Origin of the sequence: Saccharopolyspora kobensis, from assembly GCF_900108315.1 — a bacterium.
Lineage (GTDB): Bacteria > Actinomycetota > Actinomycetes > Mycobacteriales > Pseudonocardiaceae > Saccharopolyspora > Saccharopolyspora kobensis.
This window is the reverse complement of sequence record NZ_FNVB01000008.1, coordinates 237,547-295,217: the sequence shown is the minus strand read 5'-3', so window position 1 is coordinate 295,217 and position 57,671 is coordinate 237,547. Positions and strand designations below refer to the sequence as shown.

General features: G+C 68.6%; 55 protein-coding genes (1 of these 55 running past the window's edge). 44 read left to right on the top strand and 11 right to left on the bottom strand.

Annotation, left to right across the window (positions count from 1 at the left end):
• From C4T78_RS26540 to C4T78_RS26470, 15 genes are all read left to right on the top strand, one after another.
• Window positions 1-15,214, top strand: the 3' portion of a protein-coding gene (locus C4T78_RS26540) for a scabin-related ADP-ribosyltransferase (RefSeq protein WP_143185913.1). 2,258 nt of this gene lie to the left of the window's left edge; 15,214 of the gene's 17,472 nt are visible here — the last part of the coding sequence; its start codon lies beyond the left edge, outside the window; its stop codon occupies window positions 15,212-15,214.
• A gap of 77 nt (window positions 15,215-15,291) precedes the next feature.
• Complete coding sequence (locus C4T78_RS26535; RefSeq protein WP_235863628.1) at window positions 15,292-15,795, top strand: type VII secretion system-associated protein; 504 nt, start codon at window positions 15,292-15,294, stop codon at window positions 15,793-15,795.
• 39 nt (window positions 15,796-15,834) lie between these two features.
• Window positions 15,835-16,776, top strand: coding sequence for a hypothetical protein (locus C4T78_RS26530; RefSeq protein WP_093354452.1), 942 nt, complete (start codon window positions 15,835-15,837; stop codon window positions 16,774-16,776).
• Between the two features lie 387 nt (window positions 16,777-17,163).
• Complete coding sequence (locus C4T78_RS26525) at window positions 17,164-18,306, top strand: tyrosine-type recombinase/integrase (protein ID WP_181138262.1); 1,143 nt, start codon at window positions 17,164-17,166, stop codon at window positions 18,304-18,306.
• 390 nt (window positions 18,307-18,696) lie between these two features.
• The gene (locus tag C4T78_RS26520) at window positions 18,697-19,014 is read left to right on the top strand and encodes a hypothetical protein (RefSeq protein WP_093354447.1); all 318 of its coding nucleotides are present in this window, start codon (window positions 18,697-18,699) and stop codon (window positions 19,012-19,014) included.
• 127 nt (window positions 19,015-19,141) lie between these two features.
• Window positions 19,142-19,633 carry a hypothetical protein gene (locus tag C4T78_RS26515; RefSeq protein WP_093354445.1) on the top strand — a complete coding sequence of 164 codons (492 nt, stop codon included), beginning with the start codon at window positions 19,142-19,144 and terminating at the stop codon, window positions 19,631-19,633.
• Entirely contained in the window at window positions 19,630-19,941 is a 312-nt protein-coding gene (locus C4T78_RS26510) for a hypothetical protein (RefSeq protein WP_093354442.1), read from the top strand. The genes C4T78_RS26515 and C4T78_RS26510 overlap by 4 nt, the downstream gene beginning before the upstream one ends.
• Complete coding sequence (locus C4T78_RS26505) at window positions 19,938-20,705, top strand: PD-(D/E)XK nuclease family protein (protein WP_218161625.1); 768 nt, start codon at window positions 19,938-19,940, stop codon at window positions 20,703-20,705. The genes C4T78_RS26510 and C4T78_RS26505 overlap by 4 nt, the downstream gene beginning before the upstream one ends.
• A 59-nt stretch (window positions 20,706-20,764) precedes the next feature.
• Complete coding sequence (locus C4T78_RS26500; RefSeq protein WP_093354438.1) at window positions 20,765-21,385, top strand: hypothetical protein; 621 nt, start codon at window positions 20,765-20,767, stop codon at window positions 21,383-21,385.
• A 79-nt stretch (window positions 21,386-21,464) separates the two neighbouring features.
• Entirely contained in the window at window positions 21,465-22,364 is a 900-nt protein-coding gene (locus C4T78_RS26495; RefSeq protein ID WP_093354435.1) for an adenine nucleotide alpha hydrolase family protein, read from the top strand.
• A gap of 56 nt (window positions 22,365-22,420) precedes the next feature.
• Window positions 22,421-24,658 (top strand): DNA primase family protein, encoded by a 2,238-nt coding sequence (locus C4T78_RS26490; protein WP_177247649.1) that lies wholly within the window; start codon window positions 22,421-22,423, stop codon window positions 24,656-24,658.
• A gap of 139 nt (window positions 24,659-24,797) precedes the next feature.
• Window positions 24,798-25,271: a hypothetical protein gene (locus C4T78_RS26485; RefSeq protein ID WP_093354431.1), complete on the top strand. Its 474-nt coding sequence runs from the start codon at window positions 24,798-24,800 to the stop codon at window positions 25,269-25,271.
• Between the two features lie 30 nt (window positions 25,272-25,301).
• On the top strand, window positions 25,302-25,643 hold the full coding sequence (locus tag C4T78_RS26480; RefSeq protein WP_093354428.1) for a hypothetical protein: 342 nt from the start codon (window positions 25,302-25,304) through the stop codon (window positions 25,641-25,643).
• A gap of 62 nt (window positions 25,644-25,705) precedes the next feature.
• Window positions 25,706-26,212 carry a hypothetical protein gene (locus tag C4T78_RS26475; RefSeq protein ID WP_143185911.1) on the top strand — a complete coding sequence of 169 codons (507 nt, stop codon included), beginning with the start codon at window positions 25,706-25,708 and terminating at the stop codon, window positions 26,210-26,212.
• On the top strand, window positions 26,209-26,883 hold the full coding sequence (locus tag C4T78_RS26470) for a DUF7340 domain-containing protein (RefSeq protein ID WP_093354423.1): 675 nt from the start codon (window positions 26,209-26,211) through the stop codon (window positions 26,881-26,883). Before C4T78_RS26475 ends, C4T78_RS26470 begins: the two co-directional genes overlap by 4 nt.
• A gap of 168 nt (window positions 26,884-27,051) precedes the next feature.
• Here C4T78_RS26470 and C4T78_RS26465 read toward each other — a convergent pair whose 3' ends face one another.
• Window positions 27,052-27,699: a hypothetical protein gene (locus tag C4T78_RS26465; RefSeq protein ID WP_143185909.1), complete on the bottom strand. Its 648-nt coding sequence runs from the start codon at window positions 27,697-27,699 to the stop codon at window positions 27,052-27,054.
• A gap of 276 nt (window positions 27,700-27,975) precedes the next feature.
• Here C4T78_RS26465 and C4T78_RS26460 point away from each other — a divergent pair, with 276 nt between their 5' ends.
• From C4T78_RS26460 to C4T78_RS26380, 17 genes are all read left to right on the top strand, one after another.
• On the top strand, window positions 27,976-28,509 hold the full coding sequence (locus C4T78_RS26460) for a hypothetical protein (RefSeq protein ID WP_143185907.1): 534 nt from the start codon (window positions 27,976-27,978) through the stop codon (window positions 28,507-28,509).
• A gap of 150 nt (window positions 28,510-28,659) precedes the next feature.
• On the top strand, window positions 28,660-29,115 hold the full coding sequence (locus C4T78_RS26455) for a phage terminase small subunit P27 family (protein ID WP_093354417.1): 456 nt from the start codon (window positions 28,660-28,662) through the stop codon (window positions 29,113-29,115).
• Window positions 29,090-30,832, top strand: coding sequence for a terminase large subunit (locus C4T78_RS26450; protein ID WP_093354414.1), 1,743 nt, complete (start codon window positions 29,090-29,092; stop codon window positions 30,830-30,832). The genes C4T78_RS26455 and C4T78_RS26450 overlap by 26 nt, the downstream gene beginning before the upstream one ends.
• Window positions 30,833-30,837: 5 nt before the next feature.
• The gene (locus C4T78_RS26445) at window positions 30,838-31,119 is read left to right on the top strand and encodes a hypothetical protein (protein WP_143185905.1); all 282 of its coding nucleotides are present in this window, start codon (window positions 30,838-30,840) and stop codon (window positions 31,117-31,119) included.
• 7 nt (window positions 31,120-31,126) lie between these two features.
• Complete coding sequence (locus C4T78_RS26440; RefSeq protein WP_093354409.1) at window positions 31,127-33,061, top strand: phage portal protein; 1,935 nt, start codon at window positions 31,127-31,129, stop codon at window positions 33,059-33,061.
• A complete protein-coding gene (locus C4T78_RS26435) occupies window positions 33,058-33,243 on the top strand; it encodes a hypothetical protein (RefSeq protein ID WP_093354407.1) in 186 nt (61 codons plus the stop codon). The genes C4T78_RS26440 and C4T78_RS26435 overlap by 4 nt, the downstream gene beginning before the upstream one ends.
• Window positions 33,240-33,845, top strand: a complete 606-nt coding sequence (locus tag C4T78_RS26430) for an HK97 family phage prohead protease (RefSeq protein ID WP_093354405.1) — start codon at window positions 33,240-33,242, stop codon at window positions 33,843-33,845. The genes C4T78_RS26435 and C4T78_RS26430 overlap by 4 nt, the downstream gene beginning before the upstream one ends.
• A 71-nt stretch (window positions 33,846-33,916) precedes the next feature.
• Window positions 33,917-34,951 (top strand): endonuclease domain-containing protein, encoded by a 1,035-nt coding sequence (locus C4T78_RS26425; protein ID WP_093354402.1) that lies wholly within the window; start codon window positions 33,917-33,919, stop codon window positions 34,949-34,951.
• A gap of 930 nt (window positions 34,952-35,881) precedes the next feature.
• Window positions 35,882-37,120: a phage major capsid protein gene (locus C4T78_RS26420; protein WP_093354400.1), complete on the top strand. Its 1,239-nt coding sequence runs from the start codon at window positions 35,882-35,884 to the stop codon at window positions 37,118-37,120.
• Between the two features lie 5 nt (window positions 37,121-37,125).
• A complete protein-coding gene (locus tag C4T78_RS26415; protein ID WP_143185903.1) occupies window positions 37,126-37,362 on the top strand; it encodes a hypothetical protein in 237 nt (78 codons plus the stop codon).
• 5 nt (window positions 37,363-37,367) lie between these two features.
• Window positions 37,368-37,928, top strand: a complete 561-nt coding sequence (locus C4T78_RS26410; RefSeq protein ID WP_143185901.1) for a hypothetical protein — start codon at window positions 37,368-37,370, stop codon at window positions 37,926-37,928.
• A complete protein-coding gene (locus C4T78_RS26405) occupies window positions 37,925-38,266 on the top strand; it encodes a phage head completion protein (protein WP_218161624.1) in 342 nt (113 codons plus the stop codon). Before C4T78_RS26410 ends, C4T78_RS26405 begins: the two co-directional genes overlap by 4 nt.
• A gap of 951 nt (window positions 38,267-39,217) precedes the next feature.
• Entirely contained in the window at window positions 39,218-39,580 is a 363-nt protein-coding gene (locus C4T78_RS36545; RefSeq protein ID WP_177247648.1) for an HK97-gp10 family putative phage morphogenesis protein, read from the top strand.
• Window positions 39,577-40,002, top strand: a complete 426-nt coding sequence (locus C4T78_RS26395; RefSeq protein ID WP_093354390.1) for a DUF3168 domain-containing protein — start codon at window positions 39,577-39,579, stop codon at window positions 40,000-40,002. Before C4T78_RS36545 ends, C4T78_RS26395 begins: the two co-directional genes overlap by 4 nt.
• Entirely contained in the window at window positions 40,003-40,437 is a 435-nt protein-coding gene (locus C4T78_RS26390; protein WP_093354387.1) for a phage tail tube protein, read from the top strand. It begins immediately after the preceding gene.
• The gene (locus C4T78_RS26385) at window positions 40,437-40,802 is read left to right on the top strand and encodes a phage tail assembly chaperone (protein ID WP_093354384.1); all 366 of its coding nucleotides are present in this window, start codon (window positions 40,437-40,439) and stop codon (window positions 40,800-40,802) included. Before C4T78_RS26390 ends, C4T78_RS26385 begins: the two co-directional genes overlap by 1 nt.
• The gene (locus tag C4T78_RS26380; protein WP_093354382.1) at window positions 40,799-41,152 is read left to right on the top strand and encodes a phage tail assembly protein T; all 354 of its coding nucleotides are present in this window, start codon (window positions 40,799-40,801) and stop codon (window positions 41,150-41,152) included. The genes C4T78_RS26385 and C4T78_RS26380 overlap by 4 nt, the downstream gene beginning before the upstream one ends.
• A 3-nt stretch (window positions 41,153-41,155) precedes the next feature.
• Here C4T78_RS26380 and C4T78_RS26375 read toward each other — a convergent pair whose 3' ends face one another.
• A complete protein-coding gene (locus tag C4T78_RS26375) occupies window positions 41,156-41,368 on the bottom strand; it encodes a hypothetical protein (protein ID WP_093354379.1) in 213 nt (70 codons plus the stop codon).
• Window positions 41,369-41,481: 113 nt separating this feature from the next.
• Between C4T78_RS26375 and C4T78_RS26370 the strand changes: the two genes are divergently transcribed.
• Together C4T78_RS26370 and C4T78_RS26365 are read left to right on the top strand one after the other, a co-directional pair.
• Window positions 41,482-43,752 carry a phage tail protein gene (locus C4T78_RS26370; protein WP_143185899.1) on the top strand — a complete coding sequence of 757 codons (2,271 nt, stop codon included), beginning with the start codon at window positions 41,482-41,484 and terminating at the stop codon, window positions 43,750-43,752.
• A gap of 4 nt (window positions 43,753-43,756) precedes the next feature.
• Entirely contained in the window at window positions 43,757-44,599 is an 843-nt protein-coding gene (locus C4T78_RS26365) for a hypothetical protein (RefSeq protein WP_093354374.1), read from the top strand.
• Here the strand turns inward: C4T78_RS26365 and C4T78_RS36165 are convergent.
• The gene (locus tag C4T78_RS36165) at window positions 44,586-44,963 is read right to left on the bottom strand and encodes a hypothetical protein (protein ID WP_146075836.1); all 378 of its coding nucleotides are present in this window, start codon (window positions 44,961-44,963) and stop codon (window positions 44,586-44,588) included. The genes C4T78_RS26365 and C4T78_RS36165 overlap by 14 nt on opposite strands.
• Before the next feature lie 33 nt (window positions 44,964-44,996).
• Here C4T78_RS36165 and C4T78_RS36540 point away from each other — a divergent pair, with 33 nt between their 5' ends.
• The 7 genes from C4T78_RS36540 to C4T78_RS26335 all read left to right on the top strand — a co-directional run bounded on the left by C4T78_RS36540 (window position 44,997) and on the right by C4T78_RS26335 (window position 50,485).
• Window positions 44,997-46,991: a hypothetical protein gene (locus C4T78_RS36540; RefSeq protein WP_177247647.1), complete on the top strand. Its 1,995-nt coding sequence runs from the start codon at window positions 44,997-44,999 to the stop codon at window positions 46,989-46,991.
• A 4-nt stretch (window positions 46,992-46,995) separates the two neighbouring features.
• Entirely contained in the window at window positions 46,996-47,958 is a 963-nt protein-coding gene (locus tag C4T78_RS26360; RefSeq protein WP_177247646.1) for a phage tail fiber repeat family protein, read from the top strand.
• A gap of 90 nt (window positions 47,959-48,048) precedes the next feature.
• Window positions 48,049-48,381 (top strand): hypothetical protein, encoded by a 333-nt coding sequence (locus C4T78_RS26355; protein WP_093354369.1) that lies wholly within the window; start codon window positions 48,049-48,051, stop codon window positions 48,379-48,381.
• A 4-nt stretch (window positions 48,382-48,385) separates the two neighbouring features.
• Window positions 48,386-48,775 carry a hypothetical protein gene (locus tag C4T78_RS26350; RefSeq protein WP_093354367.1) on the top strand — a complete coding sequence of 130 codons (390 nt, stop codon included), beginning with the start codon at window positions 48,386-48,388 and terminating at the stop codon, window positions 48,773-48,775.
• Window positions 48,760-49,032: a hypothetical protein gene (locus tag C4T78_RS26345; protein WP_093354366.1), complete on the top strand. Its 273-nt coding sequence runs from the start codon at window positions 48,760-48,762 to the stop codon at window positions 49,030-49,032. Before C4T78_RS26350 ends, C4T78_RS26345 begins: the two co-directional genes overlap by 16 nt.
• Before the next feature lie 8 nt (window positions 49,033-49,040).
• Window positions 49,041-50,204 carry a glycoside hydrolase family 25 protein gene (locus tag C4T78_RS26340; RefSeq protein WP_177247645.1) on the top strand — a complete coding sequence of 388 codons (1,164 nt, stop codon included), beginning with the start codon at window positions 49,041-49,043 and terminating at the stop codon, window positions 50,202-50,204.
• Window positions 50,201-50,485, top strand: coding sequence for a hypothetical protein (locus C4T78_RS26335; protein WP_093354361.1), 285 nt, complete (start codon window positions 50,201-50,203; stop codon window positions 50,483-50,485). The genes C4T78_RS26340 and C4T78_RS26335 overlap by 4 nt, the downstream gene beginning before the upstream one ends.
• Window positions 50,486-50,670: 185 nt before the next feature.
• Here C4T78_RS26335 and C4T78_RS26330 read toward each other — a convergent pair whose 3' ends face one another.
• The 8 genes from C4T78_RS26330 to C4T78_RS26300 form a co-directional block, all read right to left on the bottom strand.
• The gene (locus C4T78_RS26330; RefSeq protein WP_093354357.1) at window positions 50,671-51,096 is read right to left on the bottom strand and encodes an Imm1 family immunity protein; all 426 of its coding nucleotides are present in this window, start codon (window positions 51,094-51,096) and stop codon (window positions 50,671-50,673) included.
• On the bottom strand, window positions 51,093-51,860 hold the full coding sequence (locus tag C4T78_RS26325) for a DddA-like double-stranded DNA deaminase toxin (protein ID WP_093354354.1): 768 nt from the start codon (window positions 51,858-51,860) through the stop codon (window positions 51,093-51,095). Before C4T78_RS26325 ends, C4T78_RS26330 begins: the two co-directional genes overlap by 4 nt.
• Window positions 51,861-51,946: 86 nt before the next feature.
• The gene (locus tag C4T78_RS26320) at window positions 51,947-52,777 is read right to left on the bottom strand and encodes a protein kinase family protein (protein ID WP_235863627.1); all 831 of its coding nucleotides are present in this window, start codon (window positions 52,775-52,777) and stop codon (window positions 51,947-51,949) included.
• Between the two features lie 114 nt (window positions 52,778-52,891).
• Window positions 52,892-53,023 carry a hypothetical protein gene (locus tag C4T78_RS37140; protein WP_258958360.1) on the bottom strand — a complete coding sequence of 44 codons (132 nt, stop codon included), beginning with the start codon at window positions 53,021-53,023 and terminating at the stop codon, window positions 52,892-52,894.
• 5 nt (window positions 53,024-53,028) lie between these two features.
• On the bottom strand, window positions 53,029-54,135 hold the full coding sequence (locus C4T78_RS26315; RefSeq protein WP_093354352.1) for a radical SAM protein: 1,107 nt from the start codon (window positions 54,133-54,135) through the stop codon (window positions 53,029-53,031).
• 436 nt (window positions 54,136-54,571) lie between these two features.
• Window positions 54,572-54,757, bottom strand: coding sequence for a helix-turn-helix domain-containing protein (locus tag C4T78_RS37445; RefSeq protein WP_093354349.1), 186 nt, complete (start codon window positions 54,755-54,757; stop codon window positions 54,572-54,574).
• Window positions 54,757-55,323, bottom strand: coding sequence for a hypothetical protein (locus C4T78_RS26305; RefSeq protein ID WP_093354347.1), 567 nt, complete (start codon window positions 55,321-55,323; stop codon window positions 54,757-54,759). The genes C4T78_RS37445 and C4T78_RS26305 overlap by 1 nt, the downstream gene beginning before the upstream one ends.
• Before the next feature lie 321 nt (window positions 55,324-55,644).
• Window positions 55,645-55,857, bottom strand: a complete 213-nt coding sequence (locus tag C4T78_RS26300) for a hypothetical protein (RefSeq protein WP_093354345.1) — start codon at window positions 55,855-55,857, stop codon at window positions 55,645-55,647.
• Window positions 55,858-56,058: 201 nt separating this feature from the next.
• Between C4T78_RS26300 and C4T78_RS26295 the strand changes: the two genes are divergently transcribed.
• From C4T78_RS26295 to C4T78_RS26285, 3 genes are read left to right on the top strand one after another with little or no spacing between them, the layout of a single operon-like run.
• Window positions 56,059-56,478 carry a helix-turn-helix domain-containing protein gene (locus C4T78_RS26295; RefSeq protein ID WP_093354342.1) on the top strand — a complete coding sequence of 140 codons (420 nt, stop codon included), beginning with the start codon at window positions 56,059-56,061 and terminating at the stop codon, window positions 56,476-56,478.
• Window positions 56,441-56,899 (top strand): DUF5753 domain-containing protein, encoded by a 459-nt coding sequence (locus C4T78_RS26290; RefSeq protein ID WP_143185897.1) that lies wholly within the window; start codon window positions 56,441-56,443, stop codon window positions 56,897-56,899. Before C4T78_RS26295 ends, C4T78_RS26290 begins: the two co-directional genes overlap by 38 nt.
• Before the next feature lies 1 nt (window position 56,900).
• On the top strand, window positions 56,901-57,095 hold the full coding sequence (locus C4T78_RS26285) for a DUF397 domain-containing protein (protein ID WP_093354337.1): 195 nt from the start codon (window positions 56,901-56,903) through the stop codon (window positions 57,093-57,095).
• Window positions 57,096-57,671 lie beyond the last annotated feature (576 nt).

The window sequence follows — 57,671 nt, the reverse complement described above, 5'->3', positions numbered from 1 at the left end:
CGCGCAGATCCACTCGACGGAACTTCCCGACGCGAACAACCCGAATCCGGTCGAACCCACTCCCGAGCAGCAGAACGTCGATGAGTGGCAGGAGGATCCCGGGAAACCGCGCTTCGTCCCCCCGGAAGAGCACGAGCAGTTCCAGCGGAACACGCTCAACATCGACCTGCTGGGTACGACGCCGGACGAGCGCGCCGCGCTCAACGACGAGCTGGGCGCTGCCGACGACGTGCCGGCGACGACGTCGTTGCTGGACAACGGGATGTTCATCGCCGAGCAGGACTCGAACCCGGACACCGTCCTGGAGCAGGACCTGTTCGGACTGCTCGACCCGGCACCGTCGTTCGTGCCCACCGGTGATTACGGGCCCGGCTTCGAGAACCTGACCGCGCAGCAGGGCGTCCACCTGCTGGAGAAGCTCGACCTCGCGCACGCGGCGCCCCGCGATCCCGATCGGCTGGACTTCGCGCCGCAGATCCCGCCGGGGCTCGCCGCTGAGGAGCTGGTCGGCAGCCCGGTCCCGGTGTCGGTCTACCGCCCCGACGCCCAGCAGCAGTGGGCACCGGCCAACGTCACGCCGCTGCCGAAGCAGCTGGAGATGCCGCACCTGCGGCACTCGATCTGGCTCGGCGGCCCGATCACCGATCGATCGTCGGCCGCCACCGGCAAGGCGACGATGATGGCGAACCTGGAGCGCTCGGCCAAGGCCCTCGGCGCTCACGGCAAGGTCGTGCTCTGGACCGACGTGCCGCGGGACCAGTTCGCCAAGCCGCCGACGCACGCCGTGCGCGAGATGAAGACGTGGGCGCAGGAGAACGGCGTGATCCTGGCGAACGTCGACGAGGTGTTCAACGCCGCGGCGCCGATGAAACTGCAGCAACCGTTCCAGTCCGAGATGGTGAAGCAGACCAAGGCCGGTTACGCCGCGGCCAGCGACATCCTGCGGATGGAACTGCTCAAGCGCTTCGGCGGCGTGTACAGCGACGGCGAGTACCGCACCGGCAAGGACTACTTCGCCGAAGCCGCTCAGGTGGCCACCAGCGGTCCGGGGTACGGCGTGCACGTCCTCGACAACGGCAACGCGGGCAACGACCTCTTCGTGATGGGCAAGGGGCACCCGTTCGCGGACTTCTACCTGGACCACCTCGGCGCCAACTACCTCAAGACGCAGTCCGAGCTGATCCCCCAGTTCCAGCAGAACCACGACGCGGAGGCCGGTCCGGGCCCCTACCACGACTACGCCCTCAACATCTTCCCCGCGCGCCGCCACATCGTGATGTTCCAGACCGGCCCGAACGCCATGGAGGCGATGGCCGCGGAACTCGGTCTCGGCGGGGTGAAGGGATTCCCGCAGTCGCCGAGCGATGCGATGCGCAGCGGCAGCTCTTGGACCAAACCGGAGTCGGCGGGCCCGGCCATCGGTGCCGACGACCTGCCCGCGTCCATCGCGCTGACCAAGAACGTGGTCCAGACGCTGGTGAAGGAGCTGCACAGCCGCGACGGGGACCTGCACCTGACGCTGGTGAACGAGCTGGTGTCCAAGCACGAGCGGCCGGACATCATCTGGACCGCGGCGCTCGGCTACCTCGCCTCCCATCCGGAGCTGGCGAACCTGGTCACCAGCGTCACCGACGTCACGACGGTGTCCGACAAGGACGGCGGTTTCCACGAGGAGCAGGTCGAGCTGCCCCCGCAGGCGTTGAAGCTCCTGCGGTTCGGCCCCGGCGACCGGACGCACTCGCTCGCGGAGTTCTCCCGGCCCGCGACGATGGTCCAGCCCGACGCGGCCAGCACCCAGCAGGCCGAAACCTCCCCGCTGACCTTCTTCGACGGCGAGGACACCGCGACGCCGAACCAGTCCGCCGATGCGCCCGGCAGCTCGCACCAGAGCTCGGTGGAGAAGTCCGCCGGCGAGCAGCTGGCGGACTTCGACGACGTCCAGCCGGTCGAGGAGTTCCTCAAGGACTTCGGCAAGTTCTCGGACGCCCCGAAGCTGGAGGTGCCCGAGCACGGTGCCGGTGACCTGCGGAAGAACTTCCAGCAGGCGTTGGACCTCTTGCAGCGGCTGCCGCCGGAAGTTCCCACCAGCCTGGTCCGGGACGGGTTCATCGCGGCGCGCAACACGCGGCTGCTGCGGATGTTCGACGTCGTGCCGGGGCCCGGTGGCGGGCTGAACCGGGAGGAGGCGGCAGAGCAGCTCGCCGGGAAGGTGGTGCAGAAGCTGCCGTTCACCAACTCGGTGGCGGTGAACTCCCTGCGCGACCAGTTCGCCCACCTCATCAACAACCGGGGCGAGATGGGGTTCTTGCAGGACCTCTCCCAGGGCAAGCTGTTCATGGTCGACACGCAGGAGCTGACCGCCGACGGCGTCGAGACGGTCCAGAAGGACATCGTCCTGACGCTGGACTTCACCGGCCTGCACCAGGCCGAAGCGGACACGAACGTCCAGCAGAAGAGCGTCACCGAATCCAGCACCAAGTTCGAGCAGAGCGTCGAGAACGCCCGGAAGACGGCGTTCAACGGCGTGATCGGCGCGGCGCTGGGCGCGGCTCAGGCCGTCATCGGCGTGACTCCCACCCTCACCACCGGTGGGGAACGCGGGAACAAGTACGGCTCCCGCTACTCCGACGACGTGTCGGGCACGATGAAGATCAGCTCGGCGAAGAAGACCTTCGACGTCGACGCGGTGCTGCACTGGGAAGAGCTGACCAAGTCCGGCGACACCGGCTCCACCGGGCAGGTGCCGTTCGGTTCCTCGCTGGTGGCCTACCCGAAGGAGAACGTCGGCCCGGCGGTCGACGCGGTGCGCAACAGCACCCCCAGCCGCGCCGACGCGGTGGACCTGCCGACGAAGCTGACCGAACTGGTCGCCGCGATCGACATGGTGAAGCTCGGTGACCTGCACAAGCACGTGCTCAGCAACGTGCCGGACAGCGTCCGGCAGGACAAGGTTCTGTGGCACAACCTCAGCGACAGCATCAACGCGGGCAAGTTCGAGGAGGCCTCGGCGCATTCGCTGCCGCACGGGTTCTCCATCACGCACAAGTCCGAGCACGGCCGGCTGCTGCCCAAGTTCCGGTTCTGGCAGAGCACCAAGCCCGCCGAGGTAACCGCGCACTTCAAGCCGAAGTTCCGCGGCTACGAGGACCTGGGGCCGTTCACCGGAAGCATCGGGACCGACTCCCGCAGCACCTTGGAGGACCTGCAGGAGAGCAGCACCACGATGGGTGCCGAGCCCGGCATCCGGGTCGGCGGTGCGGGCGAGATCCTGCCGAACGTGCAGATCGCACCGACCGCCCACATCGGTGCCGGGGCGACCAGCAAGCACACCGACACCAACAAGGTGGCCTGGTCGGACAAGCAGAAGTTGCTGGAGGCCGGGCCCCCGATGCGGCTCGTCCGACTGGACGCGAGTTTCCAGGTGGATCTGGAGACGCGGGAGTTCGGCGCCACGAAGACCGTCGCGAAGGACCTGGGCGAGAGCCGCGACGGGGCCTACTACGTGACCGTCGAGGAGTCGAAGTACCAGGCGCTGGTCGACGAGCTCGATGCCGCGCTGGCGAACCAGAAGCCCCGGCCGGCGGAACCGACGCCGAAGCCCGAGCCGGACCCGCAGCGGAAGAAGGCGCTGAGCGACGCGGTGTCCAACGGCGGCCTGGTCAGCGGTCTGAAGTACATCGACCAGGCCGACCAGGTCTTCGACAAGACCCTCGACCTGATCACCGGTCACCTGCGGAAGCAGGGCGTCGAGCTGACCGCGGCCGACCTGCGCGACCTCAAGCGCCAGCTCTCCGCGCTCAACGCCCGCGACCTGGCCGCCGGGTTCAACCGGTTCACCCACCCCGACGGCGAGCTCCCCGACCAGCCCCTGAAGCTGACGGTCGACCACGGGAAGCGGCACTACCAGATCACCGTCGACGGCGTGCTGGGCGACGTGCTCGCCGAGCACAAGAAGGACAACCTCGTCTCCACCGGAACCAGCTCCTACAGCACCGGCTGGCGGGAGCGGGACAAGAACACCATCGGCATCCGCGGCACGCTGTCCGCGCTCGTGCGCGCCCGGCTGTCCTCGGAGGGCTACGGGCGCCCGAACTACGTCGGCGCCGGGGTCACCGCCCAGGTCAAGGGCGAGGTCCACAAGCTCGGCGGCCACCTGTCCGCGTTCGGGCACGAGGACAAGGTCAAGTACACCGGGCCGGGCAGCATCGTTGAGCGCGGCGTCAGGTTCGAGGTCCAGGTCGAGGAGACCCTGGACGTCAGCCTCGGCGACCGGCTGAAGAAGGCGGTGACCAAGCCGGGCGACCTGGTGGCGGTCGCGCAGTCGCAGATCAAGACCGACCTGGGGAAGGTGCAGGTCGACGCGGTCACCGGTCACCAGGTGCCGGACTTCCTGATCGACGCGCAGTCCGAGCTCACCGGCGGCGACCCGCTGCACGGCGGCGCCCTCCAGGAGCACCTGCAGCAGAACCCGAAGGAGCTGCACGGCGGCGTGCTGGTCTGGTCGCCGGACCACTACCAGCAGCTCAACGGCGAGTTCAAGGACCTGCAGACCAAGCTCGGCAACGACTCGAAGCTGTGGCTCACCAAGGAGTACGCGAACGCGGTCGACCTGACCCGCCAGTGGTTCGACGTCGCCCAGCAGTCCGCTGGGCAGGGCCCGCAGACGCGCAACCTCGGCTCGGAGCGCGGCTACCTGTTCGACCGGCGCGGCGCGGGCAGCATCGAGTTCAAGTACTTCAACCCCACCCCGCTGCCCGTCGTCGAGGGCATGACGTGGCAGCACGTCAACACCAGCGAGAAGTCGGTGCACGAGGGCGAGGGCGCGGGCATCGCGGGCGACGCGGGAATCTCGGTCCTCTTCGGCGCGGGTGAGTTCGGGATGAGCGCCGGCTACCAGGCCGACAGGGGCGACCGCGACACGCACTCCGGCGCGGGGAAGGTGACCAGCGCGCCCACCCCCTCGCCGGTCCTGCTGTACAAGGCGGACCAGCTGGCCACGATGAGCTGGGCCACCTGGCAGGAGCTCTGGGGCCAGAGCGGCAACCACGGCGCGGACGTCGCGCCCAAGCTGGTCAAGGCCACCCAAGACCACGTCGAAGTCCTGTTCCCGAACAGCTCGGTGGTCGCGGTGACCGCGGAACAGGCGGTGGCGCAGGGACTTCCGCTTCCCGAGGACTGGCAGCCACCGACCGTCGAGCCCGTCGCGAGGCCCGGCGGAGTGCCGGTGCTCAACGGGCTCGGGCACGGCCTGGACAAGGACGTCAAGGTCCTCGACTTCTCCTTGCAGGACGAGAAGAACCTGGCCGACCGGGTGACGGAGAAGATCGAGAAGCACTTCTCGAAGCTCGCGCCGCCCACGGCCGTCAACGCCCAGACATCGACGGAGCCCGCGGTCGGCAGCACCAAGCCGTCGGCGTTCGGCGCGATCCTCCGGGCGAACGGGCTGAACGGGCTGAACAGCACCGGTGTGGTCCAGCAGATCCTCAAGGGCGGCTGGGAGCACAGCTTCACCCGGGGCAACTTCTTCTCCGGCAGCACCCGCTACACGGTGAAGGTCACCTTCGAACCGGACGGCAACCCGGTGCAGCTGGTCCACCACCCGGTCGCCGACCCGGGCGACAACCCGGTTCCGCCGGTCGAGAAGCCCACCGGCGGTTCGGCGGAGACCTCCGGCAGCAGCGCGGTGGAGCACCAGGGTGCCCGGTCGGTCAAGTTCACCGTCGGCGGCATCGCGCGCCCGATGATCCCGAGCGGCAGCGGCAGCACCGGGCCCGCCGTGGTGGCGGGTGGGCACCTCTCCGACGGCGTCGAGGTCAGCAACACGGTCACGGACAACTACCAGCACCGCAGCCGCACCGGTGACGCGGCGCAGTTCGAGCAGCCGGGCAAGTTCAAGATCGAGTTGATCAAGGTGTCCAAGCCCGCACTGCTGGTGAGCGAGCTGACCAACGGCCACGCCGGCGGCGAGCGCTTCCGGAACCCGGACTCGCGGACCGTGCACACCGACGCCTTCGCCGGCAAGGTCCGCCTGGAGGTGCCGGAAGGACTGCTGAACACCGGCACCGCGGCCCAGACGCAAGGCGTTGCGACGCAGGTGGACCCGGAGACCGGCAAGGTGCCCGGGGAGATCACCGACGAGGTGCGCGGATCCTCGTCGTTCAACCTGGCCAAGGTGGTGCCCGGCGACCTCGCGGCGAAGGTCGGTGCCCTGATCGGGAAGTCCGGGCACCGCGAGCACAGCGCGTTCTCGCCCGGCACGGAGCACCGGGCGAAGCTGGACGCCCTGCTGTCCCAGGACATGCTGCTGGGCAATCCGCACAAGTTCGCCGGTCCGGACGGGCACTCCGTGAAGTTCGAGCTGCCCGAGGGAACCCGCAACGAGCAGGTCAAGCTCAAGGTGAAGATGCGGTTCGCGAATCCGGTGCACGACGCGACCTGGGACCTGCCCGCCAAGCAGCAGAAGCACGACCAGAAGCGCGCCACGGACTACGCCGAGACCGAAGAGCAGGCCGCTTACGCCGGGCTCGGGTACGCGGCGTTGCAGCCGCCCGCCAACAACAACGCCGCGATCCAGCTCAACTACAAGGGCGCGGGGCGGGGCGGCGACCAGAGCACCTTCAAGCTGGAGGGCAACGAGAAGGCGTCCAAGGCGACGCTGGAGCGCTTCCACTCCGACGTGGTCTACGAGATCGAGGTGCACAAGCAGCTGCGCGGCGGGGGGTGGACGAAGGTCGGCGGCGAGACGCTGCTGTACGAGAAGAGCGCGGCGTTCGACGTCGACTCCGCGGACGCGGTGAAATTCCGCCCGCAGCAGCCGAACGGCACCGGCGGCCCGGCCAACGGCGTGACGTTCTGGGACGGCGCCGGTGACAGCCCGACGAGCACCGACATTCCGCCCAACGCCGACGAGCTGACCGGCGGTGACCCGGAGTACGCCGCCTACGTCGCGAACCTGCTGGAACTGGCGGACGCCGAAACTCCCGAAGCGTTCGACGCGCTCGTGCAGTCCCTGCGGAACAGCCTGCCGCAGCCCGATGCGCTGTCCGGGTCCGACGAGAGCCTGAACCTCTCGGAGCTGGAGTTCGGCACGCCGATCCAGGCGCATGCGCAGTCGTTGCGCGGCAGTTCGGACGAGCAGCTCGACGAGTCCGGTTCACAGGTCGAATCCGTCTCGTCGAGCCAGCTCGCGGCGATGGATCACGACATCAGGGAACGGCTGGCGCGGCTGCACCGGTCGGTGAACTTCGACGCGCGCACTCCGGTTCCGCTGGCCCGGGACAACGCGGTCACCACCGACGCCGGGCTGGTCGCAGTCGGCGAGCAGTCGGTCGGCGATCTGACCGCGGCCGGGGAGAAGCTCGTCGGCATGATCGTGGGCGCGGTCGATGGCAGCCTGGTGAGACCGCTCACCCAGGCCGAGCAGGCCGCACTGGACGCGCTGCCCGCGCACCTGACGAAGCTCGCGGCGGGCGACGGGCTCAACGGGTTGCTGAGCAAGAAGATCTGGCTTCCGCTGGGCGGCGGCCGGAACCTGTCGCTGGACCTGATCCCCAACTCGGCCACCCACCTGGCGAATCTCGATCCGGGCAGCCCGGTGCAGAAGACCGTGCTGGAGACGACGCCCTCGGCCGGCGCCTCCGCCAGCCACGCGCACAAGACCGGGGTGAACCTGACCGGCGGGGTCATCGCCGATGTCGCCGCCGGCGGCCTGCTGTACGTGCTGCCGCTGGTCAACGTGTCCGGGGAGACAACCAACAAGGTCGGCACCACCCAGACCGAGAGCAATCTGCACGTGCGCAAGACCCGGTTCACCGATGTCTTCGAGGTCGGCTTCGAGGTGCGCACCACGCTGCACCAGGCCGGTGCCGACCCGGTCGCGGTGACCGGAAAGCTGCCGGAGAAGCTCCAGCTCGCCTACCCGGCCGAGGCGGTCGGCCCGGAGAGCACCGACGCACCGCACCTGCTGCCGCCCGGTGGGCAGGCCAAGCCGCTGCCCGCCGAGGCGCTGACCCTCATCGCCAACGTGGAGAGCTACACCAATCTCCGCGACTTCCAGGACACCGTCCTCACCGGGATCGCCAATGCCGTCCCGCACGCCGGGGGGCTGATCAAGAAGCACGCCGACCGGCTCTCCGACGCCGGCCTGATGGACAACTACCTGCGCGGAGTGGCCGCGAAGCTGTCCGTCCAGGTTTCCGGTGTCGTGCCGAAGGACCCGAACCGCCCAGCGGTCGAGCAGCTGGGCCCGAAAGCCGACGCGGTCGCCCGGTACGTGCGGAACAAGGTCGCCAACAACGACCACCGGATCGACCTGAAAACGACCGGCGAACTGCACCTGACGGCGTTCCAGAAGGTGAGCACCGCCGAGATCGACGCTGGCAACACGCACCGGAACAGCTTCGGCACCAGCTCCAGCGTCACGAGCACCGGCAGCTTCCTGGTCGGTGTCACCGTCCGGGGGCTCCAAGCGATCGAGAGCCTCATGGACAAGGTGCACGGGCGGAAGGGGCAGGTCGGCGCCAACTTCGACCTGCGGATGAGCTCGAGCCAGAGCAAGGGCGTCACCGCGGGCACCAAGGCGTTCTTCAAGGAGAAGAGCTTCCACACCTCGGAGGCCACCCGGTACCGGCTGGACCTGCGGCTGGACCACACCACCTCGATCGAGGTCGGCGGCAAGGCGCGCCCGGACAAGCCCGAGGGCAGCCACGTGATCAGCGCCTACGTCTGGGTGCGCAACACCGACGCCACGAAGTTCGAGAACCTGCTCGACGCCGCGATGGCAGACGCGCCGCACCGTCCTCCGCTGCCCGCACCGTCCCCCCTCACCCCGGAGCGCAAGCGGGACCTCCGGACGCTAGTCGGCAACGGCAGGTTGACCGATCTGCGGCACCTGCACGGTTCCGGGCAGGTGCTGGGCAACGCGCTCAGCGCGGTGCGCGATCTGCTGCTCCGGGACACCTCGCTGACCGCCGAGCAGCGGTTGAAGCTCTACGACGAAGCCCGCGAGAAGCTCGCCGACCTGGACCCGGTGAAGCTGGTGCGTGCGGCCCACAAGATCGGCACCACCTCGATCAGCACCGAGGTGGAACTCAACGGCCACACCTACGTGGTGCACAGCGACCGGCCGCCGGGCGAGGCGGTCGCGGAGTTCGCGGAGCAGCTGGCGAAGCAGGACATCCCGCTGGGCGACCAGGAGTGGCTGGAGGTCCTCGACCAGCTCGAGGCGAACCAGCAGCAGCGTGCCCGCGCCCGGGACGAGCACGCCCACACCGTCGAGTTCGACCTCGGCGGCAAGAAGGTGGAGGTGTCGGTCACCGGCAGGCCCAAGGACATCCGGTCGGCCGAGCACATCGAGCACGCCTCGCTGTCCAGCACGCGTGGCACCGAGGTGTCGGCGAGCAACAGCACCAGCAACACCTTCTCGCTGAGCGGTGTGCTCAACGCCCGGTTCCGGATCCAGCACGCCACGGAGGGCGTGGCCAGCCGCCTGCACTTCAACCTCAACGGCGGTGGTCGGCTCACGGGTTCCGCGAACACCGGGTCGACCGCGGGGTCGGCCGCCGCCCACGAGGTCAAGGCCGCCTACCGCGGCCCGGCGGTGCTGCTGCAGCAGGACCTCGACCTGGACGTCAAGCTCGCGGTGACCGGCAAGAACGGCGTCGAGCGGACCTACAACAGCACGGTCGGGACCGTGGCCGAGTACCTGGTCCCGGAGTTCAAGGCGGCCCACGCCGACGAACTGCACGCCGGGACCACCGAGATCCTCCCGGCCGGTGCCGACCTCTCCGAGCTGGGGCCGCAGCTCGGAGCGGGCAAGGCGGTGATCCTCTCCTCGCCGGTGGTGAAGATCAAGCAGCTGCTCCAGACCTACTCGAAGGACCTCCAGCTGGCCGGTGCCGCCGGGCAGAAGACGTCCTGGGGCAACTGGATCGACCAGCACAAGCAGCTGCCCGTCGTGCGCGCGGCCACCGCGATCGCCTCGAAGCTGCCTTTCGGCGGGGGCCCGAAGTTCCACGTCCCGACCGATCCCGACGCCTTCGCGACCGCGCTGGCCGCGGCGGAGCACGGTCCGCAGCTGCTGGCCAAGGGAATCAAACCGGGGACCTGGGGGCACTACGACCTGGTCGTCTCCGAGAGCGCGAACGTCAAGCTGTACGGCTCCAAGGTGATCGGCGAGATCCCGCCGGACCTGCTGAAGATCAGCAGCGCGAACAAGCTGAGCAGCAACGCGGCTTTCAGCCACGGGGACTCGATCGGCGGGGGCGGCGACCTGCACCTCGGCGCGGGCGGCCTCGACGGCATCGCCTCCTACAGCAAGAGCGCGGGCACCGGGGAGACGTCGTCGCGCAGCGGGTGGTGGAAGACGACCCAGCAGGTGGCTCCGGGGGAGAAGCTGGTCATGGTGCTGGCCCACGCCGTGGTGGACCAGCAGGTCACCGCGGGCCAGCACGCGCTGCACAGCGATGCGCTCAACCCGTACCCGGCGCACGGCAGCACCCTGACCAAGAGCTACCTGCTGCGCGATTCCCACGTGCTGGTGATGACCGAGCGGGACGCCAACGCCTGGCTGGAGAACTCGTTCGCCCCGCCGACGCCCGGGACGCTGCGCCCGGCGCCGGGCCTGGCCGACCTCGGCAAGTCGGTCAGCGCCGACGTCACCGTCCAGGACCTGGTCGCCGGGCAGCCGCTGGGCCAGCCGTTCGTGGACGCGCTCGCCGAACACGCGCCCGCCCTGGTGCGCGACGGGAACCAGGTCGCGGTGGAACTGCTCAAACATCTCGACCACCCCGCGGTGCAGCAGAAACTGCTCAACGGGGGCGAGACGCTCTACCTCCGCGCGGCCAAGAAGTGGGGCGGCCGGTTCTTCGGCCTGCACGTCTGGGCCGAACCGGCGCCCGGCTGGAAGGAGCACCAGCACTCGATGGTCCGGCCGCTGCCCGGCAGCAAGGCCGTCACCGAGAACCAGCACTCCGAGGGCGAGCAGCACATGCTCTCGTCGTCCACGAGCAAGGCCGGGACCCTGGCGTTCAACGTCCTGCCCGGCACCGACGACCCGCTGGTGTTCCCCGGTCCGTCGGCGCAGTGGGGCAAGAGCAGCTCCAAGTCCACCGAGCTGTCGACCGGGTTCGCCCAGCAGCACGGTTCGCGCAGCGAGCGCAGCGACACCGACGTCGAGGTGGACGTGCCGGTCACGCTGCACTACGAGATCAAGCAGTACAGCGTCGGCTCCTACCTGTACGAGACGATCGCGCCCAGCTTCTTCCGGAAGATGCAGGCCACGCCGGTGCCGATGCCCGAGGGGACCGGCACGGCACCGGCCGTGGCGAAGCTGCGGATGCCGGAGTACCTGCTGGATCTGCCCAGCACCGGCAGCGCGCTGCGGCCGGGCGGGTTCCCCGAGGAGAAGCAGGGCGAGGACCTCACCGCGAAGGTGCGCAACGCGAAATCGCTGCAGGTGGTCAAGCAGAACCTCGACGGGGTCGTGGACCTGGCCGCCGAGGTCATCGGCAAGGCGGCCAAGTCGGGCGGGAAGGTGCTCCCGGCCGCGCAGCGGTTCGCCGGTCCGGCCAGCCCGCACCGGATGCAGCTGGAGGAGCTGTTCTCCGGCACGGCGATGGTCAGCAAGCCCCAGGACTTCATGAAGGGCGAGGTCATCACCTCCCTGCAGCTGGCCGAGAAGTTCCTCGCCAGCGACTACGTGGTCGGCTTGAAGTACAAGCTGGACAAGCCCGTCCTCGTGGAGCAGGTGGGCACCAGCGGCGGCGAATCGTTGCAGGGCGGGGTGTTCTCCTCGACGGAGACGACGTCCAAGAGCACCGGCCTCGTGCACGGGGCGGGCGAAGTGACGATGCGCGACATCGGCTACATCTCCCCGGACGTCGTCAGCGGTCACAAGCACACCACGACAGCGGAGAGCAACGACGGGATCGACCTGCAGGGCCGGACCAGGAGCGGCGGCGAAACCCGTTACGTGTACGCCTTCGACGTCCAGTACACCGCGACGGCCTGGGTCGTCTCGGCCTTCGGCGAGACCAACCATCACCAGGACGCGGTGCGCGAGGGTGGTCTCCTGCTGTCCTTCACGAAGGAGGAAGCGGAGGCCATGGGCCTGCCGCTCCCGCCGGAGCCCGGCCAGGGCCCGGCGCCGATCGCGGGCCCCAGCAGGCAGCCGGTGCCGGTGGCCGGTCCGAGCCGAAGCCCGGAGCCGGTGCCGCAGAACTGGGACGCGTCGCAGATCAGCGACGGTGAACCGGTTCCGGACATCCAGCAGCTCTTCGTCGACGAGCTGAACACCAAGCCGGTGGACGACGAGCTGGTCCAGGGCTTCATCGACGGCGAGGCCGTACACGTCAAGGCGAGCGAGATCACGGCGCGCGAAGTGCGCGACAACAACGACGAGCTGTTCGGCGTCTCCTTCGCCAAGGACCGGGATTTCCAGGACTTCCAGAAGTGGGCGGCCCACGCCGACTCCGCGCCCACGACGAACTACTCCGTCCCGCACGCGGACCTGGACAAGGTCGCCAAGGAGGTGCAGAACCCGGCCTCCGCCGCCGGGTACCTGCAGACCGTGCCCTGGGAATCCGGCCGGAGCCCGTTCGTCATCAACGCCCACGCGACCGACAAGCTCTTCACCGTCACGCACCGGGACGGCCGCACGGTGAAGCTGCCCGGAGCGTCCTTCGCCAAGGTGGTGAAGCACTACGGGTACTTCGCCGCCAACCGCGACTACCTGCTGCTGGCCTGCTCGTCCGGCAAGCTCACCGAGCCCGGCGGATCGGCCTACGACTTCCAGCAGGCGCTCGCCCAGTTCGACAGCGGCGCCGTGCACGCGCCGAGCGGCAAGGTGGGCACCAAGCTGCACGGCTCGACCCCCAGCACCGTGCTGGCCGACAGCGGCACCTGGAACACCTTCGGCAACGCGCGACCGGCCCCGACCCCGCAGCAGATCGCCCCTCCCGCGCCGGAAACCGCGCCGCAGCAGGAGTCCGAGCAGCCGATCCGCTGGCACAGCGACAGCGGCCAGAGCATGGAGAACGCGGTCTTCACCGCCTTGACCCCCCAGGCCGCCAGCACGAACTCCGCCGAGCCGATGGACCTCGACCCGGGCGCTCTGCAGACGCCGCCGTTCGACGGGAAGCTGAACGAATTCCTGCACGAGAAGGACATCACCGGTGGTTTCGTGCAGACCGAGCCGGGGATCACCGCGTTCCGGTGGCTGGACGAGCACCCGGCCCTGGTGCTCAAGTACGGGCTCCAGCCCAAGGACGCGAGCTTGCGCAAGTACGAGGGCGGCTTGTCCCCGGCTTCGATCGAAACCCACGTGACCGGGCTTGGCGAGACCCAGTTCGTCTCGACTACGACGGACAAGAACTACCGGCACAACAAGCGGCGCTACCGCTACGAGATCCGCGCACCGCGCCCCGGGATCGACATCCGGGAGACCTTCAAGAAGCGCAACATCAGCTGGTCGGCCGCATCGTGGGAGCAGGAGGCGGCCTTCCTCGGCACGATCGCGCCGGAGAACATCGTCGAGGTCACCGAGGTCGACGGGACCGGTGCGCCGAAGACCGTCGTCTGGTCGGCGAGCAACGGGCCGCTGGCGTTCAATCCGCTGCCCTTGATCCGGGACGTCAGGCCGGAGGGCCCATCGGACGAGACGCCGAAGAACACCAGGAAGAACACCGCGGAGAACCTCGCCGAGGATCTGGTCGAGGCGGAGATCCGCGCGTACAAGGCCGAACACCGGCAGGCTCCGGTTCTGGACGCGCAGAAGGTGGCGGAGTTCCGCACCCGCTACGCGGATGCCCTCCGCAACGGCCGCGGCGCGGAGATCGACCTGATTCAGCAGGAATTGCACCAGGAGATCAACGGCGGGCCGACCGAGCAGCTGAACTTCTGGTCCGCCGACGACGATCCCGCACCGATCGAGGGCTGGGGTGCGCCGACGAAGATCAAGCACGACGGCGTGGAGATCGGATACTTCGTGCAGGACCGCGGCCGAGTGCTGCTCGTGGACCGGCTCGGCGCGGCGCACCTCGGTACCCGGCAGGACTTGGGCGAGGAGGTGCTGCTGACCTTCGGCGCCCCGCCGCGTTCCGAGCAGCTGTTCTACCGGCCGGCCACCGGCGAGATCAGCTCGACCGGTCAGTCGCGGATCACGCTGGGCGAGCGGAAGAAGGTCACCGGAGCCAACAAGCACCTCGAACACGAGATCCGCGAACGCTGGACGACACCGAAGCCGATGGGTGACGAGGTCATCCAGCTCAGCTCGGACGAGCGCTGGTTCCGCACCGCCCGTGACGACGGCTCGGTGGAGATCAGCGCCTTCGGTGTCTGGGACACCTCCACCTTCAAAGCGACGGTCGACGGGTCCACGTACAACTGGTGGTCCGGGAACGAGATCGTGGCGTTCACCAGGATGGGCGAATTCCACCCGGTCGAACCTGGCATCAAAACCCTGACGTCGTTCGCGTGGTCGAGCAACCAGCCGCCCGCGGCGGTCACCGAAGTCGCCGTCGACCAGATCGTTCCGCGCCCGGTGGTGCTGGCCGAGCCGAAGTTCACCTTCCGAGTCGACCGGCGGTCGCCGGACCAGATCCTCAGCAGCGCCGGCGACCCCGAGTCACCCGGATTCCACCCTCTCAACCCGGCGAACACGACGTCGAGCGGGCAGAACATCTCGCTGGTCGAATTCGTCGCCACCAACAAGAGTTCCATGTTCGTGAGCACCTCGCTCGCCTCGTACTTCAAGCTAGGTGCGGGCAAGTGGCGCTACTGGATCTTCGCGCCGGGCGGCATCGCGGTGAACCAGACGTTGTCCTTCGGGGCGAAGATGCCGCACGAGCGGGAAATCGCCTTCGCGGGCGGTGTCGACGAGAAGTTCGTCGTCGGCTACGAGTTCTTCGGCAACGAGCCGGTCGTGGTCGGCAACGTGACCTACCAGCCGAACGAGTTCGTGCTCAACGCCAACGTCTTCGCCGGGATGCCCCCGGAGTACGCGGCCAAGGCGGCCTCGGAGCTGATCGCCGTGGAGGTCTTGGCCTACATCCAGAAGAACTCCAAGAGGAACGCCGTCGCGGTCGTCGACCAGCGGACGCTGGCGAGGTTCAACACGCCGCTGCAGGAAGCTCTGGCCAATCAGGACGGGACGCGGTTCAACCAGGTGCTCGCGGAGCTGCGGGAGGAGATCGCCCGCTTCGGAACGCCGGCCTAGCCCAGTTCCGGGACTCGCGGTCCGCTGCTGCGGCGACCATCCTCGGAGGCGTTGATCGCAGGTGGGAGGCCGTTGCGTTGGATGCCGAAGAGCCCCGGTGGGTTTTCCTGATCGACCCGGCCTGGAGCGGCGACCCGCGGCAGCCGCCGCGCGAGGCGGTGGTGGGCGGCTGGCACGTCGACGCCGACGGCACGACCGGCCGCTTCCACGCGAACCCTGACTACGTGCCGTCCAGCCCGGACTCGCCGACCGACCCGGTCGACGCCGCGCTGCATCTGGCGGCCAGGGGCGAACTGGCGGCCGAGCAGCTGCTGTCGGTGCTGCGCGATGCGGTGTTCGGGATCGCCATCGACGACGCGGGCGACCCGGTCGTCGCGCCCGCCCCCGACGGAGTGGCCTCGATGCTGGCCACGACGGCTCCTGCGCACCGCGAACGGGTGCAGGTCGCGGGCTGGCGGGATGCGACCACGGCCGAGCTGGCCCGCGCGCTGCCGGACGAAGGCGTCGACGTGCTGATCAACCCCGGTTCGGCGGCGTCGATGCGCGTCCTCGCCGGTGCGGTGCGCAAGGCCGCGGCGTAGTCCCCGGTTTCGGTTACTCGGCTTGATGAGAGGTGCGGGATGGGTGAACAGGACCAGGCACGGCACGAGCTGCTGCTCCGGCTCGCGCCGCTGCTGCCCGACGACGCGGTCTGGCAGGCACGGCGCTGGCTGGCCGCCGGGCAGTGGGCGCACGCGGCGCGGCTGATCGCCCACACCTTCTACAACGGCTACGAACCGATGCCGCCGGAGGCCCGCGAGGTCCTGCTCGACTGCGCCGACCCGGCGCTGACCGAACTGATCTCCCAGATCCCCGACGACGCTCGCGGCGCGGTGGTGGCGTGGGAGTTCGGCCCCGCGACGGGCGACCTCGCGGTGATCTGCGCGGACGTCGTCGCGAGCTACCTGGCGTCACAGCCGGGCAAGCACACCGCGTGGCAGGCGAGACGGCACCCGGAGGGTGACACCGCGCGCAACGGCCACCTGGTGCACCTGGTGGAGACTCAGGCGGGCGCCGAACCGCACGTGCTGGCCGCCGAACTCGCCGACCTGCTGTGGAACGCGGGCGCGCCCAGCCCCCAGGTGGAGGTGTTCCACCCGGAGAGCGAGCTGGAATTCCACTACCACGCGGCGGCGCTGGTGGAGGGCCGCGAGATCTACGCGGTCGGCGCACGACCCGCCATCGAGCTGGCCCGCTTCGACGAGACGAACCCGAACCGCGAGCCCGAAGGCCCGGACCGCGAAGCCCAGATCGCCTACCTCGACTCCGGCGAACCCCTGACCGACGAGGACGAACTCCTCCCGGACCTCTTCGCCGACGACGAGGAACCGGTGGTCCCGGTGAACCTCCGCACTGACGGAACCTGGATCTGGTCCGACCTCACCACGTACTACCTGGCCCACCACGGCATAGCGCTACCCCCGGAACTCCGCGCCCACATCGCCGAATCAGGCCCGAAGGCCCGAACCCCCACCCGAAGGGAGTGGGTGGCGATGGTGGCCCTGGAGAACCAGCCCACCTGACCCCTCCCCGCAACGGGTGCTGGCGGATTCTGCACGGGGAGGGTGGCCGGTCGGCGCGTCGGGGAGGGGCGCTGTACCGACCGGTCGGCAGCGCCCTGGTCGCGTGGTCGGGAGCATGCTGCGGCGGGGCTCCGGCTCGTGGGCGATTTCGCGCGTAACTGTAGGCGGTGGCGGCGGTGGGGTCGGGTAGACCTGTTTCGGCAGGTCACGGGCAGTGTGGGCACCGTCCACTCTGGCCATACGGTGTGGGTGTGGGTGCGAGAAATACCCACAAGATCAACACCGGTGCTCGACAGCCCGCCGCCGTCCGTCTACGGTCGCCGTTAGTGCCCACGTGTGCGCGTCTGAGTCGAGAGGGACCGGACGAGCATGGGCACGTGCTATCTGATGAAGGGCCGCGAGAACGCGGCCAAGCCTTACCGCGCTGAGTGGTACGACTTCTTCAGCAAGCCCGGCAAGCGCAAGATCGGCGGCACGAAGACGTTCGCCACCCTGCGCGAGGGCAACCGCTGGTGGCAGGACATGGAGCGCGAGAACGCCGCGTACTTCCGCGGCGAGACTCGGGTGCGGTCCTGCAAGTTCGGCGCGTTCGCGACAGCGTGGGCCGATGATCTCGCCTACTCGGAGAACACGAACAAGTCGTACCGCAGCAACGTCCGAGCCCTGATCAAGCACTTCGGAGAAGAGACCCCGGTCGCCGCGATCACTGCGGCGGACGTGCGGGCGATGAAAGCCGACCTCAAGCGGCGGGGCCGGTCCGACGGCACGATCCGGGTCCGGCTGGTGGTGCTGAACAAGCTCATGCAGGCCGCGATCGTCGAGGGGCTGCGCAGCGACGACCCGACTCAGGGTGTGGAGCGCCCCGCCGAGGTACGGCACCGGGCCCGGATCGTCACGCTCGACGAGATCCTGCAGGTCGTCGAGAAGCTCGACGAGCGGCTGCGGGCGCCGGTGCTGCTGGCCTGGTACACCGGTCTGCGGATCGGTGAAGTCTGCGGGCTGCACATCGAGAATCTGAATCTCGACCGCGCCCGGCTGCAAATTGTGCAAATCATGTTCCAAGACGGAACCGAGCGGGTCGGCGCGAAGAATGGGCGCGATGACCAATGGGTCGGGCTCGCGGCGCAAATTGTCGAGGTGCTGCGCGAGCATCTGCGTAAATTCCCGCCGCTTCCGAGTGGGCACATTTTCAGCTATGTCGGTCGTGACGGCTCGCTCAAACCGTTGGGGCAAGCCTATTTGCGGCGGCATTTCCGCAAAGCCTGCGAGGCTGCCGGACTGTCCGGGCGAATGCCGAAGTTCCACGAATTGCGGCATTCCTGCGCGACGTACCTCGCGGAAAACGAGGCGTCCGCGTACGCAATCAAGGCGCTGTTGCGGCACAGCCGATTGGACACGTCGCAGCGGTATATCGATGAGCTTGAGGTCGATCAGCTGCTCGAAACTCTCGACCGGGTGCACGGCGCCCAGTCGGGCGAACCGGCTGAGCCGGCCGAGTTGGCCGAATCGGCCGAGCTGGTTGCCGCTTAGGTGACCCTGATCAGGCACAAGGGCCGCGAATGGTACTCCCGTGCAGGACTGGTTGCACTAGTCCGTACGGGGGTACTCGCGTTGTGGCCGGTGAGATCATGAACCACAAGATCCATCACCCGATTAGCGCAATTTTGCGTGTAGCCCTGCCGTAGCCCTCACGCTGCCTTGTCGCTGCCCGGCCAACATTCGCGGATGTCCTTGAACTCGGACCGATCAGCAGTAAGGCTGTAGCTACGAACCGAACACACTAGCGAAAGCGAGCGGCGCGCAGGCGCAACAATGTGGGGAGTCTGTAGCCGCGCACACGTAGGGCATACGTTCCGCTTTCGCAGCCCCAACGCATTCCGGTGGCGGTAATGCATGTCTTGATCAAGGGGGAAAGGCACGATGGTGGCGAGCGAGAAGGAGATCGCCGACATTCTGTCGGAGCGGGTCACCTACGAGCAGGCTGCGGAGATCATGTGCATTAGTTTGCGTGAACTCCGGCGCGAGATTAGCGCGGGCCGACTGGTTGTGATCCAGCCGCCACGAGGATGGACAAAGGGGCGAATCGAGATCGGCGCGATTCGCGCTTGGTTGGAAGATCGAAACCGCGAAGCGACGTTGCTCGCCTCGCGCAGGCGTCGGCAGGCCGCGCAGAAGCAAGGGTGCAAGCCGGGCGGCCGAACCGCTGAACGTTCCGCCGAATGCATCGGCCAGCGCTGATCAATTCGGCCTATTCGGACAAAGCTGAACGGCGCTCATAACATCGTTTCGTCTCGGGTCCGAGACACGTGCGTGTGCTTCCCCCTCACGCCCTGCGAGAAATCCATTCCCAGGAAGCGAGCACAGCATGAACACTGAGAATTCTTCGCGTTCTGAGACCACGCCCCACACCAGTGATCGCGCCGCCGCGAGTACCGCCCTGTTCCTGCGGGCGACCGAGGCCATCGAACGCCGCGAGCGCCTGCTCGCCGCCGTGCTGATCACCACCTACAGCATCGAGACCGGCGACCATGAGCGCGCTCTGCTCGACCTCGCCGCCGCCGGGGCGACCAGCATCGCCGCCGTCATCACCGAGCACACCGACCGGACCTGTGTGTGCGGTCGCCCGGACTGCGAGGGGCTGTGGGTGCTGGACTCGCTGCACGGCGACGTCGACCAGGCCCCGCCCGTGTTCGTCATCGCGATGCGCGCCGTCGTGGCCGCCCTGAACAACGAGCCCGACCGGCTCGGCGATCTGCTCGTCGCGTACGCCCACGAGCACGGCCTCGGCGGACTCTCGCAGCTCGTGCCGGTCCTCGTGCGGATGCACTGCGACGTGCGCGCCGAGGTTCGCTCATGACCGGCCACGCTGCCGAGGCGAGCACCGCCGTCGACGAGCTCGCCGAGTGGGTCAAGGTGTACCGCTACGCCAAGGACAACGCCGCGAAGTGGACCGAGACCGCCGAGGCCGTGCGCGAGAAACTCGTCGAGCACCTCAGCGGCGCCGGGGCGCAGGTCGGCACGATCGGCGGCGAACCCGCGATCAAGTACACGCCGGTGGTCTCCCGCAGGCTCAACACCAAGGCGTTCCGCCACGATCACCCCGAGATCGCCGAGCGGTACACCAGCGAGCACACGAGCTACCGGTTCACGCTGGTCGGTGAGTGACGATGCAGCTCGCCACCTTCAGCACCGCCACGGCCCGCGGCGAGCACCCGGCCGCCGACACCCTGCGGCAGGTGATCCGCGGTCACGACCAGCTCGCGCCGCGCAGCCTGCAGTCGTCGCTCGGCCCGTCCGAGATCGGTGAGCCGTGCCCGCGGCGCCTGGCGTACCGGCTCATGGGCGAGCAGCGGGTGAACACCGGCTCGGACCCGTGGCCAGCCATCGTCGGAACCGCGGTGCACGCCTGGCTCGCCGAGGCGTTCCTCGCCGCCAACACCTGGCTAGGCCGAATCCGCTACCTCGTCGAAACGCGGGTCACGATCCGCGAGGGCCTGTCGGGCTCGTGCGACCTCTACGACGTCGACACCGCCCGAGTCATCGATCACAAGGTCGTCGGCGAGACCGCGATGCGCGAGTACAAGCGCAACGGGCCCCCGCAGCAGTACCGGGCGCAGGCACACCTCTACGGCGTCGGCCTTGCCCGGCTCGGCCTGCCGGTGAGCGAGGTCTGCCTCGCGTTCTACCCGCGCGGCGGCATGTTGGCCGGGCTGCACGTGTGGGCCGAGCCGTTCGACCCAGCGATCGCCGCCGAGGCCCTCGCTCGGCACGACCGGGTGCTCGAAGCGGCGTGCGCCCTCGACGTCGACCGCCACCCCGACCACTACGGCCACATTCCGGCCGCGACCGGGCACCGGTGCACCTGGTGCCCGTGGTTCGCCCCCGGCACGCCGGTCGGCGCGACCTGCCCCGGACACATGGCCCGCTAGACCCCTCGCCCCCGACCGGGGCGGGCTCAGGGATCACCAACCAGGAGAACAGGAACATCATGGAACTGACCGGATTCGCCCCGCGCGAGAACTCCACCGGCGACCGTCTGCCCGCTAAGGAAGCCGTCGACAAGCCGCTGATCGTCCAGGTGCGCGAGCACCGCACCGGCGTGAAGACGAAGTTCAACAGCAACCCGAATGAGAAGGGCTACAAGCCCGACGGCGGCGAGGCGGTCGTGCTCGACGTCGCCGACCTCACGACGAACTCGGTTTTCGTCGACGTGCTGTGGATGAATGGCGCCGTCGTCGACAACCTCAAGGCGTACGTCGGGCAGGCCATCCCGATCAAGTTGGTGTGGACAGGCTCGGCCTCGGGCGGGAACTCCTACATCACGGTTGAAGCCCTGGGCGGCGCCGAGCTGGACAAGGCCGCCGCGTGGGCGCAGGCCAACCCGGACCGGTTCGACACCGAGCGGGCGCAGCGCGCCGCCGCGGGGGCCGACCAGCCGCAGCCCGCAGTACCGGCGACACCGCCCGCCACCGTGGCGCAGCAGCAGCCGCAGGCCGCGCCGGTTCCACCGCAGCCGGCCATGCCGCAGCAGGCGATCAACCCGAACGACCCGGCGGTGCAGGCGTTGCTGCAGCAGATCAGCGGAGGACAGACCCCGCCCGCGGCGTGAGCCGAGGTGACCGGGCACGCCTCGACGAGGGGACGGGGCGTGCCCGGCAGCAACGGCTCAACCACAAGGGACGGTGACCATGAGTCTCTCGGTGATCTCCTACGGCGGCGGGGTGCAGTCCACAGCCATGCTCGTGCTCGCCGCCACCGGACGCCTGCGCATCGACGCGGCGCTGTTCGCCAACACCGGCGACGACAGCGAGCACCCCGGCACGCTGGCCTACGTCCGCGAGATCGCGGTGCCGTGGGCCGCCGAGCGCGGTGTTCCCGTGTACCGGCTCGACCGGGTCAAGCGCAACGGCGCCCCCGAGACGTTGTGGCAGCGCCTCATGCGCCCCGGATCGCGCAGCTTGCCGATTCCGGTCCGCATGTCCAACGGGGCACCCGGCACCCGTTCCTGCACCGCGGATTTCAAGATCAAGGTCGTCGGCCGGTGGCTACGGGAACACGGCGCCACCCCCGAGAACCCCGCGACGGTGAACATCGGCATTTCCGTCGACGAGATCGAGCGCGCCAACAAGCGCCACGCCGAGGCGCACGAGCGGATCGAGTATCCGCTGCTCGACCTCGGGATGCACCGCACCGACTGCGCCCGCCTGATCACCACACAACCGCTCCCGCCGGTGCTAGCCCGGCGGCTGCGGCAGACCGTCGACCAACAGCACCCCTCGGTCGCCGCGCAACTGCGCCGCTCGAACTTCACCTGCCTCCCGGTGCCGATCAAATCGGCGTGCTTCTTCTGCCCGCTGCACCGGGTGAACACGTGGGAGCTGCAGCGCGCCGACGAGCCCGAGCTGTTCGACCGCGCGACCCACCTTGAGGACACGCTGAACCGGCGCCGGGCAGCCCTCGGCAAAGACCCGGTGTACCTGACGCGCTACGGCAAACCGCTCCGGCACGTCGTCGACGAGGGCGTGCAACTGCTGCCCCTGGTCGATGACGGCGCGGGCGGCTGCGACTCGGGATGGTGCGGCACCTGACCGCACCCCTCGACACCGCCGCCCCGTTCACGCCGTTCGCGAAAGGCCCGCTTGCGATGCCGTTGCCCACCACCTACGCCGCCGCCGTGCTCGGTGACCGCCCCGGATACCTGGCCTTGGCGTTCGGCTACCGCGGCTACGTCAACGAACGCGGCACCTACACCCACGAGGAATGGGCCGAGACCCGGTTCGCCTGGCCCGCCGAGGCCGACCAGCTGCACGCCGAGCTCACCCACCTCGACGCCAGCGGCGAACGGGTCGACATCTACGTGTGCCCCGCGGTGCGGTACACCGACCGGCGCCGCCGCGGTGACGCGCTACCCCCGGCGGTGTGCTGGGCCGACCTCGACGGCGACCCCGCCGACCCCGAGCTGCTCGCCGCCCTGCAGCCCTACACCGTCCACAGCGGCCAACCCGGACACCAGCACATCTACGTGCCCCTGTCCGAACCCGTCGACCTCGGGCTGCACACCCGGCTGAACAAGACCCTCGCCGACCGGCTCGGCGGCGACGCGAAGTGGTCCGACGAGTCCCTGCTGCGGATGCCCGGAACCCGCAACCACAAGACCACTCCGCCGAGCCTGGTCACCGACGCCGGCCACTGGTCCGGGCGGGTGTGGGAACCCGCCGAGCTCGCCGAGCTGCTCGGCATTCCCCTCGACGCCCCCGCCGCCGGGGCCGGGGCACCGGTGCGGCCGGTGCTGCTGGAAGCCGCGCCCGACCCGCTACCGCGGCGTGTGCAGGCTGCCCTCGACCACCCCGACACGCTCGACCGGTCCAAGGCGCACGCCCGCCTCGTCGCCGCCTGCTACGACTCCGGGCTCAGCCACGGGCAAACCCTCTCGATCGCCGCGAACTACCCGCCCAGCCGCGAGAAGTACGGCGACCGGCTCGCCGACGAGGTCGCTCGCTGGTGGTCCAAGGTCGACGCCGACCGAGGCCAGCAACCCGCCCCGATCACCCCGCTCGCCGTCGACGGCTCGGCCGCGCTCGCCCCGGCCCCCGTGGTCTCGCCCGAGACGTTTTTCGACCGGCACACCGGTGTGCGGATCGTGGCGCTCGCCGAAGCCGTCGAGACCTACGGGCCGGTCGCCACCGACGAGGCGGGCAAGCTCTACCGCTACACCGGCGGCGCGTGGCGCGGCGACGGCGAACGCATCGTGACCGCCCGCGTGGTCGAACTCGTCGGTGATCGCTACCGGCGATCCCACACGAGCAACGTGCTCGACGTGCTGCGCTCACGCGAACCGAAGTTCACCGACGCCGGACTCGACACCCGATTTCTCAACGTGCCGAATGGGTTGTTGGACTGGCGCACCGGGCGCCTGCATCCCCACGACCCCGAGGTGCCCAACCTCGCCCGCATCCCCGTCGAATGGCACCCCGAGGCCACCTGCCCGGCCATCGACGCATGGCTGCGCGAGGTGTTCCCGGCCGAAGCGGTGCCGTTCGTGCACGAGGTCATCGGCTACGCGCTGTTCAACGGAAACCCGCTGCACCTGGCGATCCTGCTCTACGGGCGCGGACGCAACGGCAAGGGCACGTTCCTCCGGCTGCTGGGCGACCTCATCGGCGCGGCCAACCTGTCAGCCGTCACCCCGCAAGCACTCGACGAGGACCGGTTTCGGGCCGCCGAGTTGCACGGCAAGCTCGCGAACCTCGTCGGCGACGTCGACCCCAAGGTGTTCAAGGCGACCGAGACGTTCAAGCAGATCACCGGCGGCGACGCGATCACCGCCGAACGCAAGTACGGCCAGCCGTTCACCTTCACCTGCCGGGCGCTCATGGTCGCCGCGTTCAACGCGCTCCCTCGCACCGCCGACACCTCGGAAGGGTTCTTTTCCCGGTGGCTCGTGCTGCCCTTCACCGCGCACTTTCCACGGGGCACCGCCGACAGCTCGATCGAGGCCCGGCTACACGCACCCGCCGAGCTGCAGGGCTTGCTCGCTCACGCGGTGGCCGGGCTGCAGCGAGTCATGCGGCGCGGCTCGTTCGACCCGCCCGCCACGGTCGAGGCCGCGACCCGCGAGTTCCGGGAAGTCGCCGACCCGGTGCGGGCGTTCCTCGCCGACTCCACAACCGCCGACCGCCACACCTGGTTGCCGCGGCAAAGCCTCTACAGCGAATGGCAGCGGTGGGCCGAGCAGCACGGCCACCACACCGGCAGCGCCGCAGCGTTCTACGAGCGCGTCGAGGCCGCCGCCGTCGAGGTCTACGGGCACCCACTGCAGCCCGCCAAACGCCGCGGGATGCGCGGGTTCACCGGCGCCCGCCTGACGAGGTGGGACGAGTGAAGGGGGCACGGGGGCAGGTGGGGGCAAGTTCCTCTTCCCCCGATCGCGCGCACAGGAAAAAGGGTGGAAAACCTGCCCCCTCTGCCCCCTCCTGCCCCCCGCACACCCGAAACCGCTGCGTGACCAGGGAGAACCGACCATGACCGACACCCGCTCGTTCATCACCACCCGGCCCCGGTGCGCACCCTGCCCGCGGTGTGGCCGGCTGCAGCTGACCGGGCACGCCGAGGGCCTGCCCTACCGCGTCGACCCGGTACCGGTGACCCCGCGCGCCGAGTTGGCCGCCCGGCTATCCGGGCGGTCGAGCTTCGCGTTCATCGCCGAGGGGCTCGCTGTGCGCACCGCGGGCCGCATCGACGGCGATGCGCGGCGGCCCCGCCCGCCGGTGCTGGTGGCGCACCACTGCGACACCCCACCTGCCCCGGAAGGTGTGGACGCTGCCCACGCCCCGGTGATCGCGCGGCTCGTCGAGCGCGCCCGCCGCCGCGAGGCCGATGACCTTCCGGCGCCGCTGGGCGAACCGGAGTCGACGGCGCTGTTCACCCTCGCCGAGGCGTTCGGCGGCACCGTCATCGGGTTCGACCCGTACACCGTCGACCCGGCCCCGTTCTAGCCCTGCACGTCGCGACGAAAGGAGACGCTCATGGTTGTCGTCCGGGTGTCCGCTCGGGCCGCGCGATGGCTCGCTCGGGAAACCGACGAGTACGCGCACGAGGAACTCGGCTACGCCGCCCCCGAGGCCCACCCGCCCTATGCCGCGGACCTCGTCGAGCTGCAACAGAAGTTCGCCCCGCATCGCAACACCGAGACCGACGTCGAGATCACCCTCAGCCCCGGCGCGGCCGGATCGCTGGGCGCCCACTACGACACCCTCGCCGACCACCGCGGCGACCTCGGGCTGCTCCGGTTCGCCTCGGCGCTGCTGCGGGCGGCGCTGCACGGCGGCGAGGTGCGGCTGCCCGATGAAGCGGCCCCGGCGCAGTGACCCGGCCGCGCACAGCACCGCGACCGCGAGAATCCCGAACCCGACGCAGGAAGGTGCACGAGGTGACCACCACCGCAGCAGCGCGAGGCCGGTCGAACCGGCGCAAGGGAATCGAGACCGAGCGCCGGGTCGCGCGCTACCTCAACGAGCACGGGTGGCCCAAGGCCGACCGCTACGTCAACAACGGCTATCGCACCGCCACCCGCACCGCCGCCGACCCGCTCGACATTCGTGAAACGCCCGGACTGGTGTGGTCGGTGAAGTACGACGCTTCGCACCGCATCGCGGCATGGTTCGCCGAAGTCGAGGACAAAGCCGCCGCGGTCGGGGCCGACCTCGGGGTGCTCGTCGAGCGCCGCCCCGGTTACGCCAACCCCGGCCGTTGGTGGGCCTACATCACCGTCGCCGACCTGCACGGCCTGTTCGCTGCCGCGCACGGCGGTACCGCCCAGCTCTACACCAGCGACGCTGCTCGCGCGCTGGTGTGTCTCGAACTCGGCGCCCTGGTGCTCTTGCTCCGCGCCGCCGGATACGGAACGACCCCAGCACAGGAGAACAGCCCGCGATGACCGCGCACCGCGTCGCCGACGCCCGCACCACCCGAGCCCTGCACGACGACATTCGCGACGCCGCCGCCGAGCTCGCCGACCCGGCGCGGCGGCTGCTACTGCGCGACGACGGCTCGACCACGGCGCACCGCGCCGCGCCGCTGCTCGACCAGCTCGCCGCCGCCCGGCAGCACGGCGCCACCCGCAGCGGCACCCGCCGCGGGCCCGCTACCGCGCCGGTCGCGCTGGAAGTCGTCGACCTGCTCGCCCGCATCGAGGTCGAATCGTCGGCGTGGTGCCGCTACCTCACCGAGCAGGTACCACCGGCCGACCTGCGGCAGCGGGTGCACACGATCGCCCGCGCCGCCGGTGCGCTGACCGAGCTCGACGACCTGGTGCCGATTCACCGGTTCCTCTCCGATTGGGTCCGCTCGATTCTCGCGGTGCTCGACCCGCCCCGACGGCTGCACTTGGCCGCGGCCTGCCCGGTGTGCGAAGTCCGCACCGTGTACCGCACCGATCCGACGACCGGCGAGGCGGTGCTGCAGCCCGCGTTGTGGGTCGATGGCACGACGGGCTGCACCTGCCTGTCCTGTGGCCACCAGTGGCCGACCACGCACCTCGAACACCTCGCCGCGGTGCTGGGCTGCGAACCCCTCGATGCGTCAGCCACACACCAGAGTGGACACTGACCGGCCGACTTTCCCCGTGGTCGTCGACATTCGGCCGTGGTCGTGGTGAGAATGGCGGTGCTCAGGTGACGTGTGCTCAAAGCACGGTTTATCCCGATGCCTCACCGGGTGTTCTCGGTACGAGATCCCTTTCACGCGCGTTCGCTGATCACGGGCCTGGTCTCCTGCTCATAGCAGTGTGATCAAACCAGTGAAGTGCAGACTTGTTAGGACTACCCCGAGGCACAAACAGGCCCCTACGGCTGCCGCGAGGGCTCCGACCCAGTCGACTTCCATCATTGAGAAGAAGATGTAGATCAGGCTGAGGAGCACTCCCAGTGCTCCCGCAAGCACAGGCACCACGAACGTGAGGAAGATAGGCGCGCTCATCGGCTGGAAGTCAGCTGCAGCAGCGACGACCCAGGCGAGAAGTTCCAAGAACGCAGCGAAAACGGACACCGCAATCATGCCGACCGACGACTCACGTATGTCGGTGTCGATGGGCGTGCGCATGTCCGCCCGCATCTCGGCGAGGACACCCGCGGGCAACTGGGCGACCGTGGCGCGCAGCTCGTCGAGGTTCATGTCAGCAAGCTCGGGAACCACGGACTGAAACGCTACGAGATCGGCGTCAGACAGCCACGACACGTCGCTGCTCGTGCCAGTCGCGTGCGCGAGCGTCGGCGCTGTCGACACAGGTGGTGGCGTTGAACTTCGCTTCGGGGCTATCCCCTTCTTACGCTTCTGAAGTAGTTGTAGAACCGCGGCGATCGCCCCCACGACGCCCGCGATCGTTCCGATGAGCGCGATGAACCAACTACTCGGATCGTTCCCCATAACCGTGATCATCTCGGGCCCGGAAGAGGGGAGCAAGGCACCTACGCCTGAGCACGCATGCCCACGAAACCCGCCTCGCGGTGCCCGTCCTGCCGAACCCGCTTCACCGACCGCACCGGCCGCCCCTGCCCGGACTGCAGACGCAGCCAAGACCGCGGCATCAAACGCCGGTCCGAGTGGCGGTGGGTCTACCGCGACCCCCGGTGGGCCGCGCTCCGCGACCAGGTGCTCAGCGAAGAACCCTTGTGCGCCTGCGGCTGCGGCGGCATCTCGACCGTGGTCGACCACATCCGCGACCACCACGGCGACCCCGAGCTCGCGTTCGACCGCGCCAACGTCCGCGGCATGACCAAGCCCTGCCACGACGCCAAGACCGCCACCGACCACCGCGCCGCCACCGGCACCCTCACCCCGGTCACCGTCATCGCGGGCCCACCCTGCGCAGGCAAGACCACCTATGCCCGCACCCACGCCCGGCCCGGCGAGCTCGTCGTCGACTTTGATCTGCTCGCCGCCGCGCTGGGCTCACCCGACTCGCACGACCACCCCGAGGCGCTCAAGCCGTTCGCCGTCGAGGCCCGCGAGGCAGTGCTCGCCCGGCTACGCAGGCCGAGCCACCTCGGCCGCGCCTGGATCACCACCACCAGCCACAACCCCGAGACGCTCGTCGCCGGGGCCGAGGTGATCCGCCTCGACGTCACCGCCGACACCGCGCACGCCCGAGCCCGAGCAGCAGATCGCCCCGCGGCATGGCACGGGCTCATCGATGAGTGGTTCGCGGTGCAGCGCGCACGCGATCACGACTCGTGACCGGGTGGGGGGTGTGGATCTTCCGCGACGTGGGGGTTCTGGACCGGGCGGGGGGTGCTCCGCACGGAAACGCCGGTTTCGGGGTGCTTTACGTCGTCACGTTCCGCTCTGGCCGGCGCGAGCAAAGAGTGATCGAGAGGGGTGTGTGCGATGGGGTTGCGTGGTCCGCTGCCCGCCGCCGACAACGTGCGGCACCTGCGCGGCACCCCGCCGCGGGCCGGGGCCGGTCGGCCGGTGAAGGCCGCGCCACAGGCCCCGAACCCGCCGAGCTGGCTTGACCGGGAGGCCCGCGCCGAGTGGCGGCGCGTCGTGCCCGAGCTCGGAAAGCTGGGCATCCTCGCCCGTCTCGACCGGGCGGTGCTGGCCGCGTATTGCGACGCCTGGTCGCGGTGGGTGCAGGCCCGCACCCTCATCGACGAGAACGGGCTCGTCGTGCACAACCCCGAGCGCGGGTGGGTGAAAAACCCCGCATGGCAGGTCTATCGCGACGCCTGTTCGACGCTGCAGGCGTTGGCGAAGGAACTCGGCACCACGCCGAACACCCGGCTGCGGATGACGCTGCCCGAGCGAGACGCAGACGATGACGGCGCGGCGCTGCTGGACTGAGCAGCAGTGGGCCGACCAGCTCGACGAGTGGGCCGAGGCTGGGCTGATCGAACGTACCGGGTGGACCGGCGCCCCGTTCCTCACCACACCGGAACCGACACCCGAACCGGGTGCGCCGGGGTTCGTCGAGGGCGCGTGGTTCGACCCGAGCGCGGTCGAGAGGTTCCTGCGGTTCTGCCTGCTGCTGCGGCACACCCTCGGCAAGTGGGCGGGCGCGTCGGTGCGGCTGTTCGACTGGCAGGTGCGCTACCAGGTCGGGCCCGCGCTGGGCTGGAAACACCCGGACGGGACGCGGATCATCCGCACCGTCATCGTGCTCATTCCCCGCAAGAACGGGAAAAGCACCCTCGCCTCGGTGCTGTCGCTGTACCTGTGGTGCGCCGACCGGGAAGCGGGCGCCGAGGTGTATGCCGCGGCCGGTGACCGGCAGCAGGCCCGCCGGGTCTACGACGCGGCCAAGGCGATGGCCGAGACGTCGTCGGCGATCCGCAAGCGCGCGGCGGGCGGTATCAAGCGGTCGGTGATGGAGTACCCGCCGACCTCGGCGATCTTCCGGGCGCTGTCCAGCGACGGCGGCAGGCAGCACGGGCTCAACGTGTCCGGCGCCGTGATCGACGAGCTACACGTGCACAAGCACCGCGGGCTCGTCGACGCCTTGGAAACTGGCACGGGCTCGCGGGTGCAGCCGTTGGTGTGGATCATTTCGACCGCCGACGACGGCACCACGAACACGATCTTCGCGGAGAAGTACGAGTACCTGCAGGCGTTGCACGGCGGGCACGTCGACGACCCGAGCACATTCGGCGTGGTGTTCGCCGCCGACCCGGCCGCCGACCCGTTCGACGAGGCGACGTGGGAAGCGGCGAACCCCGGTCTCGGCCTCACCGTCTCGCGTGACTACCTGCGGCGGCAGGCGAACCGGGCGCGGGTGACGCCCGGCTACCTGAACGAATTCCTGCGGCTGCACCTGAACGTGCGGACCAAGACCGGCGCCCGCTGGCTCGACCTGTCGGCGTGGGACGCGGGCGCCGGGTTGGTGGACCTCGACGCGCTCGACGGACGGCCGTGCTTCGCCGGGCTCGACCTGTCGGCTACGACCGACCTCACCTCGCTCAGCTTGTGGTTTCCACCGCCGGACGGTGACCCGGACGGCGAGCACGTGTGGGTGCCGTTCTTCTGGCTTCCCGAGGACAACGTCGCCGCCATCGCGCGGCGGACCCGCGTGCCGTTCGACCGGTGGGCCGAGCAGCCGGGGCCGCTCGGGCGGCTGCTGCGCACCACCGAGGGCAACGTCGTCGACTACCGGGCGGTGCGCAACCTCATCACGCAGATCAACCGCCGGTGGCCGATCACCGCGCTCGGCTACGACCCGTGGAACGCCACCGAGACGATCAACGAGCTCGCCGACGACGGCCTCGTGCTCGAACCGGTGCGGCAGGGCTACGCCTCGCTGTCCCCACCGAGCAAGGCGCTCGAACGACTCGTGCTCGCCGGTCGCGTCCGCCACGGCGGGAACCCGATCCTGCGGTACTGCATCGACTGCACCGAGGTCCGCAGCGACGAAAACGGCAACGTGCGCCCCGTCAAACCGGACACCCGCACCTCGGCGAAACGCATCGACGGCACGATCTCGGGGCTCAACGCCCTCGCCATGCACCTACTGCGGTCCGGGCCGGAAACCAAACCCGAGCCCCGAATTCGCGTCATCGGAGGGTGATCACGTTGACCACAGCGACACCGGAAGCGGGCCGCATTGCCCGGCTGTGGGCCGTGTTCACCACGTGGGCCGCCGCCTTGCTGCCTTCCCGGCGGCGGGAAGCCGCGCAGGCGCGGCCGGCACCCGGCTCAGCCTCGCGGACGGCGCTGGTTGAGGCGGTGCAGATCGGCGCGGAGGTCACCGGGCTCGCCGCGTTCGTCGTCGCCGGGTTCCTCGCCTCGGCGATCGCCGGGTTCGTCGTGCTCGGCCTGGTGCTGCTCGTCGTCGGCAACGTCCGGTGGAGGTGAGACGCGAATGCCGTTCCTGCGCAACGCACTCAACCGCCGCGGCGCCGAGCACCGCAGCAGCAACCGCCGCGCCATGCCGCCCCTGCGCGGCAACGGCAGCAGCGCGGGCGTGTCGGTCACGCCCGAGAAAGCGCTGCAGATCGGCGCGGTCTACTCCTGCGTGCGGCTGTTGTCCGAGACCGGATCGATGCTGCCGGTCGGCGTGTACCGCGCGCAGTCCGGCGGCCGGGTCCGCGTCGACGATCACCCGCTCGTGCCGCTGATCACCGACGCCCCGAACCCGAACCTCGACTCGGCTGAGTTCTTTCGGCAGCTGCTCGCCTGGCAGCTGTTGCGCGGCAACGCCTACGCCTACGTTCAGCGCAACCGCGGCGGCGATCCGGTCGGGCTGTGGCCGATCGCACCGACCAGCGTCGAGCCGCGCCGCACCGACTCGGGTCGGCTGGTCTACGCGGTCACGCTGGCCGATGACGAGTTCGCGCCAATCACCGAACGCCGGGGCCTGGTCGGCGCCGAGAACATGCTGCACTACCGAGCGCTCGGCCTAGGACTTGAGGGCCTGTCGCCAATCGGGCTCGCGCGGCAGTCGGTCGGTACCGCGTGGGCCGCCGCCTCGTACATCGGCGGGTTCTTCGAGCGCGACGCCTCGCCCGGCGGGGTCGTCAGTGTGCCCGACGAGCTCAGTGATCAAGCTTACGAACGGCTTGAGCAGCAGTGGCGCGACTTGCACGAGGGGTTCGACCGGTCGCATCGGCTCGCGATCCTGGAAGCCGGGGCCCGGTGGGAGAAAGTCAGCTTGTCACCGGCCGATGCGGCGTTCATCGACACCCACAAACTCACCCGCGCCGACATTGCCGGGATCTACGGGGTTCCGCCGCACATGATCGGCGACGTCGAGAAGTCGACGAGTTGGGGCTCGGGCATTGAGCAGCAGTCGCTCGGCTACGTCGTCTACGCGCTGCAGCCGTGGCTCGTCCGGCTGGAAAAGGTCACCGCCCGTCTGCGCGGGATCGGCGCCGCCGACATCTACCTGCGGTTCAACACCGACGAACTCGTGCGCGGCGACATTGCCAGCCGCTACAACGCCTACGCCCAAGGCCGCCAATGGGGATGGTTGAGCGCGAACGACGTCAGGAAGGCCGAAGACGAGGACCCGATCGCCGACGGCGACACCTACCTCTCGCCGGTCAACATGGTTCCCGCAGGAGAGACGGCCCCCGCGGTGCAGCGCGCCGCGCTCGCCGCCCCGCGGTTCGAGCGGCGGGCCGCGCTCGCCCCGGCCGACGAGGCACCCGGCGACGTCACCCGCCACCGCGAGGCCCTCGCCGACCTGTTCACCGAACTCCGCGACCAGGTGCTCGCCGTGCACGGCGCACCTCGGACCCGCGACGCCACCGACGTGCACGCCGAGCTCGGCGACCCCTCGTGGGTCGAACGGCTCGCCGCGCTGCTGCTCGACCTCGCGCTGCCCCTGGCCGCCTCGGTCGGCAACGACGTCGCGCACGCCCTCGGCGGGGCGTTCCGTGTGGAGTGGGCGCGGGCGTACCTGGAAACCAACGCCGACCACGCCGCCGACACGATCCTCACCACCATCACCAAGGACGTCCGCGAGGCACTCGCCGACGACGACACCGGCCGCGAGGCGCTCGTCGAGCTGTTCGCCCGGCTGATCGAAACCCGCTCGGGCGAGCTCGCCCGCGGTCGGGTCAACGAGGTCACCAACTTCGCCCGTCACGAGGCAGCCCGCCAAGCCGGGGCGAAGTCGAAGACGTGGCGCAGCACCGGAACCGAGACCCGGCCAAGTCATGCCGCCGCCGACGGGCAGACCGTCGCGATCGATGAGCAGTTCACCGTCGGCGGGCGGCGGGGCCGCTGGCCACGCGATCACCGGCTCGGCGTCGACGAGGTCGCCGGATGCGACTGCACGGTGACGTTCACATGAGCCCGCGCGAACTCGCGGTGCGGGTGCGGCTGGGCGACTCCGAGCGCGAGCACGAGCTCGGCGTGCTGGTCATCGACACCGAACGCGACACCGTGCACGGCGGAGTCGCCGCCACCGTCGCCCTGCTGCGCGCCGTGGCCGCCGAACTCGACCAGCAGCGCGACACGGAAGGGAAACCATGACAACCACGGTCCTCACCGGCCGGGAGCTGCGCGCCTTCCCGCTGTCTGGTGTGCAGGTACAGCGGGCCAGCGACGACGGCCGGCTGTCCTTCCACGGGCAGGCGATCGTCTACGACCAGCTCTCGGGCGACATGGGCGGGTGGCGCGAGCGGATCATGCCCGGCGCCGCCTCGCGCACCCTCGAAACTTCGCCCGACGTCCGCTTTCTGGTCAACCACAACCCCGATCTACTGCTCGCCCGCACCGCGAGCGGCACGCTCACCCTCACCGAGCACGAGGGCGGGGTCGCGGTCGCCGCCGACATGGCGAACGTGTCCTATGCCCGCGACGTCGCCGAGCTGCTCGACCGCGGCGACCTCAACCAAATGAGTTTCGGGTTCTGGATCACCGCGCATGGCTGGGCCGGTGACGTGCACGAGGTGTACGGCATCGATCTCGACGGCGGTGACGTGTCGGTCGTGACCTACCCAGCGTTCCCGCAGACGTCCGCCGAGCTGCGGTCGCAAGCAACCGAACACCTCACCCACCCCGGCGGCGACGAGGTGCCGCTCGGCCTGCACCAGCACAAGCTAAGGGAGCTCGGCCTGCTCGCGCAGCTTTGAACGAAGTTTGTCCGACCGCCTTCCTATGATCCGCCGTGGCTGGGAACCGCCCGACGAATGCAAGGAGCCTCATGCGTGGTCGCAATATTCGACGCCCAATGGAGTTCAACGGGCATCGTTTCGAAGAGTCGGTACTAACGTGCCTCTCGGGCGGTCCCACCGAGCACTGGTCGATCGATGTTCCGACTGTGCTGTGGATGTTGGAACGCATCGCCGAGGGAGATGTCGACGCGAACACTGTGCGGAACAAGCTTCGCCAGGCGACGTTGTGGGACAGCGGGTGCTGCGGTGAATGTGACCGTGCATCGGAGCACTACGACGACGCACGTGCACGGCACGAAGAGGCTGTTCAACAGTGGAATAGTCAGCAAGCGCAGTTCGATCCGGCGGGATACCCGTACATCCTCACCAACGGGAAGATCCATGTACGGGAGTGCCATCATCCAGGGCGACCGACCCCGCCACGGTTTCCCGAGAGCTTGCACGAGTTCGCCATGCTCTTTGACCACTGCGGAGGGAACATGGGCCGTGTCTTCGAAGAGCTCATACACGAAGCTTCGGGCGGTGCGCAGTGGCTCAGTGTCCACGAAGTCCAGACCCGAATTGCTCGCTATGGAGTTCAGGCAGTTAAGGCGAAGTTGTGCCGGTCATGTAAGCCGTCCCTCCCCGATCTGGCCCCGGAAGCGACCATGCTGCAGCCAGCATGCTGGTCCTGGCCCGCCGACCCGGTGACGCTCGATCAACTTCGAGCCGAGGCGGCACTCACCCCAACATCGGACTCGCACGTTCTACCGGAGCAGCGTGCCTCCTACGCGACGTTGGAGCGGTGGCACAACGATCGGTGCGCCGTATGCGGCGAAGTGCCGAAACGGGGTCGCCTCGTTCGGGATCACGACCACGCGAGCGGAACAATTCGCGGCTTGCTTTGCAACTCGTGCAATATCACCGAAGCTCGCTCTCCTTCTGTGCTGTTTGCCAATTACCGGAAACAACCCCCTTCCTCGATCTTGAAAATTGAGGTGCTGTATCTACCCGCTGGCTTCCAGCCCGGCGCGGGCCACCTACCGGCGGTCGCAAAGGACACAATTTCGCAACACGCCAACTAGAACCTACTTGACTACAAAACGCAACAATGCAGTTGCGCAGGCGCCTGCAACTGTCACGAAGAGCGGAGCTGCCAGAAATCTGGCGGTTAGGCGCCACCATGCTCCACTAGTCCTACCTGGCAGCGGTGGAACGTCGCTTCTGACATGCAGCCGGAAAGGCGTACCGTAGGGCTCACGAATGGCGTTTTTGAGTTGTTGCGTGGCAGCTTCTAGCGACTCTGCTGACCGGCGGCAATTCCAAGGCTGATCCGCAGCCCAGCGGACTATGCGTGCACAATCGGAATCTTCCGGCAAGACTCTACGTCGGCTACGGCCGCGAATAATGGCCCGCTCTTCAGCGATCCTCGCCGCGAAGCCACGCAAGCGTCGCTGATCCTTCCGCAGGCGACGTAAATCCTTGGACTTGCCTTTGAGGTCAAGCGGTTCTCTCTGTTCACCAATGGGAGAGGTGGACAGCAGGTGAATTGTATTTGCCAAAGTGCGAATCAAACGTCGGGGAGCTTCGGCTTTCGATCCATCAGTGAGAGCAGTCACGATAATAACGAGAACAAAAAGGCCCGGCAGTGCAAATATTTTGATTTGAGGCTGCCCTAGCGGCGACCAATCTTGAAAGAGCATAACATACGGAAATACGATCAAGAATTTAACCCAAAACCGTCGACCATTACTGAATCTGATCGCTTCGAATATGAGGATGGCCTCGTCGGAATTGAAGCCTCGTTCGGTATATGGACGTAGGTCGGGAAGCTTCGCAATTGTTCGAATCCATAATCTTCTAAAAGGCCCGTTGCTGCGTTTCCTGCGCGACGACGACCGTGATTTTCGATCTTCTATCACATCGGCGCAGCATACACAGTTCGCGTCGTAACTATGTTCCGTTTCAAGCACCCCGGTCGATCCGGGAACCCCAACGCAGAAGGGACCGACACCATGCCCACGAGCGTGGAGCTCCGGCAGGAGCGCGCCCGGATCGTCGAGCAGATGCGGGCCATCACCGAGACCGCCGAGGCCGAGAACCGCAACCTCGACGCCACCGAGCGGGAGAGCTACGACCGCGGCGAAGCCGAGTTCCGGGAGCTGACCGAGCGCATCGACCGCGCCGAGGCGCTCGAACAGCGGGAGGCCGAGCAGGCTCGACCGCTGCACGGCGACCGCGCCGCGCCGCGCCCCGACGACGGACAGGGCGACCAGTCCCAGCAGCGCCGGGCGGCGTTCCTGCAGTTCGTGCGGCGCGGCCGGGGCGAAATGGCGCCCGAGCAGCGAGCGCTCGTCGAGAACGCGGCGGGCGAGATCCTGGTGCCCGAGGATCTCGAAACCGAGATCTACCGGTCGCTGCCGGAACTGACAGTGATGCGCGGGCTCGCGTCGACCAGGCCCACGACGTCGAACCGGGTTCGCCGCCGGTCGCTGGACGAGGTCGCCGTCGGGTGGGGCTCGCTGGAAACCGGCGAGCAGACCCTCACCGACTCGATGCCCAGCACGCCGCGCGAAGAGTGGACCTACATTGAGGATCTCTACGGCTTGGCGAAGATCGGCGAGGACGAGCTCGACGACACCGACGTCAACCTTGAGGCGTTCGTGCGCGACTCGTTCAGCCGAGCGATCGCCGAGGCCGAAGACACCGGGTTTGCGGTCGGGGCCGGACACGCGAGCAACCAGCCCGTTGGACTGTTCAGCTCGGGCGGCGAAGTCCCCACGATCACCGGCACCGGCAGCACCTACAACGGCACCGACGCCAACGCGCCGGGCGCGCTGCTCGACGACCTGCGCAGGCTGATCTACGCCGTTCCCGCGCAGGCCCGCCGCAATGGCGCGTTCCTCATGGCCAGCGCGACCGAGCTCGCGATTTCACAGGTCAAGGACGGGAACGGCCAATACCTGTGGCAGCCGAGCGTGATCGCGGGCCGCCCGAACACGTTCCTCGGCTACGCCGTCCACAACCAGGACGACATTGCCGCGATCGCCGCGGGGGCCTCGATCGCCGCGTTCGGCGACTACGCCTCGGCCTACCGCATCTACGACCGCCAAGGCATGACCCTCAAGCGGCTCGAAGAGCTGTACGCCGAAGACGGGATGATCGGGTTCAAGGTCCGGTTCCGCGTCGGCGGCGACGTCGTGCGCCCGGATCGGGTGCGCATCCTCAAGACCGCCGCGGCGGGCGGTGCGTGATCGCCATGACCACCCGCATCCGCATCACCGCCGACTCAGCGATCGCCGACGGCCGCGGCCACCGCTACACCTCCGGGCAGGTCGTCGACGTCGACGACACCCTCGCCCGCAACTGGATCGCCGCCGGGCACGCCGAACCGCTCGGCAGCGACACCAGCACGCGGCCCGAGGCCGAGCAGCCGCGCACCGCGACGACCGAGGCCCCGCACCGCGGGGTATCGCGGTCGCGCAAGTCCAAGTAGGCCCCGTGACGCAGGAAGGGCCGACGATGTTCGCGACCGCCGAGGATCTGCGGCGCTTCCTGCGTCGCACCACCATCGACACCGACGCGGCGAACCTGGTGCTCAACCTGGCCGGGCAGGCGATCCGCGCCGAGCTCGGGCAGCAGCTCGACCACGTCACCGGCGACACCTACGTGTGCGGGCCCGGCGAGGGCCGGGTGCTGCTGCTGCCCGAGCTGCCGGTCACCGCGGTCACCAGCGTCGCCGAATACGGGCAGCAGCTCGTCGAGGGCGACGACTACGAGTGGTCCCACGCGGGCACCCTCACCCGCCTCGGCGGGGCATGGCCGGCTGCGGCGCGGTCGGTCGTGGTCACCTACGACCACGGCCACCCCGAACCCCCGCCGGTGCTGCGGGCGGTGTGTGTGCAGGTCGCCGCGCGCGTGTTCGTCAACCCGCAGGCCACGACGAGCCTCTCGATCGGCGACTACGCCCGATCCTGGTCGTCGACGACCGGCGCCGGTCGCACCGGGCACCTTGAGCTCACCGACTACGAGCGGCGCCTGCTGCGAGGGCTGCGGCCGTGACCGACGTCAACGAGGTGCCCGTCGAGTTGTTCAACCGCACCGCGATCGTGCAGCGGGCCACGTCCACACCGGATGGTTCCGGCGGGTGGGTGCGGGTGTGGGTCGAGGTCGGCCGGATTCCGGTGCGCTGCTCGCAGCCGTCGGCGGCCGAGCGGGAGACCGCCCAGCAGTCCGGCGCCGTGATCTCGCATCACATCTACGCCCAGCCCGGTGCCGACGTCGCACGGGGCGACCGGCTGCTCGTCGACGACCTGGTGCTCGACGTCGAGTCGGTCGTCGAACCGTCCGAACCGGTCTATCTGCGCGCCGCCTGTCGCAGCGTGCAGCACGAGGGGTAGGAGAACGCAATCAGTTGCAGCGCGATGTTCGGCACCACGGCCACGTGGGGATTGCTTGATCCGTATCCTATCTACGTTTTCACTTTCAGTTAGATCAGACTGTAAACGCGGATAGGTCGTGAGGATGAATCAGGAGCCAAACCTATGGACTGTCATACCGCAGACGACTTCAGCGCTCTTTGCTAGCTTATCCGTACTCCTTGCGCTCCATGTCATACTTAGGGATCGTCGCGCAAAGGAACGCGCCGAGGCATCGAAGGTAATTTGCTGGCAGGAAATTCAGTACAATTATCTTGTTAAACCCGATGGATCTTGCAAGGTAACCACCCCATCGGCTCAAATCAAGGTTCACAACAAGTCCGAGTATCCGATAATTCGACCTTCTGTTGTCTCGCGAGCCATGACAGAGCGTGAAGCTCGCCTACACGCTTCACCGAAGGACGGAAGGCTTTTTCCAGAGGGAGAGTTCAGGGCGTTTTCCTTTAGCGAAAGTGTCTTAATGGCACCCTCCGGCGACATTATTTTCATGTCTCTTGACAGCGATTCGCACGCCTACCTTGATCTTATTCTGCTCGGAAAAGACAAACTCTTTCCAGTAGATTTCATGCGGTACTGGGTTAAATACATCGATCATGCTGGAGTTTGTTGGCTCCGCGATACATATTCGGCTGAACTTGTTCCCTACCGATCTAGGAAGGCTTTGCGGTTAATTCGAGGACGCAGGCGATGGGTCCGGAGGGAGCGCGATTTTCGCTTGGCTCTTGGAATTACTTACAGTTGGCCAACTGCCATCTTGCTTCGCTTGTTCGAAGTTGTTTTTCCGCCTCGCGTAAAAGCCAAAAAGACCGCTGTTGTCAAAGCGAAGTTGAGTCAAGGAGAAGGGCCGGTTTCTGCCGTCAACGCGGAGCGGCAGTCAGAAGCAGATTCCAATTCAAGGTAGGGGGTGCCCGCGTGGCATCGACAACCGTGAGTGTGCGCGGCGACCGGCGCCTCGCGAAGCAGCTCGCCGCGCTGCGGGTGCAGGCGACCGAGATCGCTGCCGACACTCTCAAGGCGTGGGGCAAGGACGTCCGCGACGAGGCCCGCCGACGGGTGCCAGTCCTTACCGGTGAGCTGCGCAAGGGCATCACCATCCGCGTGCAGCGCAAGGCCATGACCGCGACCGTGGGCACCCACACCGGGCCGTACTACGGGGTGTTCGTCGAGAACGGCACGAGCAGGCAGGCCGCGCAGCCGTTCCTGCACCCGGCCGCCGCGGCGCATTCCAACATCCGCCCGTACGTGCGCACCGCGCTCGACGCGAGGCTGCCGTGAGCGCCGTCGAGCCCCTGCAGCGCGCGGTCTACGACCTACTCGCCGACCCGGACGGGCCGACAGCGAGCGTCGGGTGCGCGGTCTACGACGAGGTGCCCGAGGGGGCCGCGCTGCCCTACGTGGTGCTCGGCGAGTTCGACGAGCTGCGCGACGACGCGCACCGCGAGCTCGGCGCCCTGGTCACGATCACCGTGCACGTGTGGAGCCGCTACCGCGGCTACCGCGAAACCGCCCGCTGCCTCGACGCCGTGCAGACCACGCTGCACCGCGCCCGGCCCGAGGTTGACGGGTTCCGCGACGTGTCGATCGTGCACGACTCGAACGCATTTCAGCGCGACCCCGACCCCGAGCTGCGGCACGGGATCGGCAGGTTCACCGCCCGACTCACCGAGGGCGAACCGACAACACCGGAGGTGTCCTAAGTGGCCGGAGTGAATGGCTACGGGGTGGTGTTCGAAATCGCCGAATCCGGCGGCACCACCTACACGCCGATTGCCAACGTCACCAACATCGGCGGGCCCGAGATCGAGCGCGAGACGATCGACGTCACCGCACACGACAGCCCCGACGGGTGGAAGGAATACCTTGGCGGGCTCAAGGACGGCGGCGAAGTGAGCCTTGAGCTCAACTACGACCCACGCGAACACGACACGTTGCTCGCGCAGTTCGACAGCGACGACCCGATCAACGTGCGGCTACGGTGGCCGCACGACATCGCGCATTGGGATTTCAAGGCCCTCATGACGGGCTTCTCGCCCTCGGGCCCAGTCGAGGACAAGCTCGCAGCCGAGTCGAAATGGCAGGTCGCCGGGAAGCCGACCGCCAAGACCGGCGCACCGGCGGCGGGTGGTGCGTGATGGCCCAGCCCTTGAGCCGCGAGGCGATCCTCGCCGCCGACGATTCGAACGTCGAAGACGTCCCGGTGCCCCAGTGGGGCGGCACCGTCCGGGTGCGCAGCCTCACCGGACGCGAACGCGACCGCCTCGAAGCAAGCATGATCGGCAAGAACGGCAAGGCCGACGCCACGCGGGGCCTCGCGAACTTCCGGGCGAGGCTGGTCGCCGCCTCGGTGATCGACGAGAACGGGGCCCCGATGTTCACCGAGGCCGACGTCGATGCCCTCGCCGGGAAGTCCGCCGCGGCGCTGGACGTGATCGCCTCGGCCGCGATGCGACTGTCGGGCCTGTCGGACTCCGATGTGGAGGAACTCGCGGGGGAATGAGAGCCCGGCCGTTCCGGCGCTTCGCGCACCGGTTGGCCGGGCACCTCGGCATGACCGTCGGCGAGCTGCTCGACCGCACCACCTCGCGAGAGCTCGCCGAGTGGCAAGCGTTCGAGCGAATCGAGGGCCCGCTCGGCGGGCTACGCGGCGACGTGCACGCCGCGATGGTGTGCAGCGCGATCTACAACGCCAACCGCGGCAAGAACAGCCGCGAGCGCAAACCCGCGGACTTCCTGCCGCGCTGGGACAAACCACCACGCGAACCGCAGTCACCCGAGCAGATGCTCGCCGCAGCGCGGGCACTGCAGGGCCGCCTCGGCGGCGAGCTGCACCTCGCGGACCAGCGGTAACCGTCAGGCCGGCGGGTCCGCTCGCCTGATCGACAGCTCACCGATCCGGGTCCTTCCCTTGGGCCGCTGCGAAACGTAGTCGCTGCGGGAATAGCCGCGTTCGAGCGCGGCAAGCCCGAATTCGATGAGGTCGCCGAGGGTCATGCCCTGCGACTCATCACTCGGCCGCTGCCGGAACTTGCCGGTCGAATTCGGGTCGTTGATCTGCGTCACCACGCAAACCCCTTTCGTACGTGTGCCCACCGGACCCTACAAACACCGCTAATGCGCCCGCGAGCAGGGCAAACACACCTAGCAGTGCCAGGTGACGACGAGATCAGGGGGTGCGCGTGGCGACGCTGCAAAGCATCCTGGTCAAACTCGGTCTCGACCCCGACGACTTCCGCGGCGGGCTCGGCCGGGCGCAGAAATCTCTCGCGAAGTTCCGGGGCGATCTCGTCGAAAATCGCCGCGGGATCGAGGATTTCGGGAACGCGCTTTCATCGCTGGGCCGGTCGACGGCGTTCGCGTCGCTGATCTCGGGGGCGGTCGGGCTGTCGGCTGCGCTTGCTCCGGCGGCGGGGTCGCTGCTGCTGTTGCCGGGCATGGCGACGGCAGGTGCCGCGGCGTTCGGTACGTACAAGGTCGCCTTGTCCGGGTTCGGCGAAGCCATGAAGTCGTTGGACGACCCGAAGAAGTTCGCCGAGGCGGTCGCCGAGCTCTCGCCCGCGGCGCGGGAGTCGGCGACCGCGATTCGGGATCTCACGCCCGCGTGGGAGGGCCTCACCCACGCTGTTCAAGACACCACTTTTGCCGGGCTCGCCGGGGAGATCAGGACTCTCGGCGGCACCTATATCCCGGTGCTACAGTCCGGGATGGTCGGGATCTCTGGGGAGTTCAACCGCGGCGCCAAGGACATTGCGGCGTGGCTGCGGGAAGCGCAGACCGTGCGCGACGTCGAGAGCATGTTCGCCTCGGCCCGCACGGTCGTCGGCAACCTCGTCGACACCGCGAGGCCGCTCGCGCAGGTGCTCAGCGACGTCGGCGCGGTCGGCGGCGAGGTGTTCGCCGGGCTCACCGAGGGCGCAGGTAGCGCCGCGCAGCGGTTCGCCGACTTTGTGCGGGAGGCCCGCAACACCGGCCGCCTGCGCGGGTGGATCGAGGGTGGGCTCGATGTGCTGCGGCAGCTGTGGCAGCTCGTCAAGAACCTCACGGTCGCGTTGAAGGGTGTGTTCGCCGCCGCGCAGCCGAGCGGGCAGTCGCTACTCGAAACGCTGATTCAGCTCACCGCGCAGTTCGCGGCGTGGGTGAACAGCGCCGAGGGGCAGGCGCAGCTCGCGGCCATGTTCGACACGCTCGGGCAGGTCCTCGGGCACTTGGTCGTGATCCTGCCGATGGTGGCCGGCGGTCTCGGCACGCTGCTCGGCTGGATCTCGTCGCTACCTGCGCCGGTGCAGTCGCTCATCACCGGGTTCTTGGCGTGGTCGCTGGTGATCGGCGTCCTGATCACCAGGTTCGCGCCGCTGTTCTCGCTGCTGGGTACGCTCGGCGGCCGGTTCCTCGCCGCCGCGACTACCAGCGGCACCGCCACGAACAAGATCGTCGCCGCGCTCGGCCGCGGCATCGCCGCATCGACGACGTGGGTCGCCCGCATGACCGTAATGGCGGCGACCACGGTCGCGCGGTTCGTGATGATGGCGGCCGGGGCGGTCGCGCAGGCCACGCTCATGGCGGTCCGGGTGGGTGTGCAGTTCGCGCTCATGACGGCGCAGGCGATCGCCCGCACAGTGGCGGCAGCCGCGGCCGTGGTCGCGCAGTGGGCGATCATGGCGGCCGGGGCGATGGCGCGAGCCGTGATCATGGCCGCGAGCTGGTTCGTCGCGATGGGCCCGATCGGCTGGGTGATCGCCGCCGTCGTCGGCCTGGTCGCGCTGATCGTCGCCAACTGGGACACGGTCGTAGCGTGGACCGAGCAAGCGTGGTCGGCGGTCTCAGGCTGGGTCGCCTCAGCCTGGCAGTGGATCGTCGACAGCGTCTCAGCTGCCGGACGCTGGATCGTCGACCTCGTCTCGTCTGCGTGGACTTCAGCGCGCGACGCGGTCGTTTCTGGTGTGACGTCCTGTGTGGACTTTGTCCGCAATTTGCCGGACATGATCCTCGATGCCTTGGCAGGACTGGGAAATCTGCTCGTCGACACCGGACGAAACCTGATTCAGGGCTTGATCCGCGGGATCGAGTCGGCGATCGGATGGCTGAAAGAAAAGCTGTCGTGGGTCACCGACATGTTGCCGGACTGGAAGGGCCCGATGCGCGTCGACGCCAGGCTCTTGGAGCCTACCGGCCGCGTGATCATGCAAGGGCTCGTCACCGGCATCGACGTAGGGGCGGGCGACGTCGAGAAGCGGCTCGGCGCGGTGACTGCAGCCGTCGCTGCCACCCCAGCCCCCGCGCCCGCAGCCGCCCGGCAGACCGACCAGGCCGCCGCGCTGCAGACCGCACTCACCCGCGCCGTCCGCGAGGGACTCGCCGGGGCCGAGCTCGGCCTCGCCCGCCGTTCCGGCCGCGTGGTCGCCCAGCTCACCAACGACGTCAACCGATCCGACGCACGCCGAGGCAGGTGACCCGATGCCGCTGCACCTCGGCCCGCTCGGCGCACTGCACACCATGCGATCACCGCGGGTCGATATCCCGATCGAGTACCCGCGGCAGGGCGGCGTGCACACCGCGCTCTCGGGCGCGACGACCGTCGACTACCTCGGCGCACGCGGGAAGTTCGAGTTCAAGTGGGCTCACCTGCCCGAGGCCGATGCCGAGTACCTGCTCGCGCTGCGCGACCGGCACGTGCGCGGACCGCTGCGGTTCGTGCTGGACGGGTGGCGCCGCAACCGGCTCGGCCGCTCGGCTGCGTCGCTGGGCTACGGGGGCCGCGACCTCGACGGCGTAGCGGTGACGTCGGGAATGCTCGGCCCGGCCCGGCAGTGGCCGCTGCAGGCCCCACCGGCGGGCCTCGGGCTGCAGTGGTCCGGCTACACGGCGGGCTCGGTGCTGCGGCTCGACCGGGGGCGGCCGGCGCCGATGCTGCCCGGCGAAACCCTCACCTGCTCGGTGTGGGTGTGGGGAAGCCATACCGAAACCGTGCGACTCGACGCCGACCACTACGGCGCGAGCGGCTACACCTCGACGACCACCGGGCCCGCGCTGGCCCTGGTCGCCGGGCAATGGCAGCGCCTCACCCTCACCGTTCCCGCCGCGGCTGCGGTGTGGGCGGTCTCGCCATCGGTCACCGCGGTCGACCGCGCCTCGGCCGACTCGACGATCGTGCTCGCCGCCGCGCAGGTCGAACCCGGCAGCAGCGCCTCGGCCTGGTCGCTGGGCGGCGGGGCCCCGGCGGTCGCCGTCGACGAGGTGCCGCTCGCGATCCCCCGCGCTGGCTACCTCGATCCCGAGCTACACCTCATGGAGGTCTGACCCGGTGTTCGACTCCACCCCGGAAGCCGCCCGCGCCATCCTCGCCCGCGAACGGCATTTCGCCCGCCGCCTGCTCATCGATTGGGCCGACGATGGCAAGTTCGACCACGAGCTCAGCGACCTCACGGCATGGGTGAAAAGCGCCGAGCGTGAGCAGACGCTCAGCAGCAACGCCCCCGCCGAGCTCATGCTCATCGAGGGCCACGCCCCGGCACGGCTCGACGTCGAGCTCGCGGGCGACTACCTCGGCGCACCGTTGGCGGCGCAGTTCGTGCCCTACAACCGCGATTCGGTGTTCTTCGAGTCCGAGGTGCAGCTCGGCGTCACGGTGACCTACGAACTCGCGGTGTGGACCGATGAGCACGGCTACGAGTGGTGGCCGCAGTTCACCGGGGTCGTGCGCAACGTGATCCCCAACCGCGACGGAACCCTCACAATCGAGTGTCTCGACAACGTCGAGCGGCTGCGCGGCCCCGTCTCGCTTCCGCCCTACGCGCTGTGGACGTCGTACCTGAACAACGGCTTCAAACGCGGCGGGCTGATCGACTCGTCGAGCATCATCGACCTCGCCGCGAGGGCGGGCGGTTTTACCCAAGGCCCGCAGATGTGGCCGCACCTCGACGGCAAGTCGCGCACCGCCACGTTCGGGCCGATCCTGTCCGTCCCGCTGCACGGGTCGCTTCTGCCGGAGTTCGGCATGTTGGACAACGCGCAGAGTTTTCACCTCACCGAGCAGTGGGAACTCGATCCCGATCCGGGGGTGCACCTGCGCGCCGAGGCGTTTGTTCCCGGCCCACACGGCTACCTCGCGCTCGGCGCAGTCCCGCGGGGCCGCAACGATTGGGCTTATCACCGGTACTGGATCGACGAGTTCAACAAGCAGGCGGGCAGCCTGGTCGGCACGTGGTGCCTCGGCGGGTGGATCTATTACGCCGGTCCGGGGGTCGACGAGTCCTCGACGCCGATCGAGATCCAGATTCGCAAGAACCGCTTGCAGCTGGTCGTCGAGGGTTCGAACGGCGGGGTCGCTGCCCGCCTGATCGAGCAAGGCGGGTTCATGGCCACCGGCCCGTTTGGGTTCATGCAGCCGGGTTGGAATTGGGTTCAGGCCGATCTGATCGTCGAGAACTCGGCGAACTACGCGATGCGGGCGCGGGTCAATGACACGGTGACGGCCGAATCCCGTTGGTCCGGTCGGGATGCACGCGACATCAACGACCCCTTGAGCGGGTTGTGCACGATCCAGAACAAGACCGCGCTCAGCGACGTCTACATCACCAAGTACAACGGCCTGCAGACCTTCGCCCGGTTCACCTACGACCGCAGCCCGCAGGACCGGGCGCGGGTGTCGTGGGGCCGCAACAGGATTGCTTACACCTTGCGCGAGAACGGTCGCGAGGCGTGGGATCTGGCGACCGAGGTCGCCGCCGCCGAGTACGGGGTCACCCTGTTCGATGAACGCGGGCGGTTCGTGTTCCTCAACTACGACGACCTCGCGGAACGCCGAGGCGCCGACGTCCGCACGTTCACCCTCGACGACCTCGCGAACCTCGGTTTCCGGGTCACCCTCGACTCGGTACGCAACGTGTGGACCGTGACCACCACGACCGGGCGGGCGCTGGCCGGCTGCGTCTACGACCTCGGGCGAGACGATGTGCCCAACTTCCGCGCCGCGAACGGCGAGCTGCTGCCGGACGTGTTCAACATTCCGCGGGTGTCCACCAAGGAATGGTTCATCGAGGTCAACGACCACGTGATCGCGGTCGAGCCGTTCCGGCTGCCGTACCTGCCGCAAGATGCCTTGTGGGAGGAACACGCGCCGCTGTTGGGTTGCATGAGCTTCACCGGGGCCGACTACAAGCCGCTCGGCCCGAACAGCGAGCAGAAACTCATCGACCGCAACCTCATGCGGTTGTGGATGAGCAACGGCTACGGCGACCCCGTCGGGTTCATCGGCCCCAACAACGAGCCGCGGTTTCGCATCGGCGGAACGCTGGTGCTCGAAGACGAGCCGAAGACCTGGACCATCCGCGACGAGACCTCGGTCGACGCCTACGGCGAGCGCGTCATCGAGCTCAACGACTCGCCGTGGCTGCAGGACGAATGGCAGACCCGCGCGATGCTCGCGCAGCTCGTCGACCGGATCGGCCGACCGATTCCCGTCGCCGACGAAATTGAGGTGCCCGGCGACCCGCGCGTGCAACTGCTCGACTGCGTGCAGCTGCGCGACGAGGGCGGGTTCGGCTCCCGCATCCGCGGGCAGGTCTACGGCATCACCCGCCGCGACGACGCCGACGGCATCCGCGACCGCTACGCCGTCGAGGTCATCGAACCGCCCGGCCCCGGCATGTGGGACTCGGGCAAGTGGGACAGCACCTTTACCTGGAGTTGATCACGTGACGATTCCGCACGCCCCGAGCAACGCCGACCGGATTGCGTACGCATCGGAGCAGAACGCGCTGATCGACCAGTGCAACGCGACAGCGCAGCAGACCGGCCAGCAGCAGGCCACGCTCGACACCCACACCTCGACCCTGTCCGCGCACGACTCGCGGATCGATGCGCTTGAGGCGGCGCCACCCGCGCACACCCACCCGATCGCGCAGGTCGTCAACCTGCAGACTGCCCTCGACGGGAAAGCGGCCACCAGCCACACGCACGCGCTGCCGATCGACGCGCTCACCGACGTCGACACCAGCACCACCACGCCGGTTGCCGGGCAGGTTCTTAAGTGGACCGGAACCACGTGGGCACCGGGCAACGACCTCACCGGCGGTGGGTCCGGCGGCGGGGCGACCACCCTCGACGAGCTCGACGACGTGGCAACCGCGAGCGCCACGGCCGGGCAGGTGCTCGTGTTCAACGGCACCGTGTGGGTTCCCGCGAACCCGCCCACGCAGGCCGCGGCCTACCGGGGGCAGTGGACCGATGCCGGGGGCAACATCGCAGGCACCGTGATCAGCGCCCCGAGCGCCGGGTCGCCGGGAAACCTCGGGGTCAAGGTCACCGACATTGGTGTGCAGGTCGAAACCCCGGTCGGCTGCTCCATGTCGGCGGGAACCTTCACCGCGAACGTCGCCGGGCGGTGGCGGTTCTCGGCCGCGGTGCAGTACCAGGGCAGCAACACCGCGCAGCGGGCGCTGTGGCTCGGCAAGGGCTCGGCGTCGACGTGGGCGAGCGGTGTGAAGTACGGGCAGATCGGCGCCCCGTCGATGGATGCGCAACCTGCCGGGCACGAGATCACCCTCGCCGTCGGAGGCACGGTGAGCGTCTACGTCGCGTGCTGGACGGTCGGCGGTTCGGTCACGATCCACCGCGCGCAGGGCAACGTGCTCACCGCGACTTGGCTTGGCCCCTGATCTCGTGAACATCCATTCAGGAACACCGCAGCCGTCGACCAGCGCCAACGGGTCGGCGGTTCTTCTTTTCCAACCCGAAATGAGGCGCTCGTGACCGATGTGGCAACCAACCTCAGCAGCCTCGCGGCGACCTACCCGAAGTTCGTCGAGGCCCCCACGCAATGGGCCTCGGTCGGTTGGTCGGGGCAGAACCTCACCGAGATCCAAGCACTGTTTACCGCGCACGGGATCAAGGCGACCGTGATGCAGGCAGGAACCGACACCCTGCTCATCATCATCGGCGGGGCCTCACTGACCTATGCCGTGGGCGAGCAGGTCGTGATCTGTTCCGATGACGGCGCCACGTGGCGCCACGACCCCGCCCGCCGCGACCTCGCGGGCCTGGTCCCGTTGACCGACTACTACGTCAACCCGAGCGCGTAGAACCATGTCCCCGGCCGCTTTCCGGCGCATCGCGTCGATCGGCATCCTCATCGCGCTCGCCTCGGCCGCCGTCTACTACACGGTCGCGCCGCCCCGGCTCGGCCTCGGGGTCGTCGGGTACCTCGACCGCCTCGGCCCCCTGCTGCCGGGTCTGTTCGGCGCTACCGCGGTGTTCGTCGCGGCCACGCTCGTGGTCGGCCGCTGGCAGCGAGGCGCCCACATCGCCGCCGCGGGCTGCATGTCGTTCTACGCCGCGGCGTTGTGGGCTACCGCGTTCGTGCTCGGCAACGTCTACGGCGTGGTCGGCGCGGGCCTGGCGACCTCGATCGCGATTCACGCGCTGCTGCTCGCGAACGCCTACCCGCGAGGGGGTTCGACATGGACCCGGCGCTAATCGGCTCCATCTTCGCCGGGATCACCGGGCTCGCGACCGTGATCACCGGCTACCTGATCAACCGGCAGAAGGTGCGCACCGACCTTGTCTCGGCCGACGTCGGCCAGGTCGAGGCCGAGCTCGCCGACCTCCGCGACCGGTTCGAGATCGCACTCGCCCACATCTACGAGCTTCGCGCCGCGATGGGCGCGCATGAACTGCACGTGCCCGAGCTGCCCGACGAGCTGACCCTGCGCCGCCGCCGGAAAACCGGCTGAGAGAGAAGGTGATCCCGATCCTTTGGGGTATCGACATTTCCCGGTATCAGGCCGGAATCGACTTGCACCGCGCCAAGCGCGAGGGCATCGACTTTGTGATCATCAAGGCCAGTCAGGGCACGCGCGTCGATCCGCAGTTTCGCCGCCACCTCGACCAGGCGCGCGCCGCCGGGTTGCTGCACGCGGTCTACCACTACCAAGAGGGCGGCATCGGCGCCGCAGCGCAGGCCGAGCACATCATGCGCACGGTGCCCCGCGAGGTCGGGGTGATCCTCGACGTCGAGGCCGGCGGTGGGAATGCCGCGCTCGCCCGCGATATCACGCACCGGCTCAACGCGGCCGGGTGGCGAACTCCGTTGCTGTACCTGCCCGAGTGGTACTGGCGCGAGATCGGTCGCCCGTCGCTGTCCGCGCTCCCGCCCCTTTGGTACAGCCGCTATCCGAACAGCCGGGCCGGGGCTCCCGCCGACGTCTACGCCCGCAACCGCAGGTGGCTTGACGGGCTGTGGGGCGGCTACGGCGGGCAGCGGGTGGCGGTCCTGCAGTACAGCGACGAGGGCCGCGTAGCCGGTCGTTCGCCCGTGGACTGCAACGCATTCCGAGGTTCCAGAGACGAACTCGCCGCGCTACTCGGCGGCGGGTCGCCCACGTTCGCAGCACAGGAGGTCGATTTGCTACCCGATGAACGCGCCGCGTTGTTCAGCATTCAGAACGAATTGGTCGGCCCCCGCGGGCCGCAGGGACAGATTCAGGGATGGCCGACCGCCCTCGGACCCCGAACCGTCGTCGCCATGCTCATGGAGATGTTCAACACCTGGCAGCCCGCCCGCCGACCGCCGGGTGTGGATCACGACGTGTGGCCGATCGACGGCCTCATGGACGGCAACGCCGTCGGGTTCCGCAACGAGGCCAAACTCGCCGCGGTCGAGCAGCGCCTCGCCGCGCTCGACGCGACGGCGAACAAGCTCGCCGAACTCCTGGCCACCGACCGCGACCTCGACGTCGAGACCATCAGGACCGAAGTGGGCAACGCCGTCGCGACCGCGCTGCAGCAGAACACCGTCGCCGTCGAGGTGCGCGGGTTCACGCCCGCCGATCTGGCCGATGCCGATGCCGGGGCGGTCGCCATCGGTGAAGTCCGCGACGAGATGCACACCGAGGGGGCGTCGTGAGCGAACCTGCACACCGAGCCCAACCGGCGGGCCCGCCGACGCAGACCGAACCGGCCGCGATCGCCGAAGCGGTGCGCGTCATCCTCGTCGCCCTCGTCGGCGCCGGGTGGCTCGCCCTCGACGACGCGACCCTCGCCTCGATCGTGTCCGTCGTGGGCGTGCTGGCCTCGGTCGCGTTGACCTGGTGGACGCGCCGGAAGGTCACCAGCCTCGCCCGGCCCCGCGCCACCGACGGCACCCCGCTCGTGCCCGCCGCGCCACCGGCCCGGCCCGGCGAATAGCCCCCTGAATGGCCCGGTTCGCTACCGCCGGGCACCGAAACGCCCCCGCCTGCACTCCCGGTTGTGTGCCTGCAGCCGGACGCGGGCGGGGGCGTTTCGTCATGTTCACGGGCAGGTCGTCGACCTGTAGCTCGTCACGTTGTGCTCGCGCCGGCCAGCGCGGAACGTGACCGCCGCCGAGCGGGCTACTCGCCCGCGGTCTCGTCGCGCCACGTCACCGAGGCGGGCCGGTCAGCGCTGGTGAGGAACTCGACGAGCACCTCGACGAACCGCTCGACCGGCAGGCCCGAACCGGGCGGAAAGTCATCGTCGTCGAACTCGCAGCCTTCCGAGGCGGGGTCGCCCTCGGGATACGCCTTGTCTCGGTTGGCGTCCTGGTAGGAGAGGTAACCGAACCCGTCGCGGACGGTGGCGTAGACGTCGTGATCGAAGAACCCGCGTTCGGTGTCCCACAGCGGCCGGTCGCGGTGGATCAACCGCGCCACGTCGGCGGCCTCGTCTGCGAGCAGCTTGACCAGCTCGCGCACCTGGTCGCGGTCCTTCACGAGCAGGTTCGCCCCGCGTTCCGCACCATCTTCGGTGAACACGGCCCAACGGGCGTCGATGGTCATCGGTCCCCTTCCTTGCCTCGGTAGAGCCTCCCGTTCGGGCTGCTCCCGTCCTTGACCCTCAGTGTGCTTCCCGGCGGCAGGAACCGCTCAAGCCACTTGTCGCAGGTATCCGGTAGGTCATCATCCCTGCCCGGCGTCGTGCCACACACCCGGCGGTTGATCTCGATCTCGGCGTCGGTGATGTTCTGGTCGTTCATCCGCATCGCGAACTGCACCTCGACGTGCCGGGAAATGGCGGCCTCGGCGTTCGGTCGGCCGTAGGTCAATCCGAGTTCGACGGCGCGCTGCCGGGCGGCCTTGTAGTACTCGCCGCCCTTGCCGCTTTCCAGCATCACCGCGTCGCCGTTGCTGTTGATCCACCGGCCGTGCGTCTTGCCAGCGCGAGGCGGGCGCGGTAGCTCCGAGCGTGCCGGGGCCGACGGCTGCGAGCTGGACGGCGCCGAGCTGGTCGCGGGCGAAGCGGGGGCCGCCGTGGTGCCCGGCGGGGCGCCCGAGGGAATCCCGTTTCGTTCCCGGTAGGCGCCGAGTTGTGTCGCGATCGCCTGCACCTGTTGACGCACAGCTGCGAGTTCCTGCGGCACGGTCTGCTGAACTTGCGCGGCGGCGAGCACCTCGTCGTCAGTGGCGCCCTGCAGCGCCGTCGCGAGGTGCCCGTTTCCCTCTTCACACCGATCGATCGCCTCGGTGAGCGCACCGGCCGCCGCCTCGATCTTGCTCACCGCGGTCGCGATCGCCTGGCCGAGCTGTTCCACTGCGGATGCCAACGGCGCCCCCTCGAACGGGCCGACAGTGACGAGCGCCGATCATGCCCGCCACCCCCGACACCCGCCGGTACGCGCCTGCGGAACCGCTATCTCGACGCTCGCGCGGTGCCCCGGCGGCTCTCTGCCCACTCGCGGGTGACCTCGGACATCTTCTGTTTCCACCGGTCCTCGGGCGCCTCGGCGGCGAGCTCATCCCACACGCGGGCGTTGGCGCGGGCGAAGACGTCGATCGCCTCGGCCGACGCGGTTGCCCACGCCGGGGTGTCGCGCACCCACCCCTCGGCGGTGGCGGGCGTGTGCCCGTCGGCGATCAGCCGGTACACCAGCACGCACGGGTCGATGAACGCCGCGCCTCGTGTGGGCCACGCCCAGTCGATCAGGTGCGCCGTTCCCGAGCTGTCGATCAGCACGTTTGCCGGGTTGTAGTCGGTGTGCAGCAGCGTCGAGCCGGTGAGCACCTCAAGCTCGGCCGGGTCGTCGACGTACTTGCGCCACCGCTTCTCGGGCCGCTTGATCTCCGGCAGATCCGGGCACGGGATGCTGATGAGCCGCTGCATCACCTCGACGACGGCCGGAAGATCAGGTGAACCGGGCCGGTAGTCGGCGTGCCGCCCCTCGACGTACTCGAAGCCGAGCAGATCCCACCCGTCGGCCTCGACCCACCACAGCAGGCGCGGCGACACTGCCCCCACGAACGGCGCGATGACCGCTTCGCGCGCTTGCGTCATGATGCCTGCGTGATCGGTACGGAGTCCCTTGACGAACACCCGTCCGTCGGCGGTGTCCAGCAGCAGCGCGACCGCCGAATGCTTCCCGGCCGACACCGTCCGCGCCGACCGGACAGGGCCGGTCCGCGATTCGATGACCTCGCGAACGTGCGAGGACAGCTCATGCCAGTCGACGCGAGCTAGCGCCATGCGTTCTGTTCCCTTGCTTCCGTGGTTGCCCGTCGGCGGAGAGGCTAACGAGATGACCGAACGGGCCTGCACACGGCGCGGTGCGCAGACCCGTTCGGGTGGCGGCGTTGTTGATCAGTACGGGTTGTCATCACTTGAGGTGCACGAGCACCTGTTCGACTCGGAAAGCACGTCCAGGTCCGCGACGAACTCGATCTCTTCCGGCTCCTTTGACGGCGGTTCGAGCGTCACCAGGACAGCGGGCATTTGGTTCACCTCCTTCCGTGCTGGCAGTAGCTAGCCAAGGGCGCATTTGCCTCTTGGTAGCGCTTCGCGAGCGGCCTGCAGACCCCACACGAGCCCTGCAGGGCACACCCCGAACACCCGCCGGTGCGAAGCATCAACTTGTCCGCAATCGGCGGGAGCTGTGAGAGCCCCTCGATTCCCTCGGCGATCAGGTCGACCTGTTCGTCTCGGCCGACCTTGCAGATCGACGCCCGGCCGAACGGGTCGGCGTGGAAGTGGGTCACTCCGGCGTTGCACCCGGTGAAGGGTGTGCGGGCGCGCAGGTGCTCGGTCGACTGCGACGTCAGGCTCTCCGGCCCGCTGTGGATCGTCGGTGAGATGTTGCTGTAGACGTGGTGGTCGTCGCCGAATTCGTCGGCGAGCGCCCGCATTTCGGCTTCCTCGTGCTTGTTCTGCTCGACCACGATCACGTTGAACCGCAACGGCAAACCCGCTTCGCGGGCAGCGGCGAGGCCGCGTCGGAACAGCTTGAAGGTTCCGCGGCGCTGCGTCACGCGGTCGTAGGTGGCTTCCGTGGCGCCGTAGATGCTCACGACGACCCGGTAGGGCCGGTAGCGCGTGAGCAGGTCGAGAATCGTCGCGTTGTGCAGGCGCGAGCCGTTCGTGCTGATCGTGAGCATCATCCCGAGCTCGTAGGCCAAGGCGTAGACCTCAAGGAACAGCGGGTCGATCAGCGGTTCGCCGCCGGTGAGCTGCAGCCACAAGACCCCGGCGTCACGCATGATGCGGAGCAGCCGCGCCCGGTCCCGCCATCCGAGCCCCTCGAACCGCTTTCGGCCGAGATAGCAGAACGGGCAATCGTAGTTGCACCCGAGGTTCAACTCGTAGGACGCGCGGGCGTAGCCGTAGAGCGAGGGCTGCCGGACGAGCACCGCCTCGCCTGTCCGGCGCTCGTTCAGGTCAAGCGCCCACGCCCGGTGGGCTGCGTCGACCAGCCACGAGGGGCACGGCTGGTCGACGCGGGTCTGTTGCAGTTCCCGGTACTTGCTCGTCGGAATCTTGAGCCCCTGCTGTCTGCCCGGCCGCAACAGCAGGTGGTGATCAAGAAACGGGGATGCGATCAGTTCGTGCACGCTGTTCCTCCCTATCGTGTCTCCACCGCGGGCCTTTCCTCAGATTCGGGACAAGCCATCGAGAGCAGCGCAAAGAGCCTCGCGGGATCTCGCGGTGCGGGTGAACGCGACCGCGCTCGCGGCGCGGCGTTCGGCGTCGAGCGCTTTCTCGTCCGCCAGTGACGGCGTGGCCGGGCTGGGCTCAGCGGGTACGACGGGGGTGAACCATTCGCGGCGGGGTTCCTCGAACAGATCGCCCGACCATGTCACCTTGACCCCGGCGCCGACGAACCCGCGACGATGTTTCCCTGTTATCACTGCGATTTCCCTCCGTGCGGTCGCGTTTCTCGTGGTCGCTGAGCTGGTTCGGCGGGCACCCAGCCGCCCGGCGGCTCGAACGTTCGCCACTGCAGTACGAGGTCGGTTGGCGGTTCCGGTCGCGGTAACGGGCTCGGCATCAGCTAGCCGTTTTGCTCTGGCTCCCAGAGGGGCGCATCGTCACGCCCGCCTCAACAAGAGCGGTGCGCATCGTCGAGTAGGACACGTGGAACTTGCGGGCTAGCTCCCGGATCGACGGGCCTTTTCCGTTGTCGTACAAGCGAACTACGCGGTCACGAGTCTCGCCCGAGATCAAACGCGGCACTAAATGATTCCTTTCCGAATGAGCAGAGTTCGAAGTTTCTTCTCAGAGATGCCGAGAGCAATTTCGAAGCACTCGCCGCAGACCGGGAAACCACCGACGGGATCGCTCAGCGGACCCCACGCGAGGTGACAGCACAGCGTTTGAGCCACGCTGCAACCGTCGAGCGTGCTGCGGATCGCATCCGGCTCGACCAGGTGCGAAGCCTCGTCGCCGATCATCGCGACGCCGTAGGAGTACGCGCGGCCGGACTCGGTTGCTGGGGGCTCCCGCTGTGGGGAACGGACGGGAAGCAGCTTCGCCGCGAGCTCGTCGGGCAGGTCGGGCGCAGGCTCGGCTGCGTCGGCGGCACGGTCGGCACGGCCGAACGCCACCAGCAAGCACGCCACGCACGGCATCCCAAAGAAGCTGTTGACCTGTTCGGCGTCCGTCGCCGCGAGCCGATGCCCGCACGGGGCGATCAGGACCGTCGGCGGCGGGCTGTGGAAGTCCAACGGGTAGGCGTGCACCTCGGACTGCGCGAGGTTCTCAGCGTTGCGGTTCCGGGCGAGCATCACCATCTGCGTCATGCCGGTCGCCTCCGCAGCCGGTGCCGCCCGCCGGATTGGTGACCAGCAGCGGGCACGGGAACACGACACGTGCCCGCTGCTGGCATGTCTCGCCGAGCGCGACGGGGGAAGGCGCCCGACGAGGTCCCGCGCACCCGTGCGAACTCGGGGTGTCGGGCGCGATCGCCACGCGCCCGGACCGCACGGTGCGCGCTGCGCGCTGCGCCGCGCTGCTGCTGCTCGTGCGCAGGGGAAAGGTCGGCGAACTCTTCAACGAGGTCGATCACGGTCGGCGCCCACATCGCGACGAGGCACAACAGCAGGAACAACCACATCGCTACTTCAGCCACGGCGAGCACCGCCTCGGTGCACAGCCTTGTGCAGCCGGTTCCGTCGTCCGTTGGCGAGGCCGCGAGCGATCACCCACCAGTCGGACAGGTGTTCAGCGACCGACCCGTGCCGCCGCGGGGCGATTGAGCCGGCCGCGCAGGCGACGGCGACCAGCGCGAGCGGCCCCAGTACGGCGAGCCAAGCGAGCAGATTCGGATCGGACATGAGTGCTCCCCTCGGTGTCGCCGCCCTCCCCGCCGCTTACGGCCTGTGGCTCAGGGGCTACGTTGGGTGTTGCTCTTACAACCAGTGAGAGACTCTCAAAGCATGTGTGAGGCTCGCAAGACGCCACCATTGGTACGATCAGGTGACGAGCCCTCGCGGGCCGTGCACTGGCTGCGGCTGATCTAGCTCTAAGGTGGCCACATGACGACCGCGACGCCCCGCGCACGTGCGCTAGCGAAAGAACTGCGCGCCGCCCGCAAGGCTGCGCAGCTATCGATGCGCCAAGTCGGCGAAAAGCTCGGTTGGTCCGAAAACAAGGTGAGCCGCTGCGAGTTGGCCAAATTCACGCCTAACGAAGCGGACCTTTCGGCAATACTGGCGATCGTTGGCGTCATAGGCGAAGATCGCGAACGGCTTCTCAAGCTCGCTCGCGATATCGACCAACCTGCATGGTGGGAAGTTGGACTAGAGCTGACCACGCAGAACACCGCGCTCATTGACGCGGAGCAACGAGCCCGGCGGATCACCAATGCGACCGATGCTCGTTCCGGGGCTGCTGCAAACGCGGGGCTACACGCGCGCATTGCTGCCCAAACTCGGCGTGCAAGCCGACCAGATTGAGCGGTACGTCAACGTGCGTCAGGTTCGGCAGGGCATCCTGACTCAGTCGGACCCGGTCGAGCTGATCGCGTACTTCGACGAGGCTGCGTTCGCGCGAAGCGTCGGCGGCCCGTCGGTCATGGCCGAGCAGTTGCGACACCTCGCGTCAGCAGCAGAGCGGGCGAACATCACGCCTCGCGTGATCCCGTTCTCGGCTGGTGCGCATACGGCGATGTCGGGCGGGTTCTCGGTGATTGAGTTCATCCGAGACTCGCCGGTCGCACATGTAGAACAGCGCCACTCGGGCGCATTCCTCTCTGAAAAGGAGGACGTACAACCATTTCTTGACGCGATCGAAATACTCGACGAGGTCGCCTTAAATCAAGACGACTCGCTTGAGGTCATTGAGTCCTATGTGGCCAAGCATGAGAGTCAGGAGTGAAATGCAGTTCGACAACTGGCGAAAGAGTTCGCGCAGTGAAAAGGAAAATTGCGTAGAGATCGGCGGGGCGCCCGGTTTCGCGGGCGTTCGGGACACCAAGGACCGGGCTAGCGGTACGTTGGTGTTCGACATGACCGCGTGGGGCCACTTCCTGAGCGGAGTCAAGGCCGACCGGTTCGACACCCCGCAGGGCTGACTGCACGAAAAAGCGCCCGTACCCCGATAAGCCTAGTACCGGGGTGCGGGCGCTTTCTTGTGCACGGGTTCGGCCGACCCGGCAGTGATCCTACCTAGCCCCGCCCGGAGGTCGAGCGGACTCGCCGAACAGGACGAGTGAGCGCCTACCGAATCGCGTGAGGGTCTCTCAGTCAACGTGTGCCCCTGAGAAGCTCGGGCACCGGCCGCGATGCAACGAGCCCACACTGCGCCTGCGTGGCGACCCTCCGGGCGGCGGCGAGCGACGGGTCGGCACTTCCCCCGGTGCCGCACCTGCACCCCTGGCACGACCGTCGCCGGGGGCCTGTGAGTGTGTGTGCAGGTGTGGGTACAGGGGTGCGTGAGCTGGCCGGTAAGGGGGGTGTCAGTGAACGCCAGTGATAGGCTAGTGCTACCCGTAACGCCTGGTGAGGGCGCTACGAGCAGCATTTCACCTAGTCACCGCGCCGCGTGTTCATTAACGCGCGTAACTGTAGGCGGTGGCGGCGGTGGGGTCGGGTAGACCTGTTTCGGCAGGTCACGGGCAGTGTGGGCACCGTCCACTCTGGCCATACGG

What these genes read in the sequence shown, in the direction of transcription:
- C4T78_RS26455 (WP_093354417.1), top strand. Translation starts at nt 28,660, where the DNA reads ATGGGGTTGCGTGGTCCGCTGCCCGCCGCCGACAACGTGCGGCACCTG.
- C4T78_RS26385 (WP_093354384.1), top strand. Translation starts at nt 40,437, where the DNA reads ATGGCCCAGCCCTTGAGCCGCGAGGCGATCCTCGCCGCCGACGATTCG.
- C4T78_RS26415 (WP_143185903.1), top strand. Translation starts at nt 37,126, where the DNA reads ATGACCACCCGCATCCGCATCACCGCCGACTCAGCGATCGCCGACGGC.
- C4T78_RS26480 (WP_093354428.1), top strand. Translation starts at nt 25,302, where the DNA reads ATGGTTGTCGTCCGGGTGTCCGCTCGGGCCGCGCGATGGCTCGCTCGG.
- C4T78_RS26485 (WP_093354431.1), top strand. Translation starts at nt 24,798, where the DNA reads ATGACCGACACCCGCTCGTTCATCACCACCCGGCCCCGGTGCGCACCC.
- C4T78_RS26300 (WP_093354345.1), bottom strand. Translation starts at nt 55,857, where the DNA reads ATGTCCGATCCGAATCTGCTCGCTTGGCTCGCCGTACTGGGGCCGCTC.
- C4T78_RS26470 (WP_093354423.1), top strand. Translation starts at nt 26,209, where the DNA reads ATGACCGCGCACCGCGTCGCCGACGCCCGCACCACCCGAGCCCTGCAC.
- C4T78_RS26520 (WP_093354447.1), top strand. Translation starts at nt 18,697, where the DNA reads ATGGTGGCGAGCGAGAAGGAGATCGCCGACATTCTGTCGGAGCGGGTC.
- C4T78_RS26530 (WP_093354452.1), top strand. Translation starts at nt 15,835, where the DNA reads ATGGGTGAACAGGACCAGGCACGGCACGAGCTGCTGCTCCGGCTCGCG.
- C4T78_RS26380 (WP_093354382.1), top strand. Translation starts at nt 40,799, where the DNA reads ATGAGAGCCCGGCCGTTCCGGCGCTTCGCGCACCGGTTGGCCGGGCAC.
- C4T78_RS26525 (WP_181138262.1), top strand. Translation starts at nt 17,164, where the DNA reads ATGAAGGGCCGCGAGAACGCGGCCAAGCCTTACCGCGCTGAGTGGTAC.
- C4T78_RS26440 (WP_093354409.1), top strand. Translation starts at nt 31,127, where the DNA reads ATGCCGTTCCTGCGCAACGCACTCAACCGCCGCGGCGCCGAGCACCGC.
- C4T78_RS26420 (WP_093354400.1), top strand. Translation starts at nt 35,882, where the DNA reads ATGCCCACGAGCGTGGAGCTCCGGCAGGAGCGCGCCCGGATCGTCGAG.
- C4T78_RS26425 (WP_093354402.1), top strand. Translation starts at nt 33,917, where the DNA reads ATGCGTGGTCGCAATATTCGACGCCCAATGGAGTTCAACGGGCATCGT.
- C4T78_RS26450 (WP_093354414.1), top strand. Translation starts at nt 29,090, where the DNA reads ATGACGGCGCGGCGCTGCTGGACTGAGCAGCAGTGGGCCGACCAGCTC.
- C4T78_RS26295 (WP_093354342.1), top strand. Translation starts at nt 56,059, where the DNA reads ATGACGACCGCGACGCCCCGCGCACGTGCGCTAGCGAAAGAACTGCGC.
- C4T78_RS26285 (WP_093354337.1), top strand. Translation starts at nt 56,901, where the DNA reads ATGCAGTTCGACAACTGGCGAAAGAGTTCGCGCAGTGAAAAGGAAAAT.
- C4T78_RS26510 (WP_093354442.1), top strand. Translation starts at nt 19,630, where the DNA reads ATGACCGGCCACGCTGCCGAGGCGAGCACCGCCGTCGACGAGCTCGCC.
- C4T78_RS26465 (WP_143185909.1), bottom strand. Translation starts at nt 27,699, where the DNA reads ATGGGGAACGATCCGAGTAGTTGGTTCATCGCGCTCATCGGAACGATC.
- C4T78_RS26345 (WP_093354366.1), top strand. Translation starts at nt 48,760, where the DNA reads ATGGACCCGGCGCTAATCGGCTCCATCTTCGCCGGGATCACCGGGCTC.
- C4T78_RS26495 (WP_093354435.1), top strand. Translation starts at nt 21,465, where the DNA reads ATGAGTCTCTCGGTGATCTCCTACGGCGGCGGGGTGCAGTCCACAGCC.
- C4T78_RS26365 (WP_093354374.1), top strand. Translation starts at nt 43,757, where the DNA reads ATGCCGCTGCACCTCGGCCCGCTCGGCGCACTGCACACCATGCGATCA.
- C4T78_RS26350 (WP_093354367.1), top strand. Translation starts at nt 48,386, where the DNA reads ATGTCCCCGGCCGCTTTCCGGCGCATCGCGTCGATCGGCATCCTCATC.
- C4T78_RS37140 (WP_258958360.1), bottom strand. Translation starts at nt 53,023, where the DNA reads ATGCCCGCTGTCCTGGTGACGCTCGAACCGCCGTCAAAGGAGCCGGAA.
- C4T78_RS26435 (WP_093354407.1), top strand. Translation starts at nt 33,058, where the DNA reads ATGAGCCCGCGCGAACTCGCGGTGCGGGTGCGGCTGGGCGACTCCGAG.
- C4T78_RS26500 (WP_093354438.1), top strand. Translation starts at nt 20,765, where the DNA reads ATGGAACTGACCGGATTCGCCCCGCGCGAGAACTCCACCGGCGACCGT.
- C4T78_RS26305 (WP_093354347.1), bottom strand. Translation starts at nt 55,323, where the DNA reads ATGACGCAGATGGTGATGCTCGCCCGGAACCGCAACGCTGAGAACCTC.
- C4T78_RS26430 (WP_093354405.1), top strand. Translation starts at nt 33,240, where the DNA reads ATGACAACCACGGTCCTCACCGGCCGGGAGCTGCGCGCCTTCCCGCTG.
- C4T78_RS26515 (WP_093354445.1), top strand. Translation starts at nt 19,142, where the DNA reads ATGAACACTGAGAATTCTTCGCGTTCTGAGACCACGCCCCACACCAGT.
- C4T78_RS26490 (WP_177247649.1), top strand. Translation starts at nt 22,421, where the DNA reads ATGCCGTTGCCCACCACCTACGCCGCCGCCGTGCTCGGTGACCGCCCC.
- C4T78_RS26320 (WP_235863627.1), bottom strand. Translation starts at nt 52,777, where the DNA reads ATGGCGCTAGCTCGCGTCGACTGGCATGAGCTGTCCTCGCACGTTCGC.
- C4T78_RS26330 (WP_093354357.1), bottom strand. Translation starts at nt 51,096, where the DNA reads ATGACCATCGACGCCCGTTGGGCCGTGTTCACCGAAGATGGTGCGGAA.